Here is a 42,859-nt window from a genome sequence, read left to right on the forward strand (position 1 = left end):
GTGGCCACTCGATCACCTCCATGCAGGCGATCTACGTGCCCGCCGATGACTACACGGACCCGGCTCCGGCCACCACGTTCGCGCACCTGGATGCCACCACCAACCTCTCGCGTGACATCGCCTCCCGTGGTCTGTACCCCGCGATCGACCCGCTGGCTTCGACCTCCCGTATCCTCGACCCGCAGTACGTGGGCCAGGAGCACTACGACGTCGCAACCCGTGTGAAGTCGATCCTGCAGGAGAACAAGGAACTGCAGGACATCATCGCCATCCTGGGTGTGGAAGAACTCTCCGAAGAGCAGAAGGTCGTGGTTTCCCGCGCCCGCCGCATCGAGCAGTTCCTCTCACAGAACACCTACACCGCGTTGCAGTTCACCGGTGTGGAGGGCTCCACGGTCCCGGTTGCGGAGACCATCGACTCCTTCAAGAAGATCTGCGACGGCGAGCTGGACCACGTTCCGGAACAGGCGTTCTACAACGTCGGTGGCCTGAACGATGTCATGGCCAAGTGGGACGAGATCAAGCGCTCCACCGGAGAGAAGTGATCATGGCTGCTCCGTTGATCGTTGAGATCGTTGAGCTCTCCGAATCTGTGTGGAACGGCGAGGCCCGTCAGGTCATCGTGCGCACCACGGACGGTGACCTCGGCATCCTGTCGGGGCACGTGGCGACTGCCGGTGTGCTGGTTCCCGGTCGGGTTGTGATCGACCCGGTGGACGGGCAGCGCATCGAGGGTCAGATCGACGGCGGATTCGTCTCCGTCGACGGCAACCGCGTGACCATCGTGGCCGACCACTACGAGGCACCGGGGGCACACGCCTGATCGGGGTGTCCCGGTGATATGAAGCACCTGACCTGCTGGCGGTGTCGACGTGATCGCGTCGACACCGCCAGTGCAGTTCAGTGAGGCCAGTGCAGTTCAGTGAGGCCAGTTCAGCTCCGAGTGGCCAAATCAGTTCAACGTGGCCAAATCAGTTCAACGTGGCCAAATCAGTTCAGTGAGCTTTGACCGGCCGTACAGTGTGGGCGAGAGTTCTGACGGCCTGAAGCAGGAGAAGAAGCATGGAAGAAAAGATCGTTGTCCACGGACCCACGGCGGTCAACGGCGTGCTGCCTGTTTACGGGGCCAAGAACAGCGTGCTGAAGCTGATGGCAGCCACTCTGCTGGCGGTGGGCAAGTCCCGGATCACCAATGTTCCGGAGATCGATGACGTTTCCATCATGGCTGAGCTGCTGCGGCGTCTGGGCTGCCAGGTGAACTACAACAAGGGCGAACGTTGGGTGGACATCGACGTCCCCGAGCAGCTACACCACCAGGCCGATTACGACCTGGTCCGGGCCATGCGGGCCTCCGTGTCCGTTCTAGGGCCGTTGATTGCCCGTTGCCATGCCGCTGAAGTGGCTTTGCCTGGTGGAGATGCCATCGGCACCCGGGGTCTGGACATGCACCGCGCCGGGCTGGAAACCATGGGTGCCCGGTTCCGCACGGAAGCCGGTTACTTAAAGGCCACGGTGGAACATGAGCTCACGGGTGCTGAGTACCACCTGTCCTACCCATCCGTGGGCGCCACGGAGAACCTGATGACGGCAGCAACTCTGGCCAAAGGCACCACGGTTCTGGAGAACGTGGCGCGTGAGCCGGAGATTGTGGACATCTGCCAGATGCTCATGGCCATGGGTGCCCAGATCGAGGGAGTGGGCAGTTCAACGCTGACCATCACGGGCGTTGAAGCCCTGCAGTCGGTGGTCCATCGCACCGTGCCGGACCGGATTGTGGCTGGAACGTGGGCCTTTGCGGCCGCCATCACCGGCGGTTCGGTCCATGTGAAGGGCGCAGAGTCCTCCCATCTGAGCCTGGTCCTGGACAAGCTGCGCAGCGCCGGATGTGAGATCACCGAGCTGGAGGACGGTTTCCAGGTGCAGGGCCCGTCCCGGCCCAAGGCCGTGAACATTTCCACCTTCCCGTATCCGGGCTTCCCCACGGATCTGCAACCGTTCGCCGTCGCCATGAACGCCGTAGCGGAGGGCTCCGGGATGATCACGGAGAACGTGTTCGAGGCCCGGTGGGGTTTCACAGCTGAGCTGGAACGCCTGGGTGCCCACGTCCGCCTTGACGGACACCATGCCTGGCTGGATGGCGTTGACAAGCTCTCCGGTGCGCCCGTGGAGGCCAAGGACATCCGTGCCGGTGCTGCCCTGGTGATTGCCGGCATGCGTGCTGATGGCGCCACGGAGGTCAACGGGGTCGGGCACATCGATCGCGGGTATGAGAACTTTGTGGAGAACCTGACCAACGCCGGTGTCGCGGTGGAACGGCACATGGCCTCACCGCTCTACTGAGAGCATCGCCTGTGACAGTGAAATGACCACCTGCATCGCGAGCAGGTGGTCATTTCACTGTCAAACGTGCCTGGTTCAGAACAGGCGAGCGTCCTTGTCGTCGACGTCGCGCATGGCGTCGTAGTCCAGTGTCAGGCAGGAGATCCCGCGGTCAGTGGCCAAGACCTTGGCCTGGGGCTTGATCTGCTGGGCGGCGAATATGCCACGGACCGGCGCAAGCCGGGGATCGCGGTTGAGCAGTTCCAGGTAGCGGGTCAGCTGCTCCACACCGTCGATGTCACCGCGGCGTTTGAGTTCGATGGCAATGGTGGCGCCCTTGGCGTCACGGGCCAGGATGTCCACGGGCCCGATCGCTGTGGGGTATTCACGCCGGATCAGCGTGGAACCTTCACCCACCAGATCGATCTGCTCGGCCAACAATCGTTGCAGATCGGCTTCCACGCCGTCCTTGGTCAGTCCCGGGTCAACACCCAGATCATGGGCGATTTCCTCATGAGTCTCATGGATCAGGATCTTCAAGACGTCATCGGACTTGGTGGCGGAGACCGTCCAGACCTCTTGGACACCCACCGCGGATTGGTCCTCCGTGGGTTCTGAGGTGGAGAGCCTGGCGGGTGGAGACATCCAGTTCAGGGGCTTGTAGCTGCCGCCGTCGGAATGCACCAACACGGAGCCGTCCGCCTTGATGATCAGCAGGCGGCGGGCCAGCGGCAGATGGGCCGTCAGCCGGCCTTGGTAGTCAACGGAGCAGTCAGCGATCACAACACGCACGGCGGACAGTCTGACACAGCGCACGGCGCCGGTCGGCCATCGCAACAGGCAGCAACGGTTGCAGGGCGGTTCCTGCTCACCACCGGCCCCGTTCCCGGTGCGCGAACCTGTGCAACCGGCAACCGTGAGGGCGTCGGGCCCCGACTAAGCTGATGCCCATGAGTTTGAACCCCCAGAACCTGTCCCACCACTCCGGCCAGCACCCCGCCCAGGCAGCAGGGGATGCTCAATCAGTGCCCGCCTCGGTGCGCGGTGCCATGGATCTGGGGGCAGGTGCCAACAGTGCCCCAGCGGCGGAGGCCTCACAGAGTGCTTCGGCTCCATCAGCTGGGCCCGGCCGGTTCCGCAGGGACATTGCCGATCCCCAGCAGTTCCAGGCCGTGGCGGAGTTGTCCTCCCAGGTGCCGGTGGTCTTGGTCCTGACGGCGGGCTACGCACCTGAGTCGGGGCAGTTCGCAGATCAGCTGGCCGCCCAGATCGATCAGCTCGATGGTCGGATGGTGCTCAGCGGCGTCGACGTCGAGAAGGTTCCGGAGATCGCCCAAGCGCTGCAGGCGCAGTCGATTCCCACGGTGGTGGCACTGATTGGTGGACGTCCGGTCCCGATTGCACAGTCGGCCATCCCCATGGACCAGGTGGGTCCGGTGCTGCAGGAACTGTTGAGCCTGGCCCAGCAGAACGGGGTCAGCGGACAGGTTGAGCCCACCGCCGAGCAGAGTGAGCCCGAACCGCTGCCGCCGCTGCACCAGGAAGCCGTGGACAAGCTGGAGGCCGGTGACCTGGACGGTGCCCATGCCGCGTATGAGCAGGCCATCCGGGAGAACCCCGGGGACACCCAGGCCAAGTTGGCCATGGCCCAGGTGGAGCTGCTGCAGCGGGTGACGGTCATGGATGCCCAGGCCGTCCGGGATGCCGCGGCGGCCTCCCCGGATGACCTCAAGGCCCAGTTGGACGTGGCTGACCTGGACCTCTCCGGTGGGCACGTGGAGGATGCATTCCGGCGGCTGCTGAATCTTGTCCGCCGCACGGCCGGGGAGGACCGGGAGACCGTGCGCAAGCGTTTGATCGATCTGTTCGGTGTGGTGGGTGCGGAGGATCCCCGAGTGGTGGCGGCTCGCTCCCAGTTGATGCGCGCCTTGTTCTGATCCAGGTTGCGTCATACTTCTGGCCGATGGTGTAGGTGAAGCCACTGGATAGCCTGGAGGCATGAGCCACACCACCGCTGATCCGCATCCTCACCATCAGTCCGGACCACCGTGGGCCACGCCGCCTGATTCCTCCATGGCGGTCAGTCTCAGGGGGCTGACCAAGGTGTTCTCACCGGGTACGGAGCGCTCCAAGGTGGCGGTGAACCGGTTGAACCTGGAGGTGCCGCACGGGGCGTTCTACGGGTTGGTGGGCCGTAACGGTGCCGGCAAGACCACGGCTCTGTCCATGCTGACCGGTCTGTTGCGCCCCACGGAAGGTGTGGCCATGGTCTCCGGGATCGACGTCTGGGCGGATTCGCGCCGAGCCAAGATGGCCATGGGGGTGCTGCCGGACGGCATGACCTTCTTTGAACGGCTCTCCGGGCGTCAACTGGTCACCTATGCCGGATTGTTGCGTGGGATGGACCGGGCCACGGTGGCTCAGCGCACGGATGATCTTCTGGGCGCCATGGATTTGAGCGACGACGCCGGAACTCCCGTTCAGGACTACTCCGCCGGCATGCGCAAGAAGGTGATGCTTGCAGCCGCCCTGGTGCATGCACCTGGATTGCTGGTGCTGGATGAACCGTTTGAGGCCGTTGACCCCGTGTCTGCGGCCAACATCCGTGAATTGCTGCAGGGCTTTGCCCGCGCGGGCGGCACGGTGATCGTCTCCAGCCACGTCATGGATCTGGTGCAGCGCATGTGCGACCACGTGGCGGTTGTGGACAACGGACGACTGCTTGCTGCCGGAACGGTGGATCAGGTGCGCAGGGAGAAATCCTTGGAGGACACCTTTGTGGACTTGGTGGGTGGCCGCACGCACGTGGGGGAGGAGCTGTCATGGCTGCGCCCCCGGTGAAGCCCGAACCCGTCTCCACTGCCCGGGACATTCCCCGGGTGTCCCGCGGGCCCTCCACGGCGGCCACGGCGCGCCACCTCGTGAGCCTCAAGGCACGGTTGACCTGGGCCACGTTGACCCGCAGCCCGGCCGTGATCGTGGGTGTGGTGCTGGGCGCTCTGTGGGGCCTGGCCATGATGCTGATATTCGGCTTCATGCTGGTCTCCGTACCCAACATCCTGCCGCCGGAAGGTGTTCTGGCCACGGCGGTTGTGACCGGTGCAGCGGGCACCGTGCTGTGGTGGGTATTCTCCATCGTCTCCGGCAGGGCAGATGCCACGTTGCACGCCAGCCAGTTCGCACTGTTCCCTCTGCCTCGGACGGGTATTGCCCTGGGGCAGGTCCTGGGTGCCCTGGTGGGTATTGCTGGCCCCGTCACCGCCATCGGACTGGTTCTGCACGCCACCATGTGGCGCGAACAACCGGCGGCATTGATCACGGCCCTGTTGCTGATGCCGGTCGGTTGGGTGCTGATGATCCTGGGCAATCGGTGTTTCACCGCACTGGCTGAGCGCATGGCCGCCAAGCGCCGAGTGGGCGAAGCCATCACACTGCTGTTCCTGGTGATGCTGATGTTGGCCGGGCCCATGATCACCGCCGTCATGGCCGGTGTGGGGAGCTTGGGCGAGAGCCTGTACTCCGTGGCGGCAGTGCTCGCCTGGACCCCTGTGGGCGCGTTGTGGGCCATTCCTGCAGACATCGCAGCAGGTTCCTGGGTGATGGCGGCCGCGCGAATCGGCGTCGTGGTCTTGACCGGCGCGGCGCTGGCAGCGCTGTGGAACCGGGCACTGCGTACGTCACTGGAACAGGTCACAGGATCTGCGGCCACAGGCAGTGCCAAACAAGTTCACGGTGCGGGGCTGCTGGACCGGGTTCCCGCACGGCCGTGGGGCACGGTTGCTGCGCGCAGCTTGATCTACTGGGTCAAGGACCCGCGGTATTCAGGATCCCTGGTGGTGATCCCCGTGATGTTCCTGGTGTTCTGGATCAGCTCCAGTGGCGGCATGGGCATGTTGTTGTTCGCCGGGCCATTCGTGGGATTCCTGATGGCCTATGCGATTTCGGCTGATGTTGCCTACGACCACAAAGGATTCGCCCTGCACGTCCTCACCGGCGTGCGCGGTTGGGAGGATCGTCTGGGCCGGGTGATCGGCATGCTGCTGCCCGGTGTGCCGTTGACCGGGCTGGCGCTGGTGCTGGCGTGCATGTTCAGTGATGCCTGGCATCTGCTGCCGGGGTTGACCGGGGTGGGGCTGTTGGCGTTGCTGGGTGGGGCCGGCATCAGTTCCGTGATCTCCGCCCGGTACACCTTTCCGGTGCCGTTGCCTGGCCAGTCACCGTTCAAGACCCCGCAGGGATTCACCGTGCTCAACATCTTGGCTCAAATGGCGGCCGTGCTGGTCATGGCGCTGTTCACGGTACCTGCCGCCGTTTTTCTGGTGGTCCAGATGGTCACGGGCAATCCCATGTGGGGCTGGCTGGGTCTGGTGGTGGGTGCGCTTGTGGCTCCTGCTGTGTGTGCCGGCGGCATCTGGCTGGGTGGCAAGTGGGTTGACGCCCGTGCACCTGAGCTGTTGAGCACGGTCTCCTCCTACCGGTGACTTTGACCACCCGTGATCCGTGAGGGTTGGCGAGTACACTGACCGGCATGACTTCCCACGATCACACCATGCCCGTGGCAGGCCCCTGGCCGTTCACCCGGTCCACCTCCAACGAGCCCGTGGGCGGAACCTCCACCATTGAGCGTGAGGAGACCCGCGAGCTGACCGAACCGGGTGATCATGAGAGATTCGCGCATTACGTGCGCAAGGAGAAGATCATGGAGTCGGCTCTTTCCGGGGATCCGGTCATCGCACTGTGCGGCAAGGTCTGGGTGCCTGGGCGGGACCCCAACAAATTCCCGGTGTGCCCCACCTGCAAGGAAATCTACGACGGCCTGCGTTCCCCGCAGGACGGCGGCGAGTGACCCGTCCCGCCGGACCCTCACGCCGAGCGTCCAACTTCGGACGATTCCGGACCCTCAGAGCCACCCGCATTGGACGCTCGGCAGGGTTTGACATGCTCTTTTGAAAGGTCCTTCACTGCCCGTGTCCGATGACATGCAGCCCACGTTGTTCGGTGGCCCGGCCGCTGAGATGCCTCCGGCCTACCCGGAGCGTGCAGCCTGGGGCACTGCGGGAAAGCTGCGCGCCTGGCAGGCGGAGGCACTGGAGAAGTACTTCGCCACACAGCCGCGTGATTTCATGGCCGTGGCGACCCCCGGCGCCGGCAAGACCACTTTTGCACTGCGTCTGGCACGCGAGTTGGTGGACCGCGGCAGCATCAACCGCATCACCGTGGTGTGCCCCACCGAACACCTCAAACGCCAGTGGGCCGACGCCGCAGCGCGGGTGGGCCTGGCCATCGACCCCAACTTCAAGAATGCAGATGGTCAGCACGCCCAGGGTTACATCGGTGTGGCCTTGACCTACGCGCAGGTGGGCATGAAGCCGCTGCTGCACCGGGCCCGCACGGAGCAGGGACGCACATTGGTGATCATGGATGAGATCCACCACGCCGGTGATGCCCTGTCCTGGGGTGATGGTCTGCGAGAGGCCTTTGAACCCGCCACGCGGCGTTTGGCCCTGACTGGCACACCGTTCCGCTCGGACACCGCTCCCATTCCGTTCGTGACCTACAAGGAGGATGCGGAAGGCATTCGGAGGTCATCAGCCGATTACACCTATGGCTACGGGGATGCCCTGAAGGACCACGTGGTACGTCCGGTGATCTTCATGGCCTACTCGGGCCAGATGCGGTGGCGGACCTCCGCGGGGGAAGAGATGGCCGCGGAACTGGGCGACGGTTTCACGAAGTCCATCACCGGCCACGCCTGGAGAACAGCGCTCTCCCCGGAAGGCCAGTGGATTCCCGCGGTCCTGCAAGGTGCGGATCGTCGCCTCTCCGAGGTCCGACGCACCGTTCCCGACGCCGGTGCCTTAGTGATTGCCACCGATCATCAGGATGCCAAGGCCTATGCAGCGTTGTTGCAGGCCATCACCGGGCAGAAGCCCACCGTGGTGCTGTCCGACGACAAGGCGGCCTCCCAGCGGATCGAGGAGTTCTCCGAAGGCGACCAGCGGTGGATGGTGGCCGTGCGCATGGTCTCCGAAGGCGTGGACGTGCCGCGGTTGGCCGTGGGTGTGTACGCCACCTCAACCTCCACCCCGCTGTTCTTCGCCCAGGCCGTGGGGCGTTTTGTCCGCGCACGCAAACGCGGTGAGATCGCTTCCGTGTTCCTGCCCTCCGTACCTGTTCTCATGGGCCATGCCAACTCCATGGAGCATGAGCGCGATCACGCCCTGGACCGTCCGGTTCAGGAGTCCGGCGAGTTCATCGACTTGGCAGAGACGGGCTGGGACGACGACGAATTGGCGGCCGCCAACCGCTCAGAGGCTGCGTCCTCGGAGCTTGCCGACGGCAGTTTCAAGGCTCTGGAATCGGATGCTTCATTCCACGGGGTGCTGTTTGACGGCGGCGAGTTCGGCGGGGGTGTGGCAGCCGGGTCGGATGAGGAAGCGGATTACCTGGGCATCCCCGGGTTGCTGGATGCCGATCAGGTGACCACACTGCTGCGGGAGCGCCAGTCCAAACATGCTCGGCGACGGTCCTCCAGCCCGGCACCGCAGGAAGCCGCGGCCCCCTCCGTACCGGATCACCGTCGGATGAAGGAACTGCGTCAGCAACTGTCCAAGAACGTTTCCGCGTGGTCGGCCAGGACCGGGAAACCGCACGGCGTGATCCACAATGAACTTCGCCGGGCCTGTGGTGGGCCCGCAGTGGCTCAGGCCACCCAGGAACAGCTGGAAGCTCGACTGGCCAAGATGCAGAACTGGTTCATCGGGAGGAAATGAAGCCTGCCTGCGCGCACGCGCAGACAGGCTGCAGTTCAGTCTGACTCACCAACGTTCAAGGACCCGCGCACCCATCAGTCACGGACCACCTCCACGCCTGCATCTTCCAGGGCCTCCAACACCGGCTCCAGGTTCTGCGGTGAGACCGCTGCCGTGAGATCTGCCAGCACCCGTGTCTCGTATCGGGCATCCACTGCGTCCTGGGCGGTGGCGCGCACGCAGTGGTCTGTGGCGATTCCCACGATGTCCACGGCCTCGATTCCGCGCTCCTGCAACCAGTCGTCCAAACCTTGAGCCTGACCGTCTGCAGAGGCGTCACGGGCCTCGTCTTCGGCAGATTCCTCGGTGTTGGCGAATCCGTCGTCGTCAGCGGACTCCTCCTCAAAGGCACCCAGGGGAGTGGAGGTCTCAGGTGCCAGGACCCCTTCAAAGCCTGAATAGGCGGCCTCGAACTCGCCCTTGCGGAACCAGGCCTCAATCCGGTCGGTCTCGAATTCGGCGTGCGGTTCTGCCCCGTCCGTGTCCGCCACGCAATGCACAGGCCAGGAGTCCACGTAGTCGGGGGTTTCGGAGAAGTGCGATCCCGGGTCCACGTGCCAGTCCTGGGTGGCCACGATCGCGTGATAATCGGGGTGGTGGTCCTCAATGAACTCGGAGATCGCTCCTGCAGTGGCAGCGCCTCCGGTCACGGCCAGGCTGCCGCCCTCGCAGAAGTCGTTCTGAACGTCAACAACAATCAATGCGGTGCGCATGAAAAGTTTCACACCCTTCAGATGTGCGGTGGTGGTCAGGATTCCAGGACCGTGGGAATCACGGCCTCACCTTCGGACAGGCGGCTGGCGGCGCGCGGTAGCTCAGCCATGGTGGCGGCATGCCGTTGGCGGGCACGTTCCACCGCCGCCGGGCCGGTCCAACCATCCACCAGCTCGCCGTCGCGCACAAAGGTTTCCATGAGGGGGCGGTCATCGCCGTCGTCCACGGGGACCGTGTCCACGCCCACGATTTCGTGGGTGGCCACACCGTGGGCATCACGACGACGCAGCGCGGTCTTGCGGCCACCCACCGAACCTTTGCCGGCTGCCTTCTTGGCCACCGGCTCCAACTCACCGGCGGAGTTCTCGCGTGCCACCAGCTTGTAGACCATGGAAGAGGTGGGAACACCGGAACCGGTGACCAGGCGGGTGCCCACTCCGTAAGCATCCACGGGAGCGGCAGCCAGACTGGCGATCGCGTATTCGTCCAAATCGGAGGTGACCGTGATGCGGGTCTTGGTGTTGCCCAGCGAATCCAACAGATCGCGCACCCGTCCCGCCTGGGCCACCAGGTCCCCGGAGTCCAGGCGCACCGCGCCCAGTTCGGGACCGCCCAGTTCCACGGCCTTGCGAACGGCGGCGTCGACGTCGTAGGTGTCCACCAACAGTGTGGTGCCCAGCCCCTGTGCCTCCAACTGTGAGCGGAAGGCGGACTGCTCGTCGTTGTGCAACAGGGTGAAGGAATGGGCCGCGGTACCAATGGTCTTGACCCCGTAGCGGTAACCGGCTTCCAGATTGGACGTGCCGGTGAAGCCTGCGATCACGGCGGCTCGGGCGGCGGCCACGGCGGCCTCGTCATGGGCCCGGCGTGAACCCATCTCCAGGCACGGGCGCTCACCTGCAGCCGAGGTCATGCGGGAGGCCGCAGAAGCCACGGCGGAATCGTAGTTGAGCACGGAGAGGATGTAGGTCTCCAGCATGCAGGCCTCGGCAAAGGTGCCATCCACACGCAGGATCGGGGAATTGGGGAACCAAGCATCACCTTCGGCGTAACCCTGGATCTGCCCGCTGAAACGGAAATCAGCCAGCCACTGCGCAGTGGTGGCATCAACCACCCCGGTGCGTTCCAGGAACTCCAGGCGTTCGCCGTGGAAGCGGAACTGGGCCAGTCCCTCCAAGAAACGTCCGGTTCCGGCCACGATGCCGTAGCGGCGCCCGTTGGAGAGTCTGCGGGAGAAGACCTCGAACACGCTGCGACGCAGTGCGGTGCCGTCACGCAAGGCGGCTTGCAGCATGGTGAGTTCGTAGTGGTCGGTCAGCAGCGCGGTGGGTGCCGGGCTCCACGTGGAAGTGTTCGCGTTCACAGGTGCCACTGTATCCGCAACCGCTGACCCCGGGCCCCGCAGACCACCACCGGCGTCCCCGCCCACCACCATTGGCATCCCGCCTACGGCTATTGGCACCCCCGCCTACGATCATTGGCATCCCCGCCTACGATGGAGGGATCATGACTTCCCTTGACCACACCCGCGCCGTCGCCTGCGGTGCCCACACGCCCAGCCGCCGCATCAAGGTCCAAGCCCCGTCCGTGGTCCCGGCCGGTGGGCTCATCACGGCTGGGCCGGCACTGGATCAACGGCCGGAAACCCACGCCACGGAAGCCACAGCCACGGACACCCCTTGGCAGGTGGTGGTCTGGGACGATCCCGTGAACCTGATGAGTTGGGTGACCTGGGTTTTCCGCACCTACTTCGGTTTTTCCCAGGCCAAGGCGCACCGCCTGATGCTGGAAGTTCACACCAACGGCCGGGCCGTGGTGGCATCCGGGTCCCTGGAACAGGCAGAACAGCACGTGGCCGCCCTCCACGGATTCGGGCTCTGGGCCACGTACGAGCGTGCCGGTGGATCATCCAACGGCTCGCAGACCCCCGGAGGTGGTGCCTGATGGCACAAGGTTTCCGTTCCACTCCCCACGGGATGATCGCCCGTTTGGACCAGCAGGAACGCGGCCTGCTGCGTCGCCTGTTCGAGGACGTCATCTCCATGCTCGAACCCGAGGACCTGGACGACGCTTCCATTGACGGCACCCACGATCCTCTGGAAGCACTGCTGGGGTTGACCGACGACGCCCAGGTCCCCAGGGATCCTGCCGTGCACCGGCTGCTGCCCAATGCCAGCTCGGACGAGCAGCGCTCGCAGGAGTTCCGCCGCTACACGGAGCGGTCCCTGCGGGAGGAAAAAGTGGGCGCGTTACGCCGTTCGGCCATGGAAGTGGAACACGATCCCGTGCAGCTGGAGGGCGCTGCCATCCAGGACTTCTCCCGAGCACTCAACGACGTCCGGCTGGTGCTGGCCACTCGGTTGGAGATCGACTCGGAGGAGGACGCCCGCCGGGTGGAGAAGATCGCCTCCCAGGTCAGGGTGCGGAAGATTGAGGACTCCCAGACTTACATGGCCGTGGTGTACGGATTTGTCTCCTGGCTGCAGAACTCCTTGGTGGAGGCCATGCTCATGGATTTGCCGGGGGATCACGTTCACCCGTGATTCACGTCTCATTCATGAAGTGAGGTGCGTCTCGGATTGCAAGCAATGTGCAGACTTCCCACTAGCCTGTGAATCCTATGCACTCAGAATCACGCATTCCGGTCGAGGGGGACCGTCCTGTGGTGCGTCCCGTGGCGGACGCACCCATTGGCGTGTTCGACTCCGGGGTGGGTGGGCTCACTGTGGCTCGGGCCATCATCGATCAGCTGCCCAATGAGCGCATCATCTATGTGGGTGACACCCAGCACGGACCATATGGTCCGCTGCCCATTGCCGATGTCCGGGCCCATGCCCTGCGGATCATGGATGAGCTGGTGGACAGTGGCGTGAAGCTGCTGGTCATCGCCTGCAACACTGCATCGGCTGCGGTGCTGCGTGATGCCCGGGAGCGTTACACCCACACCTACGGCATTCCCGTGGTGGAAGTCATCCAACCGGCAGTTCGCCGGGCCGTGGCCTCCACACGCAACGGCAAGGTCGGAGTGATTGCCACCCAGGCAACAGTTGGTTCACGCGCCTACGAGGACACTTTTGCCGCGGCTCCGCAACTGGAGATCCACTCACAGGCCTGCCCGCGGTTCGTCCCGTTCGTCGAGTCCGGTGTGACCACCGGACCGGAGGTTCTGGCCACCGCCCAGGAGTACCTGGCCCCGTTGTTGGATCAGCAGGTGGACACCCTGGTTCTGGGATGCACGCACTACCCGCTGCTGACCGGTGTCATCTCCTACGTGATGGGTGAGGGCGTGACCTTGGTATCAAGTGCAGAAGAGACGGCAAAGGACGTCTTCCGGGCGTTGGTCGGTCATGACCTCGCCCGAACCCAGGCTCCCGCAGAGCCACACGAGTTCCTGGCGACCGGTGACCCTGAGCCATTTGCGGTTCTGGCCCGGCGGTTCCTGGGCCCGGAGGTGGCGCATGTGCGCCATGTGGGTTCAGTGGCCGAACAGTTCCCCACGGGCTCCCTGTCCACGATCACCCCGGAAATGCTGGCCGTTGCGCGCGACGAGGCCCTGCACCCAGTGAAATCGGAAGGTACATCAGCATGAACCTGACAGTCATCGGTTGCACCGGATCCTTTGCGGGCCCGGACTCACCTGCCTCCAGCTACCTGCTCACCGGCACGGACCACGACGGTCGCGTGTGGCACGTGCTGATGGACATGGGCAATGGTTCCCTGGGTTCTCTGCAGCGCCACATCGACCTTCATGAACTGGATGCAGTGATCATCAGCCACCTGCACCCTGATCACTGCGTGGATCTGGCCGGATTGCACGTGGCCGTCAAATGGGATCCGCGCGGATGGCCCGGGGACCGGATCCCGGTCTGGGCGCCCAACGGCACCCACGAGTACTTGGCAGCAGCTCAGGCCATGGACGCTGATCCGGGCATGTCCACCGAATTCGTCTTCAGCGAATGGCAGGATGAACAGACCGTTGACATCGGTCCGTTCCGAATCACCCCGTATCGGGTCAACCACCCGGTCCAGGATCCTTATGCGCTGCGGATTGAATACGACGGCGCCCAGGGCAGCAGCGTGCTGACCTACTCGGGGGACACAGACTCCTGCGAGGGATTGGTTCGTGCGGCCCGCCACGCCGACCTGTTCCTATGCGAGGCCGCCTACCAGGAGGGGCGCGACGAGTACCGCGACGTTCACCTCACCGGGTTGCGTGCCGGACAGGCTGCGCAGGAAGCAGAAGTGGATGAGTTGATGCTCACGCACATCCCGGTGTGGAACTCACCCACCAAGGCCGTGATCGAGGCCGCCTCCGCCTATGACGGTCCCATCGCCTTGGCCCAGCCGGCCACCACGTTCCGGATTGTTGCCGATGGCGACCGACGTGCGGGGCGCGCTGTGAATCCCGGCACCCGTGCCGGGATCGGGTCCCGGCGCTGACGGTTTGACGCAGCCCGTGGTGGGCTGCGGATGGCTCACGTTGGTCACCACCGTGTGCCGGTCTATTGTGGGACACATGAGCCCCCAACCTTCCCAGAGCGCGACTGCATCCACTGATTTCCGGCGAGCAGATGGACGGGCAGTCAACGAGCTGCGACCCATCACCATCACCCGCGGATGGTCGCAACAAGCTGAAGGCTCTGCCTTGATCGAGTTCGGCGGCACCAGGGTGCTGTGCACCGCATCCGTCACGGAAGGCGTGCCGCGCTGGATGCGCGGAGAGGGTCGCGGTTGGGTCACCGCCGAATACGCCATGTTGCCGCGCGCCACCTCCACGCGGTCGCAGCGCGAGTCCATCAAGGGCAAGGTGGGCGGTAGAACCCACGAGATTTCACGCCTGATCGGGCGCTCCCTGCGCGCCGTGATTGACCTTCACGCACTGGGTGAAAACACCGTGGTGCTGGACTGCGACGTTTTGCAGGCCGACGGCGGCACGCGCACCGCAGCCATCACGGGCGCCTATGTGGCACTGGCAGAAGCCATGGCCTGGGCCCGCAAGGAGGGTCTGGTCAAGGGACGTCCGCTGACCGACTCCGTTGCTGCCGTGTCCGTGGGAATCATCGACGGCGTGCCCATGCTGGATCTTCCGTATCCGGAGGATGTACGGGCCGAGACGGACATGAACGTGGTCATCACAGGCAGCGGTGCCTTTGTGGAGGTTCAGGGCACCGCAGAGGGTGCTCCGTTCAACCGGGATGAGTTGGACGGTTTGTTGGATCTGGCGGTGGAGGGCTGTGCGGAGCTGGCGCAGATCCAGCAGGCCACCTTGGGAGATGGCGGCCATGCCTGACCCGGATTCAGGTGCACGTCTGGTCCTGGCCACGCACAACCAGGGCAAGTTGGCTGAACTGCGCAGCATGATTGCTCACGCGCTGCCTGAACTGGACGTGGAAACCGCTGTTGTGGACGCAGGATCTTTGGGCCTGCCGGAGGCCGTGGAGGACGGTCTCAGTTTCCGCCAGAACGCACTGATCAAGGCACGTGCGGCAGCCGCTGCCTCCGGATTGCCGGCTGTGGCGGATGATTCGGGCCTGTCCGTGGACGTCCTGGGGGGTGCGCCTGGGATCTTCTCCGCCCGGTGGGCCGGACGCCACGGGGATGACCAAGCAAATCTTGACCTGCTGCTGGCCCAACTGGGTGACATTGCAGATCCCTACCGCACTGGTGCGTTCGTGTGTGCAGCAGCCTTGGTGACTCCCAGCGGTTTGGAGCACGTGGAACACGGAGTGCTCAAGGGCACCTTGCTGCACCAGCCGGCTGGCGACGGCGGGTTCGGCTACGATCCCATCTTTCAGCCAGAAGGCATGGAGGTTTCCTGCGCGCAGCTGACCCGCAGTCAGAAGAACGCCATCAGCCATCGCGGGCAAGCCATGCGGGATCTGCTGCCCCACGTGGTGGCTGTTCTGGGAGATCAGGGGTGCCATCCGGCCCAGGTGAATGCGCGTGATGGTTCCAGGCTTGAGGATCCGCCGTGGTAGCCCAAGCCTTGCGGCGCATGATGCCTTTTGCGGACGTGGTGGATGCCGTCCTGGAGGATTTGGGGGAGCGCAGCGACTGCACGCGGTGGTCGGTGGTTCCCACCGGTTCCTCCCACCTTGTGGTGGAGATCGACAAACGCATATCCGTCCGGATCGCCAAGAACCCGGCGGCGCGTGCCAACCTGGCCCGCCGCAGTGAAGTGTTGCGGCGACTGCCGGAGTACGACTTCCAGATACCGCGGCCATTGACGGAAACCAAGACCGTCAAAGGCCACACGGCAGTCGGTCTGACCTGGGTGGAGGGCTCCCACCGGACCTCGGATGTTCCCGCTGAGACGCTCAAGCACCTGCTGGAGCAACTGTGGGACACGGACACATCAGGGTTTGAGTCCTATCTGGATCGGCCGGGCCAGCATTGGGGAGGGCACCGCCGCCGCCACGTGATCCTTGATGAAGTGGTGCCGTTGCTGCTTCCCCGCAACCGGGAGCTGGCACGGGAAGCCATTCACGACCTTGCTGACCTGGATGTGGTCACCCCGCGGTTGGTCCACTCTGACCTGATGAGTCACAACATGTTGTGGCAGGGCAGGGAGCTGTCCGGCGTGATTGATTGGGACCACGCCTGTATGGGGGACGCGGCGCAGGACGTCGCCTCCCTGGCATTGTGCTTTGGGTGGGACACCTTGGATGCAGTTCTGGACCCGAACATCATGCGGCGTGCGCGCCTGCATGCTCGGATTGTGCCCATGCAGTCCGTGGCCTACACGTTGGTGCAGGACATGGACACCGCCCAGGTCAATCAGGCCGTGACCCGCGCCGATGAATGGATCGACACCCGGCTTCGGCGCTTGCTCAAGCGCTGAGCGTGGGCCGCAGTGGGCCAGCCTCCGGGTTGATGGCGGTGTGGCCTGTGATCAGGCTCCTGGCATCACACCGAGTCTGATGTGGCCACGCCCAACTGTTCACCCCACCGGGCAGCCACCTGTTGGACGGTCTCCACCAGCGCCTCCGGAACCGCCGGTCGGCCCGCACCAGTGAGTGCCGTCAGACCACCGGCCGCACCTGCCAGGGCACAGGCCAACGCCTCCACCGCTGGATCCGTGGCCGGTGAATAGTCCAGGACGCAGCCACCGTGGAGTTCACGGTCAAGAGCTGCCCTGATCCCTGCCGCCAGCATGTTTGCGGCCCCGGTTGCGGGCATGGACTCGTCACCGGCGCCGTCCATGGACATGGTTCCATCTGCGTCGGCAGATCCAACAGGTGTGCCCAGGTCGGCTGCGTCGTCGTGGGTGTGTGTCTGTGTTGAACTGAGAACGGCCTCAAGCGCCGTCACCGTTGCATGCCCGGGCCGGGTGACCTGCGGCAGGATCTCCACAGTGGCCTTCAGGGCGCGATGGACGGGCTGGGGATCGCCGCGCAGGGCGGCTGTGGCGGTGGCTTGCACCATCAGTGCCGCGCCCACAGAAGCCACCTGGGCCTCCGGGTGTCCGTGAGTGATGGCGGCACCGTTGACGGTCATGGCTGTCACGGACTTCCAACCCGTGGGAAGCAGCCCCAGCACCACGCTGCGCAGTACAACGTCTGGTTCTTGAGCTTCTGGCAGCACGGGGCGCTCAACCTCTCCCATGGCCCCAGTGCTCAGGGCCTCCAGGCTCTGACGGGTGGCACGGGCCCCGGCACCAGCCAGGATGGCGTTCGACACCGCGGCGTCCAACCACCGGGGCAATGGCGATGGTGCGGCCTCCGGCCACGGGGCCTCCAGCGATCGAAGCCACCGCAGGTAGGCCAGCCACAGACACGCGTTCTCATCAGCCGGTTGGCCGGCGTTGGCCCACTCCAACGCCTCCAGCAGCCCGTCCGCTGTGAATAACGTCAACAGCGTGTATGGCGTGCTCTGGGCTTGCTCCGCAATGCTCGCGCCCTGTGATCGGAGCTCACCCACAGCCAGGCCTTCCAACACAGCGGCAAGGCGTTGCGGGACGTCCGGCAGGCAACCGTCAAACGCGGCGTCTGCTGAGAACAGAGGGCCATCGGGGCTGGTGGAGGACGTGCTGGTGGGGTCAACGGAAGCCATCCCGCCAGTATGGTCCATGTGCCTCAGTACGGGCCGTTGCCCGGTACGCTGGGCAGGTCGAGTTCACTCGGTGCTGCACGCAGGATCTCCGCCGTGCAGCACCCGTGCTGCAGAGGAAGGATCCACGGTGAGCAGTTCTTCGATCCAACCTTCGGGCGGCACCTCCGAGTCCGACCCACTCACATCGTCCCCGAATCAGGACCCGCACGGTCACAGCACACCTGACGTGCTGCCCGATGGGGACCAGGACACCGAGTCAATCTCGGGGCACCGACGCCAGCTGGTGCCGCTGACCAACACCTCAACGTTCAACGGGTGGAACAACGGAACCACCCTCAACGATCTCCTCTTCGGAGACTCCCAGCGGTTGCGGTCCGTGGTGGGTCGCTGGTACCTGGTGCTCACACTGCTGGTGCGACTTCCCAGCGTGATCATGCCCTTCAGTGTTCTGGTCTACGTGGCCGTGGCCTCAGGATCCGGTTGGTGGGGGGCACTGTGTGCAGGCAGCGTCTACTTCGGCCATGCCATCTCCACGTGCGTCACAGCACTGTATGCCCCGTGGAAGCACTACCAGTGGGGCATATTGGCCCAGACCGTGGTTCAGGTGGCAGCCGTCCTGTGGCTGGTCCAGGCACTGGTGGCCCAAGCCCACGATCCCTTTGGCACCTGGCCCTGGTATCTGTGTTTGTTGGTGGGGGCAACTTCCCCGCAGCTGGGGATTGCCACACGCCTGCGGTGGCCTTCGATCCTCAGGGAACACAAGGATCTCTCCCTGACCACCTCGACCATGCGCCACGAAGCCGTCATGGACGCCCTGGCCATGGTCCTGGGCGCCTTGGTGGCAGGCATGATTGCCATCACCGCAGGGTCCCTGGTGGGAATCATGGTGGGTTCTGGTCTGCTGGTGTTGAGCACCACTGTGCTGCTGTTGCATCGGACCGCGGGTTTGCCTGTGTGGGGGACCGCGCTGTGGGTTCCGGCCAGCAAGAGGCTCAACAACGCTGAACGACGACGACGCCGTGCCCGCCGATTCGTCCGCTTCCTGCCCATGCTGGGCGGTGGATGGCTGGGTCTGCTGTGGGGCTCCGTGCAGATCGGGCTGGTCTACTTTGCGGCCAGCTTTGACGTGGTGGAGAGCATCGGCGCTCAATTCGCGGCCCTGGGATTGCTCTCCGCCATCTCCGCCGTGATCACGGCAGGCTTTGACGTCCGGCGACCCTGGAACTTGTGGATCATCTGCGCAGCTGCTGCCGTGTTGGCCACCATGCTGATGTCAGTGCCGTCTGGCCCCTTCAGCATGCTGTTGGTTTTGGCCGTGATCGGCGCCGCCACAGGCCCCACGTTGGTGGCAGTGTTCGGCATTGTCCCGCTGATCAGCCCCAGGCGTCTCACGGTCGGACTGAGCGCCATCACGCACGTGTTGATCCAGTTGGGACTGGCTGCCGGTTTGATCACGGCTGCGGGTCTGGCAGGTGTTGGTGGCTATCAGACAGTGGCGCTGATGCCGGTGTTGGCCTCAGCCCTGCTGTTGGCCACGGCCTTTCTGTTCATTGACCGCCGCCGGCGCGTGCCCATGGACATTCCCCGTAGCGCACGCCGGTCACCCCCTGTGTGAGCCGGGTGACCGGCATGCGCCGGCAGGACACGGATCAGCGACCGCGGGCCAGCCATTCCTGGACGTCCTGGGCCTCCGTGCCGATCAGCGTGGAGTCACCATGCCCCGTCAGCACCACGGTTTCCTCCGGCAACACCAGCAGGCGCTCCCGGATGGAGTCCACAATGGTGGGGAAGTCCGAATAGGAACGCCCGGTGGCGCCGGGACCACCTTGGAACAAGGTGTCACCGGAGAACATCACACCCAACTCCGGGCTGTGGAAGCACACGGAACCCGGCGAGTGGCCGGGGGTGGTCAGGACCGTCAGGCCGACTCCGTCCAGGGTGAAGACCTGACCGTCCGCGAGTTCACGGTCAGGGGCCGAGTCGGGGTGCACGGCATCCCAGAGCATGCGGTCCGCCGGGTGCAGGTGGATCTCCCCACCAACCCGCTGCGCCGTGTCCTTCACAGCCCGAATGTGGTCGTCGTGACCGTGGGTCAACAGGATGCCCTTGACGGTGCGGCCGTTGACGGCTTGTTCCACGGCCTGGGGATCATGGGCAGGATCGATCACAAAACACTCAGTGTCCGTGCCGACGATCCAGACGTTGTTGTCCACGTCCCATGTTCCGCCGTCCAGGGAAAACGTGCCACTGGTGACGCAGTTCTCCACGGTGACGTTGCCATCTGCTGAGGTGGTGACTTGGGTGACGGTCATGCGTAGCTCCTGTCTCTGAAAGATGTGTGCACGGTTGTGTCTCAACCGTGTGAGTTCTTCATGAGCGGCGGATGAGTCGGTGCATCCGATCCGGTTACTGCTGGTTGCCGCTTGCGACGGTGGACAGGGCCTCCATCTCCACCACGGAACGCAGCACCTTGCCGTCACGCATCTTGGCGAAAGCGGGCTCGACGTCGTCCAGTCCGATCCGCTCGGAGACAAAGCCGTCCAGGTCCAGATTGCCCAGTCGGTAATGGTCCACGAACATGGGGAAGTCCCGGTTGGGCAGGCAGTCGCCGTACCAGGCGGACTTGATGGAGCCACCGCGGCCAAAGACCTGATCCAGCGGGATCTTCCACGTGGTGCCGGGATTCGGGACTCCCACCAGGACCAAACGGCCTGCCAGGTCACGGGCTTCAAAGGCTTGTTGGAAGGTGGCAGCCACACCCACTGCATCCACCACCAGATCCGCGCCGTTGCCGCCCGTCAGTTCACGGACGGCTTCCACGGGGTCCTGTTCCTTGGCGTTGATGGTGTGCGTGGCGCCAAAGCTGCGTGCCGTGGCGAGTTTGTCGTCATCGACGTCCACGGCAATGATCGAGGTTGCGCCACCGAGCTTGGCGCCGGCAATGGCCGCCGTGCCGACTCCGCCACACCCGATGACGGCCACGGATTCGCCCCGCTTGAGGGCACCCGTGTTCAGCACAGCACCCAGGCCCGCGGTCACGCCACAGCCCAGGAGTCCGACCGCTGCGAACTGTTCGGGTTCCAGGTCGCCGTCGATCTTGGTGCACTGACCCGCAGCAACCAGGGTCTTGTCTGCAAAGGCACCGATGCCCAATGCCGGGCTGAGTTCGGTGCCGTCCTTGAGGGTCATCTTCTGGGTGGCGTTGTGGGTTGCAAAGCAGTACCACGGTTCACCGCGGCGGCAGGCGCGGCATTCACCGCACACGGCACGCCAGTTCAGAATCACGCGGTCGCCCACGGCCACCTCGGTCACGCCGTCACCGACGGCGGAAACCACGCCCGTTGCCTCATGCCCCAGAAGGAAGGGGAAGTCGTCTGAAACTCCACCCACCTGGTAATGGTGGTCCGTTTGGCACACACCGCAGGTCAGGACATCCACCAGTGCCTCTCCCGGTCCGGGATCCGGCACCAGGATGGTTTCAATGACGGCGGGCTCGTTCTTTGCCTTGACCACTACGGCCTGGACTTCATGCATGGTGCGCTCCGATCGTGGATGGGTCGCAGGGCTCCGGCATCTGAGCCGAAAAACCACTGGGGTGCAGATACCAGGGGAAACGCGGCAACTTTCAGGGTCACCGTGATCGAAAGGTACCTGCACCCCAGTGTAGGCGCGAGCTCAGACACTTAAATGAGTCAGCGTGTTTCAGTGCGTTCCCGCTCCAGAACCTGCTTGGTCTCACCGTTGAAGTTGGCCACTTCAGCCTGGCCGTCACGGCCGCTGTCCTTGCCACTCTGGCTGTAGTCCACGGTCTCGTGAGCGAGCCGGACCTTGCGGCCCTCCTCAACCATCTTCTCGTGCTTCTCCAACGCCTTGGTCACGGCCTTCACGTCACGCGGGGGCAGATGGAGCATCTCCTCGGAGGGCAGGCCGGCCTCCAACTCGCGTCCACGCTGGAGTTCGGCATCGATTTCGGCGCCGAAGAGCAGAACGTTGTTGAAGATCCAGATGCCCAACAGACCCAGGATCACACCACCGATGACTCCGTAGGTGTCTGCCTGGGAGGCGAACTGAGTGGCGTAGATGGAGAAACCCACAGCGGCAACGATCACGCCGATGATGGCAAAGACAGCACCGGGGGAGACCCACTTGAACTTGGGCTGCTGAACGTTGGGGGTGGCGTAGTAGAGCACCGCAACCAGCAGGATCAGCAGCAGGAGCACCACCGGCCACTTGGCGATGTTCCAGACCATCACGCTGGTCTCACCCAGGCCAATGGCATCTCCCAAGGTGCGGGCAATGCTGCCGGAGAGCAGGACCATCAGGAAGATCAGCACCACAGTGACCACCACAAACAGGGTCACGGCCAACATGGAGGCCTTGTGCTTGATGAAGGTGCGTCCCTCAGAGACGTCGTACACGCGGTTCATGGCGCGGGAGAAGGCTCCCACGTACCCGGATGCCGTCCAGAGTCCTGAGGCCACACCAATGATCAACGCCACGATTCCAGCGCCTGTGGCTTGCGTGAGGTTGGTGATGGTGGGTTCCAGCAGGGTGTTGAGTTCCTCAGGGACACGTCCGGCCAAGAACTCGGTGATGGCATCCGCAGTCTGTTGTCCTTGTCCGAAGACACCCAGAAGGGAGACCACGGCCAGCAGACCGGGGAAGACGGACAGGACCGTGAAGTAGGTCAGCGAGGCTGCCAGGTCGGTGCATCCGTCCTGGGTGAATTCCGCCAAGGAACGCTTGAAGATGTACTTCCAGGACCGCTTGGAAACCTGGGTGGGGTTCTCCGGCTTGGAGGAGTTGTCCGGAGCGGGGGCCTCGGCCCGCTCCAGGGTTTCACGGAGGGTGTTCTTGGACACGATCTCTCCCTTGTGGTGGTCGGTGGCGGGCGTGGATTCGTCATGTCACAACCGGTCAGCCCTTTGGCCACGACATGCACAAAGCCTCCCATCAGTGTACTGATGGGAGGCTCCGTGTGTGGCATCCGGCGGGCCGGTCGGACCGGGATGCGTTGTGGGGTCAGTCGCTGAGGCTGTGGCGCAGGCGATCGGACAACCTGGTGAGGATTCGTAGTTCCTCCGTGTCCAGGCCGTTGGCCATGACCTCATGAACATGGCGATCGAAATGTTCGGCAATGCGCTCCTGCAGGTCATGACCGTCTTCGGTCAGCCTGATCCGCAGGCCCCGGAGGTCCTGGGGATCTTGCCAGCGGTGCACAAGACCTTTGGACTCCAGGCGTTCCAGCATTCGCGAGAGGCTCGACTGGGTGAGCAGAACGTACTCGTTGAGCTCGTTGAGTCGGATGCCACGATCGTCTGCCCGAGAGAGGTTGAACAGGACGTCGTATTCGCGCATGGAAAGATCCGCGAACTCCTCGCGGCGCTGCAAACGCCGCATCACCGTGACCTGCGCACGGTACAGCGCTTCCCACGCTGCCGTGGAGGTTTCTACCGGGTCATTAGTGGTTTCTCTGATGGGCACGGAGCTAATAGTAAGCGATGTGACAGCGGTAGATCTGGTGATCCCGTCCGCTAATGTGCCCCAATGTAAATGAATTAGCATCTACGGGGGCAGGGGGTGATTTCGGCGAGTGCATCGTGGTTCGTCGTCGTGGTCTGTGGCTTGACTGGTGGGGACGCGGCCACCGGAGCCTGCGGGGAACGGCGCTGCGGGCGCGCCGGCAGCGGCGGCACAACAGCAAGAATCCGGGGGCGACGTCGTGTCGCCCCCGGATCTCTCATGGTTTCCTCACCGTGCACCGCGTTACCGCACGGGCCGCGTTCACCCCCTGCGGGAAGGGTGGTGTCAGCTCAGAGCAGGGTCACTGAATCCCCAGGACACCTGCCGTGTGGCCCATGATTTCGTCTGCGAGTGCGGCGTCAGTGTCCAGCGCCCGACCGTAAGCCGGGATGAGCCGGGTCAGACGGGATTCCCAGGTCTGCCGGTGGTTGGGGAAGCACTGCTGCAGCAGGTCCAACATGATGGGCACAGCTGTTGAGGCTCCGGGGGAGGCGCCCAAAAGGCCTGCGATGGAACCGTCCCCGGCCGTGATCAGTTCCGTGCCGAACTGCAGAACACCACCCTTTTGCTTGTCCTTGCGCATGACCTGAACACGCTGGCCTGCGTGGACCAGCTCCCAGTCGTCGCCGTCAGCAGTGGGGTAGTACTCCTGCAGAGACTCAACCCGCTGGGCCTTGGACTTCATCAGTTCGGAGATCAAGTACTTGACCAGGTCCATGTTGGCCAGACCCGCACGCGTCATGGGGTAGATGTTGTCCGCCTTGACGGAACGCGGGAGGTCGAACAGGGAGCCCTGCTTCAGGAAGTTCGGCTTGAATCCGCCGTACGGGCCGAACAAGAGCGACTTCTTGCCGTTCTCGTACCGGGTGTCCAGGTGCGGCACGGACATGGGCGGGGCGCCCACAGAGGCCTGACCGTAAACCTTGGCGTTGTGCTGCTCGGCGATCTCCGGCTTGGTGTTGCGCAGCCACAGACCGGAGACCGGGAAACCACCGAATCCCTTGATCTCGGGAATGCCGGACTTCTGAAGCAGCGGCAATGCCCCGCCGCCGGCGCCCACGAAGACGAACTTGGCGTTGATCTCCCGGGTGTCCTCAGAGTTCAACCGGTTCTTGGTGGTCACTGCCCACGTACCGTCGGAGCGCTTGGTCAGGTTGGTGACCTGGGTGCCGGTGCGGATTTGACCGCCGTTGGCTGAGATGTGCTGCACCAGACGCTTGGTGAGTTCACCAAAGTTCACATCCGTGCCCTCGGGGGAGAACGTGGCGGCAACGGATCCAGCGCCGCGCCCGCGCATGGTGAGCGGAGCCCAGGCGGCCAGCTGGTCGCGGTCCTCGGAGAACTCCATGCGCTCAAAGAGCTTGTGCTGCTTGAACGCCTGGTGACGGGCCTTGAGGTAGCGGACATGGTCGTCGTTGAAGACCATGGAGATGTGGGGCACCGGGTTGATGAAATCAGAGGCCCGCCCCAGCTTGCCTTCTTCCACCATGGTGGCCCAGAACTGGCGGGAGGTCTGGAACTGCTCGTTGATCTTGACGGCCTTGGCCGTGCCCACGGTCCGGTCAGGGTTCAGTGGGGCGTAGTTCAACTCGCACAGAGCAGAGTGTCCGGTGCCGGCGTTGTTCCAGACACTGGAACTCTCCTGACCGATACCATCCAGGCGCTCCACCAGGATGATGTTCCAGTTGGGCTCCAGCTCCGTGAGCATGGCGCCCAGCGTGGCGGACATGATGCCGCCGCCAACCAGAAGTACGTCGGTGGACTCGGTGGTTGTCGCTTGGGTCACTGTGGGGTCTCCCGTCGTCAGACACAGGGGCCTGACTCACGGTGCCCCTGCGCTCATAGATACGTTCCAGATTAGTCCGACAGTGATCTTTCACGCACACCGAACGCGCGGTTCGGGGCCACATTGCACCACCGGATACCGTACTTCACCCAGGTCAGGGTGCCTTGCCAAGTTCAGGGTGCCTCGTTGAGCCGAATGGCGTTGAACTCCTCGAAGCCCGTGGAGCTCAGGGGGAAGCTGGCCGTCCGGGAGTCCACGGCTACACCGGTCGTCGGGAAGGCCAGGGGCATTGCTGCCTTCTCCTGAATCACGCGACTGTTGGCCCTGCGGTAGAGCTCCTGGCGGTCCTCGCCGTCGTCAACGTTGGCGGCGTCGTTGATCAAGGTGCGCAGCGACGGCGAATCCAACCCGAGTTCAGGGGTGGGTGCGCTGAAAAGTGTGGCCGTGAAGTAATCGGGATCCCGAAAGCCGCCGTTGACACCGGACAGGAACAGGTCATGGTCCTGCGACCTGGTACGCAAGGTTTCCTCGTAGATGCTCCACGGCACGGGAACGGGAGAGATCTCAAAGCCGGTCCGCGTGAGCTGGGCTGAAATATCGGCATAGAGGCGTTCCGGTTCCAGGGCCCACGACCGTGAGGCCCCCGTGGGGTACAGGAAGCGCAACGGCGCGCCGTCGTACTGCGAGGCACCCAGCAGATCCCGCGCCTCCTGAGGGTTGTAACCCGGGAAGCCGACTTCAGTGTCCGGGACGTTGAAGCGGGCGGGCAGAAAAGCCTGCGCCACGTTGGTGCCCTGCGGGTAGTGGTCCCGGACCACTGCCTGACGGTCGATCGAGGCCATCACAGCCTGACGGACGTTGATGTCCGTGAAGGCCCCGCTGCTGCTGTTCATGCCCAGGTAAGCCACCGAATACGGGTCCCGTTGCAGGACCTGCACACCTTCGCGTGCCAACGGTGCAAAAGCGTCCAGCCCCACCAGGTCATAGCCGTCCACCTGCTCGTTGCGTAACGCCACGTAGCGCAGTTCGGTGTCTGGGATGGCCACGAATTCTAAAGTGCCGATCGGCCCCAGGTCACCCCAGTAGGTCTCAGAGGCTTTCAACACCACGGATTCACCGGGGCGCTGACCGGAACCGGAGTCCAGCCCCGCCTGGACCTTGAAGGGCCCCGTCCCCACGGGCGCAGTGCCCACGGTGTCCGCAGAGATCGACGACGGCGCCGCGACGCCGAAGGCCGGGTGGGTCAGGGCCTTGGGCAGGGACGGATGCGGGCGGCGCAGCAGGATTCGCACGGTGGAGGAATCCACCGCTTGGCACTCCTGATAAATGGAACCCTCCGGCGCACCACGGCGGAAGACGGCGTCGAACAAGCTGTGCCGGCCCGTGCTGGAATCGCGAACCGAGGCGGCGGCCCACCTGTTGAAGTTGGTCACCACGGCCTCGGCGTCGAACCCGGAACCGTCGTGGAAGAACACGCCCGTTCGCAACGCGAAGTCCCAACTCAATCCGTCCTCGCTGGAGCGCCAGTCGGTGGCCAGCGCGGGTACGGGCTCACCGGTCATGGGATCCGGGGCAACCAGCCCGTCCAGGATCTGGCGTGCGATCCGGTGAGTTTCCAGATTGTCCGTCAGGGACGGATCCAGTGACGGGGCCGTGGCGGCGTTGGCGAACACATAATGCGCCGGAGCCACCGGCTGGGAACTTTGCGAGGAAGGCTGGTCATCAGCTCGCGCACATCCAGACGTGGAAGTCAGGGCGGCAGAACCCAACAGGCCACCTGCGGCCGCGGACAGGAAATGACGCCGGGAACACCGTGATGTCATGAGACTCCTCTCCACCTTCGCCCAACATGGTCACTGCGGATCACCCATGGTGTGGTCCTTCACGGCGCGATCTTCGATCGGCAAAGAGCGGAGCCGTCGTGGTGCGCGAGGCGGGACTTGAACCCGCACGCCGGAGCACAGGAACCTAAATCCTGCGTGTCTGCCAATTCCACCACTCGCGCGCTGACCCCGCTTGTTGGCGCAATCGCGCCGACGAGGCCGCAACAGTTTACCGAGAACTTGCTCCCGGAGTGGTTGCCCCACACTGCACGGTCAAGATCAAGCGTCCAGCCCAAGGTCCCGGCGCAGCTTGGCCACGTGCCCCTTGGCCCGGACGTTGTACTGAGCCACCTCGATCCGGCCGTCAGGGTCCACCACAAAACTGGAGCGAATCAGGCCTTGATAGACCTTTCCGTAGTTCTTCTTCTCTCCCCAAGCGCCCCACGCCTCGGCCACGGTGTGATCGGGGTCGGAGAGCAGGGGAAAGCTCAGGTCCTGACGTTCGGTGAACGGGGCCAAAGCTCTGGGGGAGTCCGGAGAGATGCCCAGGACTGCGTAACCTTCAGCCAAGAATCGCGCCATATTGTCCCGGAAGTCGCAGGCCTGAGTGGTGCAGCCGGGGGTGGAAGCCTTGGGGTAGAAGTACACGATCACCCTCTTGCCTGCGTAATCACTCAATGAAACCGGCTCGCCGTCCTGATTGAGCAGGGAAAACGTGGGCGCCGGTGCGCCTGGGGTGAGCTGGTTGGTCATGGGTTCCTTCCGTCCAGGAATGGTCATGTTTCGGCAGGGGTTGGTCGTGATTCGGTCAGGACTGGTCCTACGGGGAGAGGTTGCACCCCTGTGGCAACAGCCGTGGCGGTGTGATCGTCATCTCCGTAAAGTGTAAGCACACTTAGTCAACTGTTTCCCTCGTCATGGGTATAATCGCCGACATGCCAAAGATCTCCAACTGGCCAACCAACCGGCTACTGTCAACGGCTGCCCGTTTGGTGGAACACGCCTGGAACGAACGCCTCGCCTCCCTGGGCGTGACGCGCGCTGGGGTCATGGCGCTTGACGTTTTGGCGGACCAGGGCGGATTGACCCAGGCGCGTCTGGCGCAGGAGGTCCGGGTGCAGGCCCAGACCATGGGCAAGACCCTGCACCGCTTGGAGATTCACGGCCACGTTTCACGCAGCCGCAACGTCCATGATCGCCGCAGTCATGTGGTAGTCATCACGGAGGAGGGCCGTCGAGTTCTCACTGAGGCCACCCGTATGGAGGAGGACCTGATCGGGGACGGCTCCTTGTCGGATGACCAACTGCGACGCTCCCTGGCGCACATTGTGACCACACTCGGCGGCGCCCGTTGGAAGCTCAAGGTGGACCAGGACGGGGAGGTGCACGAACTCACCGCGGATCCCGCGCCGAGTTCGCAGACTCCCGTGGCGCGCGTGGCCACTGACTGATCGTTCGGTTCGTGTGCTCCAGGCACGCCGTTGAAGGCCCGTCATCATCGCGATGACGGGTTCTTTCATGACCTGGGTCGGAGGCCGCGCCAATCGTGGGCGTCAACTCCGGCGTCGTGCCGAGTAAGTGGTGCGTTGGGAGGGTGGTGGGGCAGCACGACAGGCAAGGACGAAAAGGTCCCGGTCGGACTCCTGTGAGTCTGACCGGGATCTTGAGGTGGTGCGCCCCCACGGACTCGAACCGTGAACCCGCTGATTAAGAGTCAGCTGCTCTGCCAATTGAGCTAGAGGCGCATGTAGCTGCGAAACAAACCTTGCGGTTGCTCGCTACGGCCGTAGACAGTACCACACTCACGTCGTCGTTTTCTCCTGCAGGGATGCAAGTGGAAACAGTCTGAACGTGGTGCCGCTGCTGCGACGACGCAAGACTTTACGCCCTCCAGTTCGCCGAGTCCATTTCTGGAGCGGAATGTGGGGTGTCTCACGATGTGAAATGGAGAGACCGCTGTTTGACACTGATCTCGCCGCAACGGACCATGGTCACATGCAGTGCACCACAGCCAAGATCGTCGTAACGGACCCGGTCATCCTCATTGGGTGACGGGCCTGCTCGCCGTATCATCGACAACGTGCACCGGGCCCCGTAAGCCGCCCACCAGGCGGCCGGGGCCTTCTTCGTGTCCGGCTCCATCAAGCCGGGGGTGAAGGTCCTCCCTGTCCACGCGGGGTACAACCAGGGCAGTGGTTGTCACATTTCTGATCCGGAAAGTGGCAACCCTGGGGGAGCGGTCAGACGGTGCGCACACAGTGGTGGCCACCTTCATGGACAGAACGAACCGAAGGACGCGAGATGAGTAAGGGACAGTCCATCAGCCCGGCGCTGATGGCCAACAAGCGTGCGGACACTTCCGCCGATCGCCGTGCGAGCCATGAAACCTCTGTGGTGGCTCCGGAGGTCCCGGGATCGCAGCAGGTTGTTGAGCCGATTGCCATGTCCGGTTCACAGGCTGTCATTCGCTCGTTGGAGGAATTGGGTGTCACCGATGTTTTCGGGTTGCCCGGTGGCGCGATTCTGCCCACCTATGACCCTCTGTTGGAGACCACCACCATCAACCACATCCTGGTGCGTCACGAGCAGGGCGCCGGCCACGCCGCTGAGGGCTATGCCATGGCCTCCGGGCGTGTGGGAGTCTGCATTGCCACCTCGGGTCCCGGTGCCACCAACCTGGTGACGGCTCTGGCCGATGCCAACATGGATTCCATCCCCATGGTGGCCATCACTGGCCAGGTGTCTTCCACCCTGATCGGCTCGGACGCATTCCAAGAAGCTGACATCGTGGGCATGACCATGCCCATCACCAAGCATTCCTACCTGGTCACCGATGCTCAGGACATCCCTCGGGTGCTGGCTGAGGCGTTCCACCTGGCCTCCACAGGGCGCCCGGGTCCGGTGCTCGTGGACATCGCCAAGGACGCCCAGGTGGCCCAGATGGAGTTCTCCTGGCCACCCACCCTGGACCTGCCGGGTTACCGGCCGGTGGCACGTGGTCACGCCAAGCAGATCCGTGAGGCGGCCCGCCTGATGGCTCAGGCGCAGCGCCCGGTGCTCTACGTGGGTGGCGGCTCCATCAAGGCCAACGCCTCGGAGGTTTTGGAGGATCTGGTGGAGGCCAGCGGAGCCCCTGTGGTGACCACGCTGACCGCCCGTGGTGTTTTCCCGGACTCGCATGACCAGCACCTGGGCATGCCCGGCATGCACGGTACCGTTCCAGCGGTTTACGCCATGCAGCAGGCAGACCTTTTGATCACCCTGGGTGCGCGTTTTGATGACCGCGTCACCGGTGTGCTGCCCACTTTTGCCCCCGGCGCCAAGGTGATCCACGCGGACATTGATCCCGCTGAAATCTCCAAGAACCGCACCGCAGACGTGCCGATCGTGGGGGATCTGGCCTCGATCATCCCGGAGCTCACGGAGGCTTTCCGCGCCGAGACCGAGCGCACGGACGTCCCGGATCTTTCCGCCTGGTGGCGCACGCTCAACGGCTTGAAGAAGTCCTACCCGCTGGGATGGACTGCCACAGAGGACGGCCTGCTGGCTCCCCAGTACGTGATCCAGAAGCTCTCCGAACTCACCGGCCCCGAGGCCGTGTACGTCTCCGGTGTGGGCCAGCACCAGATGTGGTCCTCCCAGTTCGTCACTTACGAACGTCCGCGGCAGTGGCTGAACTCCGCAGGCCTGGGCACCATGGGCTTTGCGGTGCCGGCGGCCATGGGCGCACAGGTCTCCCAGCCGAACCGCGTGGTCTGGGCGATCGACGGCGACGGTTGTTTCCAGATGACCAACCAGGAGCTGGCCACGTGCGTGCTCAACAACATCCCCATCAAGGTGGCGGTCATCAACAACTCGTCGCTGGGCATGGTGCGCCAATGGCAGACCTTGTTCTACGACGGGCGCTACTCCCACACCCACTTGAACACCGGCCATGAATCCCGCCGTGTCCCGGACTTCGTCAAGCTCGGAGATGCCTACGGCTGTGCCACGTTCCGGTGCGAACGTGAGGAGGACGTGGAGGCCACCATCAAGGCCGCCCTTGAGGTCAACGACCGCCCTGTGGTCATCGACTTCGTGGTCTCCGCTGACGCGATGGTGTGGCCCATGGTCCCCTCCGGTGTGTCCAATGACCAGATCCAGGTTGCCCAAAACATGACCCCCGAGTGGGTTGGCGAAGACGAAGGAGCAGGGGCATGAGCCGCCATACGCTGTCAGTGCTGGTTGAGGACAAGCCTGGCGTCTTGACTCGGGTGGCCGCGCTGTTCGCACGTCGTGCCTTCAACATCGACCAGTTGGCCGTGGGCAGCACTGAAGTTCCCGGGCTGTCCCGCATGACCGTGGTGGTCGATGCTGAAGGGGATGCCCTGGAGCAGGTCACCAAACAGCTGAACAAACTGATTCACGTCATCAAGATCGTGGAGCTGCCACCGGAAACCTCGGTGCAGCGTGAACACGTGATGATCAAGGTCCGTGCCGATGCCGCAACCCGGCTGCAGGTCACGCAGGCCGCGGACCTCTTCCGGGCCTCGATCGTGGACGTTTCCACCGATTCCGTTGTGATCGAAGCCACTGGTGCCACCGAGAAGCTCAAGGCCTTACTTGATGTCCTGGAGCCTTTTGGCGTCCGCGAGATCGTCCGGGCCGGTACCCTGGCGCTCGGACGTGGGCCCAAATCGATGTCCGATCGCGCGTTGCGCCACTGACACCGGATGGTGCCGCCACAGTGGCGGCCAGATCCGCAATTCACGGCGCTGAGAGCGAATCGGCGTCTGCACCCTCATACGACAGCCTGCATGCCGCAGGTCCAAGAACTGCAGTAGCTGCAGTAAGCACGAAGGAGACACATCCCCATGGCAGCTGAGATCTTCTACGAAGACGACGCAGACCTTTCGATAATCCAGAGCCGCAAGGTCGCTGTTATCGGCTACGGCTCCCAGGGCCACGCCCACGCGCTGAACCTGCGCGATTCCGGTGTGGACGTTCGCGTCGGTCTGGCTGAAGGCTCTTCTTCGCGTGCCAAGGCCGAGGCTGAGGGCCTGGCCGTCAAGACCGTGGCCGAGGCAGCCACCGAGGCAGACGTCATCATGATCCTGACCCCGGACCAGGTTCAGCGCACCGTGTACGCCGACTCCATCCAGCCGAACCTGAAGGATGGCGACATCCTGCTGTTCGCCCACGGATTCAACATCCGCTTCGATTACATCGAGGCTCCTCAGGGTGTGGACGTGGCCATGGTTGCCCCCAAGGGCCCCGGCCACACCGTGCGCCGCGAGTACGAGTCCGGCCGCGGCGTGCCCTGCCTGGTGGCAGTCGAGGTGGACGCCTCGGGCAAGGCCCAGGAGATTGCGCTGTCCTACGCCAAGGCCATCGGCGGCACCCGCGCAGGCGTCATCAAGACCACCTTCACCGAAGAGACCGAATCCGACCTGTTCGGTGAGCAGGCTGTGCTGTGCGGTGGCGTGTCCCACCTGGTGCAGTACGGCTTCGAGACCTTGACCGAGGCTGGTTACCAGCCGGAGATCGCCTACTTCGAGGTTCTGCACGAGCTCAAGCTGATCGTGGACCTGATGGTGGAAGGTGGAATCTCCAAGCAGCGTTGGTCCATCTCCGACACCGCCGAGTACGGCGACTACATCTCCGGCCCGCGAGTGATCGACCCCTCCGTCAAGGAGAACATGAAGGCTGTTCTCTCCGACATCCAGGACGGCACCTTTGCCCGCCGGTTCATCGAGGACCAGGACGGTGGCGCCAAGGAATTCAAGGAGCTGCGGGAGAAGGAAGAAGGCCACTCGATCGAGACCACCGGTCGTGAGCTGCGCAAGCTCTTTGTTTGGACTGACGCCGATTCCGACTACACTGAGGGTACCGCTGCTCGCTGACCCCCCGCGTGACTGTGAGTCAGTCGGAAAAGTTTGCGTGATCACCGCCAGGTCTGGATCTTCCCACCTTCCCTAGGCCTTGGTTTTCACGACGACGCCGCCCCCGCACACTGTGATGGTGTGCGGGGGCGGCGTCGTTGAGCCCTGTTTCCCAAGATCGCGCTGAACCCGGGAGGATCCATGGAGAATCGCCATCTGCGGCATTTTCTGGCCGTGGTGGATCAGGGCGGGGTGACCCGGGCGGCTGAGCACCTGCGGATCGCCCAGCCTTCCCTGTCCCAGTCCATCAAGGGTCTGGAGAAAGAGCTGGGAGTGCCACTGTTCCACCGTGTGGGACGCACCATGGTGCTGAGCTCAGCAGGTCAGGCACTCCTGGGGCCTGCTCGTGCGGCGGTGCGGCACATGGATTCCGTCCATGACGCGGCTGCCACCGTGGCTGAGGTCAGGGGTGGTCACGTAGATCTGGTGTCCATGCCCACTCCCGCGCTGGAACCGCTGAGCTCCATCACGGCCCGACTGGCTGCCTTGCATCCTCACATTGCGCTGAGGGTGCGCTCAGCCCTGACGGATCGCCAGGTGCTAACCGCTGTTGAATCAGGTGAGGCTGAGGTGGGGTTGCTGGGTGGCAATACCACGCCAGTGGCAGCAGACGTTGAGGTGATGCCGTTGGGGAGTCAGTCCCTGATTCTGGTGACTCATCCTGAGGCACCGATGCTGAGATCTGGTCAACCGCTGCGGGGCAGTGACCTGGAGGGCAGCACCTTTGTGGCCTCGGCTCCTGGAACATTGACGCGCAGGGTCCTGGATGACTGGCTGGCCGCAGGCATTGCGGTACAGGTGGCGGTGGAGACGGACCACCGGTCCTCGGTGCTTCCCCTGGTGACGGCCGGTGTAGGTCACACCATCCTCCCCAGTGCATGGCGCTGCACAGCCGAGCAGTTGGGCCTGGGGGTGCATGCCTTGGCCGATGCCCCTGAGTTGTCAGTCTCACTGATCAGCCGACGTCAGGACCTCACACCAGCAGCACGCGCTCTGGTGGACGTGGCGCGCGCCGAGGCCTTGTGAGGGTGAATACATAGGTCCAACCTATGTGGATCAGAGAAAACAGGTCTTAGACGGCATGCAGGTGACTGCGCTCTACTGGTTTGTGAGAGATCAGAGACCAGGAGGACACCATGACCCACACGTACCGCATCGCAGCCATTCCCGCCGACGGAGTGGGAGCAGAGGTGGTTTCCGCAGGGCGCCAGGTTTTGGATGCCGTGGCTGCTGCCTCCGCAGGCCGCTTCAGCTTTGACTGGACCGAGTTCCCCTGGGGCAGTGAGTACTACGCCCAACACGGGCAGCTCATGCCGTCGGACGGATTGGAAGCCCTGACCGACTTCGATGCCATCTACTTTGGTGCCGTGGGGTGGGAAAACGTCCCCGACCACGTGAGCCTGTGGGGGTTGCGGCTGAACATCACCCAGAACTTTGATCAGTGGGCCAACATCCGTCCGGTGAAGTTCCTGCCCGGTGTCAACTCCCCGCTGAGAGCAGCCGATGACCGTGAGTTGGACTGGATCGTGGTGCGGGAGAACAGCGAGGGCGAGTACGCCGGTCTGGGTGGGCGCAACCTCTCCGGGCGCGGGCCGGGCAACGAGGTCGCCGTGCAGTCCTCCCTGTTCACGGACAAGGGGTGTGAGCGCATCATCCGCTTCGCCTTCGAGCTGGCCCGCACTCGGAGCGTGAAGAAGGTCTCCAGCGTGACCAAGTCCAATGCCCAGCAGTACGGCATGGTGCTCTGGGACGAGGTATTCGCCCGTGTCGCCCAGGAGTATCCGGATGTGGCCACGGAGAGTGTGCTGGTGGATGCCATGAGCGCCAAGTTCGTGCTGCACCCGGAGGAGCTCTCCGTGGTGGTGGCCTCCAACCTCAACGCGGACATCCTCTCCGACCTCGGCTCCGCGCTGGCGGGCAGCCTGGGTCTTGCCGCCAGCGCCAATCTCAACCCGGAAGGGCGATTCCCGTCCATGTTCGAGCCCGTGCACGGTTCCGCACCGGACATTGCCGGCCAAGGCATCTGCAATCCCATCGGGGCCATTGCCAGTGGGGCCTTGATGCTGCGCCACTTCGGTCTGGAAGCAGAAGCACACGCCGTTGAACGCGCCATTGAATCGGCCACGGGTGCAGGTCACCTCACGCGTGATCTCGGTGGGACGGCATCCACGGAAGACGTCACTCACGCGATCGTGGAAGCCCTCGAGCAGGAGTTGGCCACCCAGCTCGCCGTCGTGAGTGCCTGACCCACCACACGGTGCGGCCCACGAATCCCAGTGGTTCGCGGGCCGCACCGTGCATCAGTTCAGGAGATCGTCCAGGAAATTTCCCCCGGAGTTGCCTCCGTCTCTCTAACCACCGGCGCGCACCACGGGCGTGCCTTCGGAGGGCTGCACCACCACAAAACCGGGGCCATGGAAAGCCAACTGGAAGGCTTCACCGGATCCTCCGCGCAGCATTCCCGAGAAGTTGAAGTCATTCTTGATGCTGGGTGCCAGGTTGGCCGACCAGCACACAGCGGCCTGCGGATCCACAAAGGTGGGCTGTCCGGAGGCGTCCAACACCATGGGATCACCATCAGAGCAGATAGCCACGTATCCCTGACCGGACAGTTCCAGGTTGAACAGCCCGCCGGCCAGCATGCCGGCACCTTGCACGCGGCGGATGTCCCAGCTCAGGGAGGAGTCAAAGGCCAACAAGGACGACGAGTTGACCGTGATCGCCTCACCTTCCAACAACAGCAGGAAGATGAAACGGTTCTGCCGGGCAAAGAACACCTCACCCTGACCGGAGACCCGCATCATGGGGGCGTCCTCGTTGGTCAGGGCCTTTTTGAGGAACTTGCCCACTGTGCCAGAGCCCTCATGCCGGAATAACATCTGGCCCTGGTAGGCCACCATGGCACCTTTGGTGGCAATGATGTCCTGCGTCATGTTGACCCTCAGCATCTTCTTGGACTGCAGAGCCCACTGATCTTGGGTTTGCCGCTCCATGTGTTCGGGGGCAAAGAGTTCACTGCGCATGACGTCCCTTTCACGAGGTGTTGACGTAGGCCACCTCCGGATGGAGGCGGGTACAGCCCTAGCTTGGCACCGGCGGTTGCACATGTGAATCCGTGACACGGACACGTCTGTCTGTGACGCCCGTGCCGGATCCGGATGGCGAATCCCAGTTCTGGATGGCCGTTACCATGGAGCCCGTGACTTCCGAGGTAACTCCCGCTGCAGCCGATGCCCGCCCCGCGTTCTACCTGACGACTGCGATCTCGTACCCGAACGGTTCGCCGCACATCGGGCATGCCTACGAGGCCATTGCGGCTGACACCCTGGCTCGCTTCAAGCGCCTGGACGGCTATGACGTCCGCTTCCTGACCGGCACGGACGAGCACGGTCAGAAGATGCAGCAGACGGCGCAGAAGGAAGGCATCACCGCCAAGGAGCTGGCTGACCGCAATGCCGCTGCTTTCAAGGCCATGGACGATGCCCTGGGGATCTCCTACGACCGTTTCATCCGGACCACGGACGCCGATCACTACACGGCCTCCCAGGAGATCTGGCAGCGCATGCAGGAAGCCGGTGACATCTACCTGGATTCCTACTCGGGTTGGTACTCGGTGCGCGACGAGGCCTATTACGGCGAGGACGAGACGGAAGTACGTGAAGACGGTCAGCGCTACTCCAAGGAGACCGGCACGGAGCTGACCTGGACAGAGGAATCCTCGTACTTCTTCCGGTTGTCCGCTTACCAGGACCGCCTGCTGGAGCTCTACGACCGTGAAGGCTTCTTACACCCCACCACACGCCGTAACGAGATCGCGGAGTTCGTGCGCAGCGGACTGCGGGACCTCTCCATTTCACGCACCACCTTCGATTGGGGTGTACCCGTTCCGGGGGATCCCGAGCACGTCATGTACGTCTGGGTGGACGCCCTGACCAACTACCTAACCGGACTGGGCTACCCGGACACCGAGTCCCAGATGTTCCAGAAATTCTGGCCGGCTGATGTCCACGTGATCGGCAAGGACATCGCCAGGTTCCACTCGGTCTACTGGCCGGCTTTCTTGATCTCTGCAGGGCTGCCGGTCCCCAAGAAAGTCTTTGCGCACGGGTTCCTCTACAACCAGGGCGAAAAGATGTCCAAGTCCGTTGGCAACGTTATTGACCCTCATGCCCTGATCGGTGAATACGGGTTGGATCCGGTGCGCTTCTTCCTCCTCAGGGAAGTCTCCTTCGGTCAGGACGGCTCCTATTCCCACGACGGCATCGTGGCCCGGATCAATGCCGACCTGGCCAATGATCTGGGCAACCTGGCTCAGCGCTCGCTGTCCATGGTGGCCAAGAACTGCCATGGCCAGGTTCCGGTCATGGGGGAGTTGATGCCCGCGGACAGGGAGATTCTGGACGCCGCCCACGAATTGTTGGGGCCGGTACGGGAGGCCTTCGACGACCTCCAGTTCCACCGTGCGTTGGAGGCCATCTGGCGTGTGGTGGCTGACTGCAACCGGTACTTCACGGCTCAGGAGCCGTGGGTGCTGCGCAAGACTGACCCGGAGCGCATGCAGACCGTGTTGTGGACCACCCTGGAAGTGGTGCGGGTGGTGGCCTTGCTGACCCAGCCGTTTATGCCGGCTTCTGCGGCAAAACTTCTGGATGTCCTGGGGCAGCCGGAGAAGGACCGTGAGTTCAGCGCCATCACGGAGAAAATCAAGCCCGGAACGCAGCTTCCCAAACCAACGCCGGTGTTCCCGCGGTACGAGGAACCCGAGGCGCTCAAGTGGTGAGTCACACGCCGCGGTCCCATGTGTCCGAATATTGAGATCTGCATTCGCCATGTGGGACGGGGTCACCACCGCACCCTAGGATCGGGGCATGAGCGAGCAGACCTCCACCACGCACCAGTCACCGTCTTCCACATCCCACCGCATTGCGGTGATCGCGGGAGACGGTATTGGCCCGGAGGTCGTGGCAGAAGCGGAAAAGGTGCTGGACGCTGTCTGTGGGCCCGCCAACATCGCCCTGGAAAAAACTCCCTTCCCGCTGGGTGCCGAGCATTGGCTGGCCACGGGGGAGACCTTGCCTCAAGTGACGCTTGAGAAGATCCGTGAGCATAATGCGATCTTGTTCGGAGCCGTTGGCGCAGCCCCTGGTGACACCCGGATCCCGTCAGGACTGATTGAACGTGAGATCCTGCTGAAACTGCGTTTCAGCCTGGACCACTACATCAATCTGCGTCCCTCCGAGCTGTTCCCGGGCACGGTGTCCCCGCTGCGGGATCCAGGTGAGGTGGACTTCGTCGTCGTCCGCGAGGGCACAGAGGGTCCGTACGCAGGCAACGGTGGTGTGTTGCGGCAGGGGACCGATCAGGAAATCGCCACCGAGGTCTCCTTGAACACCGCCCACGGGGTGCAGCGCCTGGTGCGTTTTGCCTTTGAGCTCGCCAGCCGACGTGAGCGCAAGAAGCTGACCCTGGTGCACAAACACAACGTGCTGGTCAACGCGGGCCATCTCTATCAGCGCACCGTCAACGCCATGGCGCCGCAGTACCCGGACGTCACGGTCGATTACCTCCATGTGGATGCCGTCACCATCTTCATGACCACGGATCCCTCGCGATTTGACGTGCTGGTCACGGACAACTTGTTCGGTGACATCATCACGGACCTGGCAGGCGCCATCACCGGCGGCATCGGGCTGGCTCCGTGCGGCAACATCAATGCAGAGCGCACTGCGCCGTCCATGTTTGAACCCGTCCATGGTTCTGCCCCGGACATTGCGGGTCAGCAGAAGGCCAACCCTGTGGCCACCATCCTGGCTGCGGCCATGATGCTGGAACACCTGGGCCACGGTGAGCAGGCGGAGCAGATCCGTTCAGCGGTCCGTTCGGACCTGGAGGACCACGGCGCCACACAGCGCAGCACCGCGCAGATAGGCGACGCCATCGTGGCCGCATTGCCCGCCTGATCACACCTGTTCCGTAGGCTGGTGGGCAACAGACGCCAGCATGAGTGGAGAGAATCCCATGACCACCTTCAGCACCACACCCAACCCCAACCCGGCCAGCCCGCAACGGCGCCAGGAGATTCTTGACGCACCCGGTTTTGGCCAGTACTTCACGGATCACATGGTCCAGATCCAGTGGCGGGGCAATGTGGAGGCTGGCACGGGTGAGTGGGAGCAACCGCAGGTGCTCCCGTACGGCCCTCTGTCCATGGATCCTGCCTCAGCCGTGCTGCACTACGGCCAGGAGATTTTTGAAGGATTGAAGGCCTACAAGCACGGCGACGGCAGCGTGTGGACCTTCCGGCCGGAGAAGAACGCTGCGCGCATCAACCGCTCGGCCCGGCGCATGGCCATGCCGGCTCTGCCGGAGGAGCTGTTCCTGGACTCGCTCAAGGAACTGGTGTCCCGAGACAAGGACTGGGTGCCCACCGGTGACGGTCAGTCGTTGTACCTGCGCCCGTTCATGATTGCCAATGAGGTGTTCCTGGGCGTCCGTGCAGCCCGCGAGGTGCTGTTCTCCGTGATCGCCTCACCTGCCGGGAACTACTTCGGAGAAGGCACCGCCGTTGACATCTGGCTGTCCAAGAACTGGGCTCGGGCAGGTCACGGCGGAACGGGCAACGCCAAGTGCGGCGGAAACTACGCAGCGTCCTTGATCGCCCAGATGGAAGGCGATGCCCACGGTTGCCAGCAGGTGATCTTCACGGACCCGCAGCGCGGAAACGCCATCGAGGAACTGGGGGGCATGAACGTGTTCTTCGTGTTTGACGACAACACCCTGGTGACCCCGGAACTGACCGGAACCATCCTGGAAGGCGTGACCCGCGATTCCATCATCCAGCTGGCCAAGGATCGTGGGATGACGGTTCAGGAACGTGCGTTCACGTTGGATGAGTGGCGTGACGGCGTGAACTCCGGGCGATTGACGGAGGTTTTTGCGTGCGGCACGGCCGCGGCGATTTCCCCGGTGGGTCGTTTGATCAGTGACACGGAAGTCATCGGCCCGGATGACGCCCGGCCCGGGGAGATCACCATGTCCCTGCGCAAGGAACTGTTGGACATCCAGACCGGCCGTGGGGAAGACCGACACGGTTGGTTGACCCGATTGGCCTGAGCCACCCGAATCCTTCCTGTGACGCCGCCCGGTCCACCCGACCGGGCGGCGTTGTTTCTGGGCACCACGCAATGACCACTAACCTGGTGTCCATGCGTATTGCCCGATTCACTGCAGAGGATGAGATCTACTACGGCGTGGTGCACGGTGAAGGGGAGGACCTGACCGTGACTGCCCTGGCCGGGGACCCCTTCTTCAACGGCATTCAACCCGTGGAGGGCAAGTCCTGGCCGGTGGAGGACGTGCGGTTGTTGGCTCCGGTGATTCCACGCTCCAAGGTGGTCTGCGTTGGCCGCAACTATGCCGATCACGCCAAGGAGATGGGTAACGAGCTGCCTGTCAGCCCGCTGCTGTTCTTCAAGCCCAACACGTCCGTGGCAGGCCCAGGTGACCCTGTCACATTGCCGACCTGGACCGAGGAGGTCTCTTACGAGGCCGAGTTGGCCGTGGTCATTGGTCGAATCTGCAAGGACGTGCCGGTGGATCAGGTCAACGACGTCATTTTCGGCTACACCTGTGCCAACGATCTGACGGCCCGTGACGCCCAGCGCACGGACGGCCAGTGGGCCCGGGCCAAGGGCTTTGACGGTGCCTGCCCCCTGGGGCCGTGGATCGAAACGGAGTTGGACACCTCAGATCTGGCCGTGCGCTCCTACGTCAATGACCAACCCAAACAGGATGGCACCACCGCAGACATGGTCTTTGGTGTGGCCGACCTGATCGCCTACGTCTCCCAGGCGTTCACGTTGCTTCCCGGGGACGTGATCCTCACCGGTACTCCTGCCGGGGTCGGAAAGGTCGACGACGGCGACCGGCTCGAGGTGGAGATCGAAGGCATCGGTACCCTGGCCACCATCCTGCGCCGCTGACAGAACACTTCTCCCAGCCCAGCCCAGCCCGGGCCCACCAATGTTTTCTCCACACAAGGATTTGTGAACACCCATGACCGAATCTCCCGTATCAGCCCACACGACTGGAACCACCGTTCTGACCTCAGCGGATGCTGCCGCCTCCGGCGCGCCTGAGGCCACCGGCACCGATGTCCGTGTTCGTTTCTGCCCGTCACCCACCGGAACACCACACGTGGGTCTCATTCGCACAGCCTTGTTCAACTGGGCCTACGCGCGTCACACCGGCGGCAAGATGATCTTCCGGATCGAGGACACGGATGCTGCCCGGGACTCGGAAGAATCCTTCAACCAGCTGTTGGAAGCACTGGATTGGTTGGGCATCACCTGGGATGAAGGCGTGACCGTCGGCGGCCCGCACGAGCCCTACCGCCAGTCCCAGCGCGGGGAGATCTACCAGGAGGTGATCGCCAAGCTCGAGGATGCCGGAGTCATCTACGAGTCCTATTCCACCCCTGAGGAGGTGGAGGCCCGCCACAAGGCGGCCGGGCGTGATCCCAAGCTCGGTTACGACAACTTTGACCGTGACCTGACCCAGGAGCAGATCCAGGCCTTCCGTGCTGAGGGCCGGGAGCCGGTGCTGCGCCTGCGCATGCCCGATGAGGCCATCACCTTCACAGATCTGGTCCGCGGTGAGATCACGTTTGCAGCGGGAACGGTTCCGGACTTCGTCGTCGTGCGAGCCAATGGCAAGCCGCTCTACACCCTGGTCAACCCGGTGGACGATGCCCTGATGCGCATCACTCACGTGCTGCGCGGTGAGGACCTGCTCTCCTCGACTCCGCGCCAGATTGCGCTGTACCGCGCGCTGGTGGCAGTGGGGGTTGCCGAGCGGGTTCCGCAGTTCGGCCACCTGCCCTACGTCATGGGTGAGGGAAACAAGAAGCTGTCCAAGCGCGACCCTGAATCCAGCTTGTTCAATCTGCGCGATGCCGGGTTCATCCCCGAAGGCCTGTTGAACTACCTGGCGCTTCTGGGGTGGTCGCTGTCTGCCGATCAGGACATCTTCACCCAGCAGCAGTTGGTGGAGGCCTTTGACATCCACGACGTCCTGGCCAACCCCGCTCGATTCGACCTGAAGAAGGCCACGGCCATCAACGGTGACCACATCCGTGCGCTGGATCCGGAGGAGTTCCGCAACCGGCTGGTGCCTTACTTGCAGTCCGGGGGAGTGCTGGACCGGGAGCTGACGGAGCGGCAGAACCGAATCCTGGACGCGGCAGCACCCCTGGTGCAGACCCGTATGGATCTGCTGGCCGATGCCGTGCCCATGCTGGGTTTCCTGTTCTTGCGCGACTCCGTGTTGACCCACGACGAGCAAGCAGTGGCCAAGCTCAAGGAGAACGCGCCGGAGGTCCTGGCGGCTGCCCGCGCTGCACTGGAATCCGTGGACGATTTCACTGCGGAGAACATTCAGGCCGCTCTGCGGCAGGCACTGGTGGAGGAGATGGGCATCAAGCCCCGCTTGGCTTTCGGTCCCGCCCGTGTGGCCGTTTCCGGCCGTCAGGTCTCGCCGCCCTTGTTCGAATCCCTGGAGATCCTGGGCAAGGAATCCGCGCTGGCTCGATTCGACCTCCTCAGTGAGCTGTTGCGGCGTCGTTCAGAAGGTGTAGACGCTGCCCGGTGACGCCGCAGCAGCCGTTGTAACGCTGCTCACAGCGCGGGAACAGGGGCCCGGCATGATTTGCCGGGTCCCTGCAGTGTGGGTATAGTTTCTGCTCGTTGCGCGCAGCCGACGGACTTCTTGAAGCCCGAAAGCCACGTGCGCAGTGGGGTATGGTGTAATTGGCAACACAACGGTTTCTGGTACCGTCATTCTAGGTTCGAGTCCTGGTACCCCAGCGGCCCCATCGTATAGCGGCCTAGTACTCCGCCCTCTCACGGCGGC

38 protein-coding genes, 3 tRNA genes and 1 pseudogene are annotated in these 42,859 nt (G+C 63.8%); 28 read left to right on the plus strand and 14 right to left on the minus strand.

Annotation, left to right across the window (positions count from 1 at the left end):
* From L979_RS06205 to murA, 3 genes and pseudogenes are all read left to right on the plus strand, one after another.
* Positions 1–545, plus strand: a pseudogene (locus L979_RS06205) (F0F1 ATP synthase subunit beta); the annotation flags it as partial.
* 2 nt (positions 546–547) lie between these two features.
* Positions 548–823, plus strand: a complete 276-nt coding sequence (locus L979_RS06210; RefSeq protein WP_047690572.1) for a F0F1 ATP synthase subunit epsilon — start codon at positions 548–550, stop codon at positions 821–823.
* 239 nt (positions 824–1,062) lie between these two features.
* Positions 1,063–2,340, plus strand: a complete 1,278-nt coding sequence (murA, locus tag L979_RS06215) for a UDP-N-acetylglucosamine 1-carboxyvinyltransferase (protein WP_047690526.1) — start codon at positions 1,063–1,065, stop codon at positions 2,338–2,340.
* A 75-nt stretch (positions 2,341–2,415) separates the two neighbouring features.
* Here the strand turns inward: murA and nucS are convergent, their stop codons facing one another.
* A complete protein-coding gene (gene nucS, locus L979_RS06220) occupies positions 2,416–3,111 on the minus strand; it encodes an endonuclease NucS (RefSeq protein WP_047690575.1) in 696 nt (231 codons plus the stop codon).
* A 158-nt stretch (positions 3,112–3,269) separates the two neighbouring features.
* Here nucS and L979_RS06225 point away from each other — a divergent pair, with 158 nt between their 5' ends.
* From L979_RS06225 to L979_RS06245, 5 genes are all read left to right on the plus strand, one after another.
* Positions 3,270–4,256 (plus strand): tetratricopeptide repeat protein, encoded by a 987-nt coding sequence (locus tag L979_RS06225; RefSeq protein ID WP_231559424.1) that lies wholly within the window; start codon positions 3,270–3,272, stop codon positions 4,254–4,256.
* Positions 4,257–4,317: 61 nt separating this feature from the next.
* Positions 4,318–5,160, plus strand: coding sequence for an ABC transporter ATP-binding protein (locus tag L979_RS06230; protein ID WP_052209582.1), 843 nt, complete (start codon positions 4,318–4,320; stop codon positions 5,158–5,160).
* On the plus strand, positions 5,142–6,800 hold the full coding sequence (locus tag L979_RS06235; protein ID WP_052209583.1) for a hypothetical protein: 1,659 nt from the start codon (positions 5,142–5,144) through the stop codon (positions 6,798–6,800). Before L979_RS06230 ends, L979_RS06235 begins: the two co-directional genes overlap by 19 nt.
* A gap of 68 nt (positions 6,801–6,868) precedes the next feature.
* Complete coding sequence (locus L979_RS06240; RefSeq protein ID WP_052209593.1) at positions 6,869–7,165, plus strand: DUF3039 domain-containing protein; 297 nt, start codon at positions 6,869–6,871, stop codon at positions 7,163–7,165.
* 133 nt (positions 7,166–7,298) lie between these two features.
* Positions 7,299–9,092, plus strand: a complete 1,794-nt coding sequence (locus L979_RS06245; protein ID WP_047690584.1) for a DEAD/DEAH box helicase — start codon at positions 7,299–7,301, stop codon at positions 9,090–9,092.
* 74 nt (positions 9,093–9,166) lie between these two features.
* Here L979_RS06245 and L979_RS06250 read toward each other — a convergent pair whose 3' ends face one another.
* Together L979_RS06250 and L979_RS06255 are read right to left on the minus strand one after the other, a co-directional pair.
* Positions 9,167–9,844 carry an isochorismatase family protein gene (locus tag L979_RS06250; protein WP_047690587.1) on the minus strand — a complete coding sequence of 226 codons (678 nt, stop codon included), beginning with the start codon at positions 9,842–9,844 and terminating at the stop codon, positions 9,167–9,169.
* Between the two features lie 35 nt (positions 9,845–9,879).
* Positions 9,880–11,208: a nicotinate phosphoribosyltransferase gene (locus tag L979_RS06255; RefSeq protein ID WP_047690589.1), complete on the minus strand. Its 1,329-nt coding sequence runs from the start codon at positions 11,206–11,208 to the stop codon at positions 9,880–9,882.
* 143 nt (positions 11,209–11,351) lie between these two features.
* On the opposite strand from L979_RS06255, the gene clpS reads away from it, so the two are divergent.
* The 7 genes from clpS to L979_RS06290 all read left to right on the plus strand — a co-directional run bounded on the left by clpS (position 11,352) and on the right by L979_RS06290 (position 16,686).
* Positions 11,352–11,789 (plus strand): ATP-dependent Clp protease adapter ClpS, encoded by a 438-nt coding sequence (gene clpS / locus L979_RS06260; protein WP_081993929.1) that lies wholly within the window; start codon positions 11,352–11,354, stop codon positions 11,787–11,789.
* Entirely contained in the window at positions 11,789–12,388 is a 600-nt protein-coding gene (locus L979_RS06265; protein ID WP_047690531.1) for a DUF2017 domain-containing protein, read from the plus strand. The genes clpS and L979_RS06265 overlap by 1 nt, the downstream gene beginning before the upstream one ends.
* A gap of 77 nt (positions 12,389–12,465) precedes the next feature.
* The gene (gene murI, locus L979_RS06270; RefSeq protein ID WP_052209584.1) at positions 12,466–13,434 is read left to right on the plus strand and encodes a glutamate racemase; all 969 of its coding nucleotides are present in this window, start codon (positions 12,466–12,468) and stop codon (positions 13,432–13,434) included.
* Positions 13,431–14,285, plus strand: coding sequence for an MBL fold metallo-hydrolase (locus L979_RS06275; protein WP_052209585.1), 855 nt, complete (start codon positions 13,431–13,433; stop codon positions 14,283–14,285). The genes murI and L979_RS06275 overlap by 4 nt, the downstream gene beginning before the upstream one ends.
* A gap of 76 nt (positions 14,286–14,361) precedes the next feature.
* Entirely contained in the window at positions 14,362–15,135 is a 774-nt protein-coding gene (gene rph, locus L979_RS06280; protein WP_047690598.1) for a ribonuclease PH, read from the plus strand.
* Positions 15,128–15,823 carry an RdgB/HAM1 family non-canonical purine NTP pyrophosphatase gene (gene rdgB, locus L979_RS06285; RefSeq protein ID WP_081993934.1) on the plus strand — a complete coding sequence of 232 codons (696 nt, stop codon included), beginning with the start codon at positions 15,128–15,130 and terminating at the stop codon, positions 15,821–15,823. Before rph ends, rdgB begins: the two co-directional genes overlap by 8 nt.
* Positions 15,817–16,686, plus strand: coding sequence for a phosphotransferase family protein (locus L979_RS06290; RefSeq protein ID WP_081993931.1), 870 nt, complete (start codon positions 15,817–15,819; stop codon positions 16,684–16,686). The genes rdgB and L979_RS06290 overlap by 7 nt, the downstream gene beginning before the upstream one ends.
* A 65-nt stretch (positions 16,687–16,751) precedes the next feature.
* On the opposite strand, the gene L979_RS14520 is transcribed toward L979_RS06290, so the two are convergent.
* Positions 16,752–17,897, minus strand: a complete 1,146-nt coding sequence (locus tag L979_RS14520) for an ADP-ribosylglycohydrolase family protein (protein ID WP_052209587.1) — start codon at positions 17,895–17,897, stop codon at positions 16,752–16,754.
* A gap of 127 nt (positions 17,898–18,024) precedes the next feature.
* Here L979_RS14520 and L979_RS06300 point away from each other — a divergent pair, with 127 nt between their 5' ends.
* Positions 18,025–19,512, plus strand: coding sequence for a hypothetical protein (locus tag L979_RS06300; RefSeq protein WP_156125447.1), 1,488 nt, complete (start codon positions 18,025–18,027; stop codon positions 19,510–19,512).
* A gap of 34 nt (positions 19,513–19,546) precedes the next feature.
* On the opposite strand, the gene L979_RS06305 is transcribed toward L979_RS06300, so the two are convergent.
* The 8 genes from L979_RS06305 to bcp form a co-directional block, all read right to left on the minus strand.
* A complete protein-coding gene (locus L979_RS06305; protein ID WP_052209588.1) occupies positions 19,547–20,209 on the minus strand; it encodes an MBL fold metallo-hydrolase in 663 nt (220 codons plus the stop codon).
* Positions 20,210–20,303: 94 nt separating this feature from the next.
* Positions 20,304–21,431 carry an S-(hydroxymethyl)mycothiol dehydrogenase gene (locus tag L979_RS06310; RefSeq protein WP_052209589.1) on the minus strand — a complete coding sequence of 376 codons (1,128 nt, stop codon included), beginning with the start codon at positions 21,429–21,431 and terminating at the stop codon, positions 20,304–20,306.
* A gap of 158 nt (positions 21,432–21,589) precedes the next feature.
* Positions 21,590–22,759 carry a YihY/virulence factor BrkB family protein gene (locus tag L979_RS06315; RefSeq protein WP_052209590.1) on the minus strand — a complete coding sequence of 390 codons (1,170 nt, stop codon included), beginning with the start codon at positions 22,757–22,759 and terminating at the stop codon, positions 21,590–21,592.
* Positions 22,760–22,919: 160 nt separating this feature from the next.
* A complete protein-coding gene (locus L979_RS06320) occupies positions 22,920–23,381 on the minus strand; it encodes a MarR family winged helix-turn-helix transcriptional regulator (RefSeq protein WP_047690536.1) in 462 nt (153 codons plus the stop codon).
* Positions 23,382–23,721: 340 nt separating this feature from the next.
* Entirely contained in the window at positions 23,722–25,206 is a 1,485-nt protein-coding gene (locus L979_RS06325; RefSeq protein ID WP_047690540.1) for a malate:quinone oxidoreductase, read from the minus strand.
* A gap of 173 nt (positions 25,207–25,379) precedes the next feature.
* The gene (locus L979_RS06330) at positions 25,380–27,029 is read right to left on the minus strand and encodes an ABC transporter substrate-binding protein (protein ID WP_047690544.1); all 1,650 of its coding nucleotides are present in this window, start codon (positions 27,027–27,029) and stop codon (positions 25,380–25,382) included.
* Positions 27,030–27,128: 99 nt separating this feature from the next.
* Positions 27,129–27,211, minus strand: a tRNA-Leu gene (locus L979_RS06335).
* Between the two features lie 97 nt (positions 27,212–27,308).
* On the minus strand, positions 27,309–27,782 hold the full coding sequence (gene bcp, locus L979_RS06340; RefSeq protein ID WP_047690547.1) for a thioredoxin-dependent thiol peroxidase: 474 nt from the start codon (positions 27,780–27,782) through the stop codon (positions 27,309–27,311).
* Positions 27,783–27,964: 182 nt separating this feature from the next.
* Between bcp and L979_RS06345 the strand changes: the two genes are divergently transcribed.
* Positions 27,965–28,480: a MarR family winged helix-turn-helix transcriptional regulator gene (locus L979_RS06345; RefSeq protein WP_047690550.1), complete on the plus strand. Its 516-nt coding sequence runs from the start codon at positions 27,965–27,967 to the stop codon at positions 28,478–28,480.
* 218 nt (positions 28,481–28,698) lie between these two features.
* Here L979_RS06345 and L979_RS06350 read toward each other — a convergent pair.
* Positions 28,699–28,774: transfer RNA gene (locus L979_RS06350), tRNA-Lys, on the minus strand.
* Between the two features lie 556 nt (positions 28,775–29,330).
* Here L979_RS06350 and L979_RS06355 point away from each other — a divergent pair.
* The 5 genes from L979_RS06355 to L979_RS06375 all read left to right on the plus strand — a co-directional run bounded on the left by L979_RS06355 (position 29,331) and on the right by L979_RS06375 (position 35,196).
* Entirely contained in the window at positions 29,331–31,229 is a 1,899-nt protein-coding gene (locus tag L979_RS06355; protein WP_047690552.1) for an acetolactate synthase large subunit, read from the plus strand.
* Positions 31,226–31,735, plus strand: a complete 510-nt coding sequence (ilvN, locus tag L979_RS06360; RefSeq protein WP_047690556.1) for an acetolactate synthase small subunit — start codon at positions 31,226–31,228, stop codon at positions 31,733–31,735. The genes L979_RS06355 and ilvN overlap by 4 nt, the downstream gene beginning before the upstream one ends.
* A 147-nt stretch (positions 31,736–31,882) precedes the next feature.
* Entirely contained in the window at positions 31,883–32,911 is a 1,029-nt protein-coding gene (gene ilvC, locus L979_RS06365; RefSeq protein WP_047690559.1) for a ketol-acid reductoisomerase, read from the plus strand.
* 180 nt (positions 32,912–33,091) lie between these two features.
* Positions 33,092–33,976, plus strand: a complete 885-nt coding sequence (locus tag L979_RS06370) for a LysR substrate-binding domain-containing protein (protein ID WP_047690562.1) — start codon at positions 33,092–33,094, stop codon at positions 33,974–33,976.
* Positions 33,977–34,086: 110 nt separating this feature from the next.
* Positions 34,087–35,196 carry a tartrate dehydrogenase gene (locus L979_RS06375; RefSeq protein WP_047690565.1) on the plus strand — a complete coding sequence of 370 codons (1,110 nt, stop codon included), beginning with the start codon at positions 34,087–34,089 and terminating at the stop codon, positions 35,194–35,196.
* A gap of 105 nt (positions 35,197–35,301) precedes the next feature.
* Here L979_RS06375 and L979_RS06380 read toward each other — a convergent pair whose 3' ends face one another.
* Positions 35,302–35,973, minus strand: coding sequence for an AIM24 family protein (locus tag L979_RS06380; protein ID WP_047690567.1), 672 nt, complete (start codon positions 35,971–35,973; stop codon positions 35,302–35,304).
* Positions 35,974–36,140: 167 nt separating this feature from the next.
* Between L979_RS06380 and metG the strand changes: the two genes are divergently transcribed.
* From metG to L979_RS06410, 6 genes are all read left to right on the plus strand, one after another.
* Positions 36,141–37,730, plus strand: a complete 1,590-nt coding sequence (gene metG, locus L979_RS06385) for a methionine--tRNA ligase (RefSeq protein WP_052209597.1) — start codon at positions 36,141–36,143, stop codon at positions 37,728–37,730.
* 88 nt (positions 37,731–37,818) lie between these two features.
* Entirely contained in the window at positions 37,819–38,910 is a 1,092-nt protein-coding gene (locus L979_RS06390) for a 3-isopropylmalate dehydrogenase (RefSeq protein ID WP_052209591.1), read from the plus strand.
* Positions 38,911–38,968: 58 nt separating this feature from the next.
* On the plus strand, positions 38,969–40,063 hold the full coding sequence (locus tag L979_RS06395; protein ID WP_047690570.1) for a branched-chain amino acid aminotransferase: 1,095 nt from the start codon (positions 38,969–38,971) through the stop codon (positions 40,061–40,063).
* A 92-nt stretch (positions 40,064–40,155) separates the two neighbouring features.
* Positions 40,156–40,932 (plus strand): fumarylacetoacetate hydrolase family protein, encoded by a 777-nt coding sequence (locus tag L979_RS06400; protein ID WP_047690620.1) that lies wholly within the window; start codon positions 40,156–40,158, stop codon positions 40,930–40,932.
* 73 nt (positions 40,933–41,005) lie between these two features.
* Complete coding sequence (gltX, locus tag L979_RS06405) at positions 41,006–42,598, plus strand: glutamate--tRNA ligase (protein ID WP_052209592.1); 1,593 nt, start codon at positions 41,006–41,008, stop codon at positions 42,596–42,598.
* A gap of 143 nt (positions 42,599–42,741) precedes the next feature.
* Positions 42,742–42,813 (plus strand) — tRNA-Gln (locus tag L979_RS06410).
* Positions 42,814–42,859 lie beyond the last annotated feature (46 nt).

Origin of the sequence: Kocuria sp. ZOR0020, from assembly GCF_000800955.1 — a bacterium.
GTDB classification, from domain to species: domain Bacteria; phylum Actinomycetota; class Actinomycetes; order Actinomycetales; family Micrococcaceae; genus Kocuria; species Kocuria subflava.

Coding starts and splice junctions, on each gene's coding strand:
- L979_RS06210 (WP_047690572.1), top strand. CDS start 548: ATGGCTGCTCCGTTGATCGTTGAGATCGTTGAGCTCTCCGAATCTGTG.
- murA (WP_047690526.1), top strand. CDS start 1,063: ATGGAAGAAAAGATCGTTGTCCACGGACCCACGGCGGTCAACGGCGTG.
- L979_RS06225 (WP_231559424.1), top strand. CDS start 3,270: ATGAGTTTGAACCCCCAGAACCTGTCCCACCACTCCGGCCAGCACCCC.
- L979_RS06230 (WP_052209582.1), top strand. CDS start 4,318: ATGAGCCACACCACCGCTGATCCGCATCCTCACCATCAGTCCGGACCA.
- L979_RS06235 (WP_052209583.1), top strand. CDS start 5,142: ATGGCTGCGCCCCCGGTGAAGCCCGAACCCGTCTCCACTGCCCGGGAC.
- L979_RS06240 (WP_052209593.1), top strand. CDS start 6,869: ATGCCCGTGGCAGGCCCCTGGCCGTTCACCCGGTCCACCTCCAACGAG.
- L979_RS06245 (WP_047690584.1), top strand. CDS start 7,299: ATGCAGCCCACGTTGTTCGGTGGCCCGGCCGCTGAGATGCCTCCGGCC.
- L979_RS06250 (WP_047690587.1), bottom strand. CDS start 9,844: ATGCGCACCGCATTGATTGTTGTTGACGTTCAGAACGACTTCTGCGAG.
- clpS (WP_081993929.1), top strand. CDS start 11,352: ATGACTTCCCTTGACCACACCCGCGCCGTCGCCTGCGGTGCCCACACG.
- L979_RS06265 (WP_047690531.1), top strand. CDS start 11,789: ATGGCACAAGGTTTCCGTTCCACTCCCCACGGGATGATCGCCCGTTTG.
- murI (WP_052209584.1), top strand. CDS start 12,466: ATGCACTCAGAATCACGCATTCCGGTCGAGGGGGACCGTCCTGTGGTG.
- L979_RS06275 (WP_052209585.1), top strand. CDS start 13,431: ATGAACCTGACAGTCATCGGTTGCACCGGATCCTTTGCGGGCCCGGAC.
- rph (WP_047690598.1), top strand. CDS start 14,362: ATGAGCCCCCAACCTTCCCAGAGCGCGACTGCATCCACTGATTTCCGG.
- rdgB (WP_081993934.1), top strand. CDS start 15,128: ATGCCTGACCCGGATTCAGGTGCACGTCTGGTCCTGGCCACGCACAAC.
- L979_RS14520 (WP_052209587.1), bottom strand. CDS start 17,897: ATGGCTTCCGTTGACCCCACCAGCACGTCCTCCACCAGCCCCGATGGC.
- L979_RS06305 (WP_052209588.1), bottom strand. CDS start 20,209: ATGACCGTCACCCAAGTCACCACCTCAGCAGATGGCAACGTCACCGTG.
- L979_RS06310 (WP_052209589.1), bottom strand. CDS start 21,431: ATGCATGAAGTCCAGGCCGTAGTGGTCAAGGCAAAGAACGAGCCCGCC.
- L979_RS06330 (WP_047690544.1), bottom strand. CDS start 27,029: ATGACATCACGGTGTTCCCGGCGTCATTTCCTGTCCGCGGCCGCAGGT.
- bcp (WP_047690547.1), bottom strand. CDS start 27,782: ATGACCAACCAGCTCACCCCAGGCGCACCGGCGCCCACGTTTTCCCTG.
- L979_RS06345 (WP_047690550.1), top strand. CDS start 27,965: ATGCCAAAGATCTCCAACTGGCCAACCAACCGGCTACTGTCAACGGCT.
- L979_RS06355 (WP_047690552.1), top strand. CDS start 29,331: ATGAGTAAGGGACAGTCCATCAGCCCGGCGCTGATGGCCAACAAGCGT.
- ilvN (WP_047690556.1), top strand. CDS start 31,226: ATGAGCCGCCATACGCTGTCAGTGCTGGTTGAGGACAAGCCTGGCGTC.
- ilvC (WP_047690559.1), top strand. CDS start 31,883: ATGGCAGCTGAGATCTTCTACGAAGACGACGCAGACCTTTCGATAATC.
- L979_RS06370 (WP_047690562.1), top strand. CDS start 33,092: ATGGAGAATCGCCATCTGCGGCATTTTCTGGCCGTGGTGGATCAGGGC.
- L979_RS06375 (WP_047690565.1), top strand. CDS start 34,087: ATGACCCACACGTACCGCATCGCAGCCATTCCCGCCGACGGAGTGGGA.
- L979_RS06380 (WP_047690567.1), bottom strand. CDS start 35,973: ATGCGCAGTGAACTCTTTGCCCCCGAACACATGGAGCGGCAAACCCAA.
- metG (WP_052209597.1), top strand. CDS start 36,141: ATGGAGCCCGTGACTTCCGAGGTAACTCCCGCTGCAGCCGATGCCCGC.
- L979_RS06390 (WP_052209591.1), top strand. CDS start 37,819: ATGAGCGAGCAGACCTCCACCACGCACCAGTCACCGTCTTCCACATCC.
- L979_RS06395 (WP_047690570.1), top strand. CDS start 38,969: ATGACCACCTTCAGCACCACACCCAACCCCAACCCGGCCAGCCCGCAA.
- L979_RS06400 (WP_047690620.1), top strand. CDS start 40,156: ATGCGTATTGCCCGATTCACTGCAGAGGATGAGATCTACTACGGCGTG.
- gltX (WP_052209592.1), top strand. CDS start 41,006: ATGACCGAATCTCCCGTATCAGCCCACACGACTGGAACCACCGTTCTG.